The sequence below is a fragment of the Bradyrhizobium sp. 62 genome (assembly GCF_023073035.1).
Classification (GTDB): Bacteria; Pseudomonadota; Alphaproteobacteria; order Rhizobiales; family Xanthobacteraceae; genus Bradyrhizobium.
Window position 1 is genome coordinate 17,686 of sequence record NZ_JADPIT010000031.1, and the last position, 56,022, is coordinate 73,707.

53 protein-coding genes (1 of these 53 only partly in view) are annotated in these 56,022 nt (G+C 65.0%); 28 read left to right on the forward strand and 25 right to left on the reverse strand.

All coding sequences use genetic code 11. The annotated features are described in order from the left end of the window. Positions 1-7: 7 nt before the first annotated feature. The 4 genes from IVB47_RS28105 to IVB47_RS28120 form a co-directional block, all read right to left on the reverse strand. Positions 8-199 carry a hypothetical protein gene (locus IVB47_RS28105; RefSeq protein ID WP_007607173.1) on the reverse strand — a complete coding sequence of 64 codons (192 nt, stop codon included), beginning with the start codon at positions 197-199 and terminating at the stop codon, positions 8-10. A gap of 118 nt (positions 200-317) precedes the next feature. After that, complete coding sequence (locus tag IVB47_RS28110) at positions 318-1,226, reverse strand: S49 family peptidase (protein ID WP_247357001.1); 909 nt, start codon at positions 1,224-1,226, stop codon at positions 318-320. Between the two features lie 211 nt (positions 1,227-1,437). After that, positions 1,438-2,205 (reverse strand): methyltransferase, encoded by a 768-nt coding sequence (locus IVB47_RS28115; RefSeq protein WP_247466157.1) that lies wholly within the window; start codon positions 2,203-2,205, stop codon positions 1,438-1,440. Then, entirely contained in the window at positions 2,198-2,425 is a 228-nt protein-coding gene (locus IVB47_RS28120) for a DUF2007 domain-containing protein (protein ID WP_007594964.1), read from the reverse strand. The genes IVB47_RS28115 and IVB47_RS28120 overlap by 8 nt, the downstream gene beginning before the upstream one ends. A gap of 132 nt (positions 2,426-2,557) precedes the next feature. On the opposite strand from IVB47_RS28120, the gene IVB47_RS28125 reads away from it, so the two are divergent. The 5 genes from IVB47_RS28125 to IVB47_RS28145 all read left to right on the forward strand — a co-directional run bounded on the left by IVB47_RS28125 (position 2,558) and on the right by IVB47_RS28145 (position 7,313). Next, positions 2,558-3,565 (forward strand): polyprenyl synthetase family protein, encoded by a 1,008-nt coding sequence (locus IVB47_RS28125; protein ID WP_007594965.1) that lies wholly within the window; start codon positions 2,558-2,560, stop codon positions 3,563-3,565. 413 nt (positions 3,566-3,978) lie between these two features. Next, on the forward strand, positions 3,979-4,494 hold the full coding sequence (locus tag IVB47_RS28130; RefSeq protein ID WP_247466160.1) for a helix-turn-helix domain-containing protein: 516 nt from the start codon (positions 3,979-3,981) through the stop codon (positions 4,492-4,494). Position 4,495: 1 nt separating this feature from the next. Further along, on the forward strand, positions 4,496-5,752 hold the full coding sequence (gene fabF / locus IVB47_RS28135; RefSeq protein WP_247438876.1) for a beta-ketoacyl-ACP synthase II: 1,257 nt from the start codon (positions 4,496-4,498) through the stop codon (positions 5,750-5,752). 60 nt (positions 5,753-5,812) lie between these two features. Then, a complete protein-coding gene (locus IVB47_RS28140) occupies positions 5,813-6,445 on the forward strand; it encodes a LysE family translocator (RefSeq protein WP_247466163.1) in 633 nt (210 codons plus the stop codon). Between the two features lie 7 nt (positions 6,446-6,452). After that, positions 6,453-7,313: an alpha/beta hydrolase gene (locus IVB47_RS28145; RefSeq protein ID WP_247291430.1), complete on the forward strand. Its 861-nt coding sequence runs from the start codon at positions 6,453-6,455 to the stop codon at positions 7,311-7,313. Here the strand turns inward: IVB47_RS28145 and IVB47_RS28150 are convergent. The 3 genes from IVB47_RS28150 to IVB47_RS28160 all read right to left on the reverse strand — a co-directional run bounded on the left by IVB47_RS28150 (position 7,310) and on the right by IVB47_RS28160 (position 12,022). Beyond that, positions 7,310-8,194, reverse strand: coding sequence for a 4-(cytidine 5'-diphospho)-2-C-methyl-D-erythritol kinase (locus tag IVB47_RS28150; protein WP_247399848.1), 885 nt, complete (start codon positions 8,192-8,194; stop codon positions 7,310-7,312). The two genes, IVB47_RS28145 and IVB47_RS28150, sit on opposite strands and share 4 nt — an antisense overlap. A 28-nt stretch (positions 8,195-8,222) precedes the next feature. Further along, positions 8,223-10,025: a tetratricopeptide repeat protein gene (locus IVB47_RS28155; protein ID WP_027568607.1), complete on the reverse strand. Its 1,803-nt coding sequence runs from the start codon at positions 10,023-10,025 to the stop codon at positions 8,223-8,225. A gap of 335 nt (positions 10,026-10,360) precedes the next feature. Continuing rightward, complete coding sequence (locus tag IVB47_RS28160; protein WP_247357009.1) at positions 10,361-12,022, reverse strand: electron transfer flavoprotein-ubiquinone oxidoreductase; 1,662 nt, start codon at positions 12,020-12,022, stop codon at positions 10,361-10,363. Positions 12,023-12,157: 135 nt separating this feature from the next. Here IVB47_RS28160 and IVB47_RS28165 point away from each other — a divergent pair, with 135 nt between their 5' ends. After that, a complete protein-coding gene (locus IVB47_RS28165; protein ID WP_247466166.1) occupies positions 12,158-12,967 on the forward strand; it encodes a uracil-DNA glycosylase in 810 nt (269 codons plus the stop codon). A 160-nt stretch (positions 12,968-13,127) separates the two neighbouring features. On the opposite strand, the gene IVB47_RS28170 is transcribed toward IVB47_RS28165, so the two are convergent. The 4 genes from IVB47_RS28170 to IVB47_RS28185 all read right to left on the reverse strand — a co-directional run bounded on the left by IVB47_RS28170 (position 13,128) and on the right by IVB47_RS28185 (position 17,313). Next, entirely contained in the window at positions 13,128-14,636 is a 1,509-nt protein-coding gene (locus tag IVB47_RS28170) for a glycosyltransferase family 39 protein (RefSeq protein ID WP_247466169.1), read from the reverse strand. 98 nt (positions 14,637-14,734) lie between these two features. Continuing rightward, positions 14,735-15,592, reverse strand: a complete 858-nt coding sequence (locus IVB47_RS28175; protein ID WP_247466172.1) for a ribonuclease HII — start codon at positions 15,590-15,592, stop codon at positions 14,735-14,737. 77 nt (positions 15,593-15,669) lie between these two features. After that, positions 15,670-16,125, reverse strand: a complete 456-nt coding sequence (locus IVB47_RS28180) for a VOC family protein (RefSeq protein WP_247466175.1) — start codon at positions 16,123-16,125, stop codon at positions 15,670-15,672. 24 nt (positions 16,126-16,149) lie between these two features. Then, a complete protein-coding gene (locus IVB47_RS28185) occupies positions 16,150-17,313 on the reverse strand; it encodes a PA0069 family radical SAM protein (protein ID WP_247291206.1) in 1,164 nt (387 codons plus the stop codon). A 211-nt stretch (positions 17,314-17,524) separates the two neighbouring features. Between IVB47_RS28185 and IVB47_RS28190 the strand changes: the two genes are divergently transcribed. The 4 genes from IVB47_RS28190 (at position 17,525) to IVB47_RS28205 (ending at position 23,037) form a co-directional block, all read left to right on the forward strand. Beyond that, a complete protein-coding gene (locus IVB47_RS28190) occupies positions 17,525-19,939 on the forward strand; it encodes a phosphoketolase family protein (RefSeq protein WP_247466178.1) in 2,415 nt (804 codons plus the stop codon). An 8-nt stretch (positions 19,940-19,947) separates the two neighbouring features. Beyond that, the gene (locus tag IVB47_RS28195; protein WP_247466181.1) at positions 19,948-21,132 is read left to right on the forward strand and encodes an acetate/propionate family kinase; all 1,185 of its coding nucleotides are present in this window, start codon (positions 19,948-19,950) and stop codon (positions 21,130-21,132) included. A 340-nt stretch (positions 21,133-21,472) separates the two neighbouring features. After that, positions 21,473-22,048: a glycosyl transferase gene (locus tag IVB47_RS28200; protein ID WP_247466183.1), complete on the forward strand. Its 576-nt coding sequence runs from the start codon at positions 21,473-21,475 to the stop codon at positions 22,046-22,048. Between the two features lie 62 nt (positions 22,049-22,110). Further along, the gene (locus tag IVB47_RS28205; protein ID WP_247466186.1) at positions 22,111-23,037 is read left to right on the forward strand and encodes a helix-turn-helix domain-containing GNAT family N-acetyltransferase; all 927 of its coding nucleotides are present in this window, start codon (positions 22,111-22,113) and stop codon (positions 23,035-23,037) included. A gap of 181 nt (positions 23,038-23,218) precedes the next feature. Here the strand turns inward: IVB47_RS28205 and moaB are convergent, their stop codons facing one another. Further along, the gene (gene moaB / locus IVB47_RS28210; protein ID WP_247466189.1) at positions 23,219-23,782 is read right to left on the reverse strand and encodes a molybdenum cofactor biosynthesis protein B; all 564 of its coding nucleotides are present in this window, start codon (positions 23,780-23,782) and stop codon (positions 23,219-23,221) included. Between the two features lie 136 nt (positions 23,783-23,918). Beyond that, positions 23,919-24,851: a neutral zinc metallopeptidase gene (locus IVB47_RS28215; protein ID WP_027568595.1), complete on the reverse strand. Its 933-nt coding sequence runs from the start codon at positions 24,849-24,851 to the stop codon at positions 23,919-23,921. A gap of 409 nt (positions 24,852-25,260) precedes the next feature. Here IVB47_RS28215 and IVB47_RS28220 point away from each other — a divergent pair, with 409 nt between their 5' ends. The 3 genes from IVB47_RS28220 to IVB47_RS28230 all read left to right on the forward strand — a co-directional run bounded on the left by IVB47_RS28220 (position 25,261) and on the right by IVB47_RS28230 (position 27,658). Next, on the forward strand, positions 25,261-26,391 hold the full coding sequence (locus tag IVB47_RS28220) for a site-specific DNA-methyltransferase (RefSeq protein WP_275992023.1): 1,131 nt from the start codon (positions 25,261-25,263) through the stop codon (positions 26,389-26,391). Between the two features lie 121 nt (positions 26,392-26,512). Then, positions 26,513-26,839, forward strand: a complete 327-nt coding sequence (locus IVB47_RS28225; RefSeq protein WP_027568594.1) for a hypothetical protein — start codon at positions 26,513-26,515, stop codon at positions 26,837-26,839. Positions 26,840-26,971: 132 nt separating this feature from the next. After that, on the forward strand, positions 26,972-27,658 hold the full coding sequence (locus tag IVB47_RS28230; RefSeq protein ID WP_247291226.1) for a glutathione S-transferase family protein: 687 nt from the start codon (positions 26,972-26,974) through the stop codon (positions 27,656-27,658). Between the two features lie 59 nt (positions 27,659-27,717). Here IVB47_RS28230 and IVB47_RS28235 read toward each other — a convergent pair whose 3' ends face one another. Together IVB47_RS28235 and IVB47_RS28240 are read right to left on the reverse strand one after the other, a co-directional pair. Further along, positions 27,718-29,727, reverse strand: a complete 2,010-nt coding sequence (locus tag IVB47_RS28235) for a methyl-accepting chemotaxis protein (RefSeq protein ID WP_247291228.1) — start codon at positions 29,725-29,727, stop codon at positions 27,718-27,720. Between the two features lie 338 nt (positions 29,728-30,065). Beyond that, positions 30,066-30,509, reverse strand: a complete 444-nt coding sequence (locus IVB47_RS28240) for a nuclear transport factor 2 family protein (protein ID WP_247466192.1) — start codon at positions 30,507-30,509, stop codon at positions 30,066-30,068. 90 nt (positions 30,510-30,599) lie between these two features. Here IVB47_RS28240 and IVB47_RS28245 point away from each other — a divergent pair, with 90 nt between their 5' ends. After that, positions 30,600-31,520: a LysR family transcriptional regulator gene (locus IVB47_RS28245; RefSeq protein WP_247466195.1), complete on the forward strand. Its 921-nt coding sequence runs from the start codon at positions 30,600-30,602 to the stop codon at positions 31,518-31,520. 83 nt (positions 31,521-31,603) lie between these two features. On the opposite strand, the gene IVB47_RS28250 is transcribed toward IVB47_RS28245, so the two are convergent. Beyond that, complete coding sequence (locus IVB47_RS28250) at positions 31,604-32,224, reverse strand: glutathione S-transferase family protein (protein WP_027568589.1); 621 nt, start codon at positions 32,222-32,224, stop codon at positions 31,604-31,606. 128 nt (positions 32,225-32,352) lie between these two features. Here IVB47_RS28250 and IVB47_RS28255 point away from each other — a divergent pair, with 128 nt between their 5' ends. Continuing rightward, positions 32,353-33,630, forward strand: a complete 1,278-nt coding sequence (locus tag IVB47_RS28255; RefSeq protein ID WP_247466198.1) for a flavin-dependent oxidoreductase — start codon at positions 32,353-32,355, stop codon at positions 33,628-33,630. A gap of 214 nt (positions 33,631-33,844) precedes the next feature. Here the strand turns inward: IVB47_RS28255 and IVB47_RS28260 are convergent, their stop codons facing one another. Together IVB47_RS28260 and mutY are read right to left on the reverse strand one after the other, a co-directional pair. After that, entirely contained in the window at positions 33,845-34,264 is a 420-nt protein-coding gene (locus IVB47_RS28260; protein ID WP_027568587.1) for a PaaI family thioesterase, read from the reverse strand. A gap of 68 nt (positions 34,265-34,332) precedes the next feature. Continuing rightward, positions 34,333-35,433 carry an A/G-specific adenine glycosylase gene (gene mutY, locus IVB47_RS28265; protein ID WP_247466201.1) on the reverse strand — a complete coding sequence of 367 codons (1,101 nt, stop codon included), beginning with the start codon at positions 35,431-35,433 and terminating at the stop codon, positions 34,333-34,335. A gap of 122 nt (positions 35,434-35,555) precedes the next feature. On the opposite strand from mutY, the gene IVB47_RS28270 reads away from it, so the two are divergent. From IVB47_RS28270 to IVB47_RS28310, 9 genes are all read left to right on the forward strand, one after another. Further along, positions 35,556-36,050: a DciA family protein gene (locus IVB47_RS28270; protein ID WP_247466204.1), complete on the forward strand. Its 495-nt coding sequence runs from the start codon at positions 35,556-35,558 to the stop codon at positions 36,048-36,050. Positions 36,051-36,177: 127 nt separating this feature from the next. Further along, positions 36,178-36,852 (forward strand): DsbA family protein, encoded by a 675-nt coding sequence (locus IVB47_RS28275; RefSeq protein WP_018454930.1) that lies wholly within the window; start codon positions 36,178-36,180, stop codon positions 36,850-36,852. A gap of 217 nt (positions 36,853-37,069) precedes the next feature. Then, the gene (gene smc, locus IVB47_RS28280; RefSeq protein ID WP_247466207.1) at positions 37,070-40,534 is read left to right on the forward strand and encodes a chromosome segregation protein SMC; all 3,465 of its coding nucleotides are present in this window, start codon (positions 37,070-37,072) and stop codon (positions 40,532-40,534) included. Positions 40,535-40,591: 57 nt separating this feature from the next. Next, entirely contained in the window at positions 40,592-41,569 is a 978-nt protein-coding gene (locus IVB47_RS28285) for a small ribosomal subunit Rsm22 family protein (RefSeq protein WP_247466210.1), read from the forward strand. 138 nt (positions 41,570-41,707) lie between these two features. Continuing rightward, positions 41,708-42,268 carry a LemA family protein gene (locus IVB47_RS28290; protein ID WP_247466213.1) on the forward strand — a complete coding sequence of 187 codons (561 nt, stop codon included), beginning with the start codon at positions 41,708-41,710 and terminating at the stop codon, positions 42,266-42,268. Positions 42,269-42,300: 32 nt separating this feature from the next. Beyond that, positions 42,301-43,542 (forward strand): M48 family metallopeptidase, encoded by a 1,242-nt coding sequence (locus IVB47_RS28295; protein ID WP_247466217.1) that lies wholly within the window; start codon positions 42,301-42,303, stop codon positions 43,540-43,542. Between the two features lie 204 nt (positions 43,543-43,746). Then, positions 43,747-44,502 carry a hypothetical protein gene (locus tag IVB47_RS28300; protein ID WP_027516412.1) on the forward strand — a complete coding sequence of 252 codons (756 nt, stop codon included), beginning with the start codon at positions 43,747-43,749 and terminating at the stop codon, positions 44,500-44,502. A 60-nt stretch (positions 44,503-44,562) separates the two neighbouring features. After that, the gene (locus IVB47_RS28305) at positions 44,563-45,231 is read left to right on the forward strand and encodes a hypothetical protein (RefSeq protein WP_247466220.1); all 669 of its coding nucleotides are present in this window, start codon (positions 44,563-44,565) and stop codon (positions 45,229-45,231) included. Positions 45,232-45,318: 87 nt separating this feature from the next. Further along, positions 45,319-45,651 carry a GIY-YIG nuclease family protein gene (locus IVB47_RS28310; protein ID WP_247466223.1) on the forward strand — a complete coding sequence of 111 codons (333 nt, stop codon included), beginning with the start codon at positions 45,319-45,321 and terminating at the stop codon, positions 45,649-45,651. A gap of 25 nt (positions 45,652-45,676) precedes the next feature. Here IVB47_RS28310 and IVB47_RS28315 read toward each other — a convergent pair whose 3' ends face one another. From IVB47_RS28315 to petA, 7 genes are all read right to left on the reverse strand, one after another. After that, positions 45,677-46,216, reverse strand: a complete 540-nt coding sequence (locus IVB47_RS28315) for an adenine phosphoribosyltransferase (protein WP_007595035.1) — start codon at positions 46,214-46,216, stop codon at positions 45,677-45,679. 8 nt (positions 46,217-46,224) lie between these two features. Then, entirely contained in the window at positions 46,225-48,390 is a 2,166-nt protein-coding gene (locus IVB47_RS28320; protein ID WP_247466228.1) for an anthranilate synthase component I, read from the reverse strand. 250 nt (positions 48,391-48,640) lie between these two features. Then, positions 48,641-49,186 carry a hypothetical protein gene (locus IVB47_RS28325; protein WP_247466231.1) on the reverse strand — a complete coding sequence of 182 codons (546 nt, stop codon included), beginning with the start codon at positions 49,184-49,186 and terminating at the stop codon, positions 48,641-48,643. A gap of 55 nt (positions 49,187-49,241) precedes the next feature. Further along, the gene (locus tag IVB47_RS28330; protein ID WP_247466234.1) at positions 49,242-49,697 is read right to left on the reverse strand and encodes a DUF4375 domain-containing protein; all 456 of its coding nucleotides are present in this window, start codon (positions 49,695-49,697) and stop codon (positions 49,242-49,244) included. Between the two features lie 211 nt (positions 49,698-49,908). Continuing rightward, complete coding sequence (locus tag IVB47_RS28335; RefSeq protein WP_027568578.1) at positions 49,909-50,583, reverse strand: dienelactone hydrolase family protein; 675 nt, start codon at positions 50,581-50,583, stop codon at positions 49,909-49,911. A gap of 145 nt (positions 50,584-50,728) precedes the next feature. Next, the gene (gene fbcH, locus IVB47_RS28340; protein ID WP_027568577.1) at positions 50,729-52,801 is read right to left on the reverse strand and encodes a cytochrome b/c1; all 2,073 of its coding nucleotides are present in this window, start codon (positions 52,799-52,801) and stop codon (positions 50,729-50,731) included. Between the two features lie 62 nt (positions 52,802-52,863). Continuing rightward, the gene (gene petA, locus IVB47_RS28345; RefSeq protein ID WP_026232845.1) at positions 52,864-53,394 is read right to left on the reverse strand and encodes a ubiquinol-cytochrome c reductase iron-sulfur subunit; all 531 of its coding nucleotides are present in this window, start codon (positions 53,392-53,394) and stop codon (positions 52,864-52,866) included. A 278-nt stretch (positions 53,395-53,672) separates the two neighbouring features. Here petA and IVB47_RS28350 point away from each other — a divergent pair, with 278 nt between their 5' ends. The 4 genes in view from IVB47_RS28350 to hemF are tightly spaced (at most 19 nt apart) and all read left to right on the forward strand, a layout consistent with a single transcriptional unit that may run on beyond the window. Beyond that, the gene (locus IVB47_RS28350) at positions 53,673-54,131 is read left to right on the forward strand and encodes a tRNA (cytidine(34)-2'-O)-methyltransferase (protein ID WP_007595044.1); all 459 of its coding nucleotides are present in this window, start codon (positions 53,673-53,675) and stop codon (positions 54,129-54,131) included. Between the two features lie 19 nt (positions 54,132-54,150). Further along, positions 54,151-54,783, forward strand: a complete 633-nt coding sequence (gene queE / locus IVB47_RS28355) for a 7-carboxy-7-deazaguanine synthase (RefSeq protein ID WP_247357029.1) — start codon at positions 54,151-54,153, stop codon at positions 54,781-54,783. Between the two features lie 17 nt (positions 54,784-54,800). Then, complete coding sequence (locus IVB47_RS28360; protein WP_247357255.1) at positions 54,801-55,166, forward strand: 6-carboxytetrahydropterin synthase; 366 nt, start codon at positions 54,801-54,803, stop codon at positions 55,164-55,166. 4 nt (positions 55,167-55,170) lie between these two features. Further along, on the forward strand, positions 55,171-56,022 hold the 5' portion of the coding sequence (hemF, locus tag IVB47_RS28365) for an oxygen-dependent coproporphyrinogen oxidase (RefSeq protein ID WP_247357030.1). It continues 48 nt past the right edge of the window; 852 of the gene's 900 nt are visible here — the first part of the coding sequence; the start codon lies at positions 55,171-55,173; its stop codon lies off the right edge, out of view.

Genomic DNA, 56,022 nt, shown 5'->3' on the forward strand with positions numbered 1-56,022 from the left:
GCAGCAGCTAACCCGGCCGATAGGCTCCGGTCACGGGATCCTGTTTCAGCGTCTGGACGGCCCCCCTATGGGCGGCCTCGGCGACGCGCGAGAGGCGCATCTCCTCCAGCTCCTGGTTGATCCTGACAGCGGTCTTGTAGGCCCAGCGGACCACGGCAAGCCCGCCCAGGACGCCCGCGAATGCGACGAACGGCGGCATCGGTCGTTCCTTGTTCACAATGCTCAGCCCCCACGCGCATTCTTGCGCAGACCGGGCCGCGCCGCAATTGGCACGGCTTCAAGTCTCCTTGGGGCCAAATGGCGCGGCAGGGCTCCGTCTAGAATCCGAATTTCGCCCAAATCGCCCGCGTCTCGACCGCGGAGATCAGCTCGTCCGGCAGGCTGGCCATTGATTCCATGGCCGAAAGCTGCCCCGCGCCGGGCGATTTCCGACCCAAAAGGCCGGAGAGCAGACCGGTCGGCTGGGCAATCACGGGGGTGAGAACCTTCTCGCCAAAGCGGGCACGAAGAGTTGAGCGGAGATCGCCGATGCTGTCGGCGAGCCCCAGCGCGATCGAACTCTCTCCGGCCCAGTATTCGCCCGTGAACAGGGTGTCGTCGGAGCCCTTCAACCGCGCGCCGCGGCTTTCCTTCACCAGCGCGATGAAGATCTGGTGGATCTCGCGCTGGAGCGCCTTCAGCTTGGCGACGTCGTCGGGGTTTTCAGGGAGAAACGGGTCGAGCATCGCCTTGTGCGCGCCGGCGGTGTAGAGGCGCCGCTCGATGCCGAGCCGCTTGATCGCCTCCTGGAAACCAAAGCTGCCGCCGACCACGCCGATCGAACCGAGGATCGAGGACGGATCGCAGATGATCTCGTCGCCGGCGCAGGCGATCATGTAGCCGCCGGAGGCCGCGACGTCCTCGACGAACACCAGCACCGGCAGCTTCTTCTCCGCCGCGAGCTGCTTGATGCGCAGGTAGATCTGGCGCGACTGCACCGGCGAACCGCCGGGCGAATTGATCACCAGCGCCACCGCCTTGGCGTTACGCGTCGAAAACGCCCGCTCCAGCACTCGCGAAACGGTCGCGAGCGTCATGCCCGGGCGCAGCGGCGTCACCGCGCCGATTACTCCGGACAGCCGCACCACCGGTACCACGGCTGTGCCGGGACGGAAGCGCGCCGGCAGATATTGCATGAGCTTGTCGGCCAGGCCGGAATTCTCACGATCGTTCAATTGTTCGGCCATGCCGTTACCTCTGATTAACTATTTCTTATCACGCGACTGTCATTGGAAGGGCCCGGAACGTGTTTTGCAGAAACCCCGTTGAGAGGCTGCAATGGGCCAGCGGAGAACACCATGAAAATCTATCTGCTGATGCTGCTGATCGGTGCGCTGTTCATGGCGATCCGCCTGACGACTCCGCAAGAGCAGCAGTCGGAATCGCTTCCGCAATAGCTCAGCACGGTTCCACCAGGGGTAGAACCGTCCTTCCCTCCAGAATATCCATCACCTCTTTAGGCACGCGTGATTCCTCGTTGAGCACGAGGCCCGGCAACAATCGTGCCGGGGCCCTCCCGCCCTTGACCGCGCGCACCAGCACGCGGATCGCGGGCCGCCCGGCTTCACCGTGAACCGGCAGAATCGCGAGACTGCCGAAGCCGCGAGACAGTGCCGCCAAAACCTCCGCGATCCCATCTGCGCGCCAAATCAATGTCAGCGCGCCATTCGAGCGGAGGATGCGCCGCGCCGCGTGCACCCAGGCATTCAGCGTCTCATCCGTCGCCACATGCGCGATCTGGCGCGCCTGATCGGACGAGCCGCGATGGCGAGCGGGATCGTTGAAGGGCGGGTTCATCAGCACCACGTCGACGCTGTCCGGCGCGAGCCCGCTGGCCGCGAAGGCCTGCGCGTCCGCGGTGACGTCGAGCACGATCGTCTCGGCGGCAATCGCATTCGCTGCCGCATTGGCGCGCGCAAGCTCCGCCAGCTCGGAATCGATCTCGACCAGGCCGAGCTTGATCCCGGCAACGCGCCGCGCCAACGCAAGCCCGGCCGTGCCAATGCCGGCGCCGAGATCGACGACGCGGTCGCCCGCCCTCGCCTCCGTCGCCGCCGCGAGCAGAATGGCGTCGTGCCCCGCGCGATGGCCGGACCGCTTCTGCTTCAGCCGCAATTGCCCGCCGAGAAAGGCGTCCTCGGTGAGGTCTGCCAGTGCTTCACTCATCGCCGCGCAGTTCGTGGCTGAGGCCGGCCTCGGTCAGAAGCTGCCGGGCTTCGAGGGCGTCGTCCTCATGGACCAGGATCCGCCGCGGCAAAATGCCAAGCGAGCCCTCGATGATGCTCATGTTCTGGTCCAGCACCAGATGATGGATGTTGGCGCCGTCGAGCAGCGCGCCAATCGCCGACACCAGCACCATATCGTTGGTCCGAACCAGTTCTCGCAAAACACAGGCCTCCTGCCTGACGGGGGTTAAGCGCCAAATGTCAATGGTTCCACGGCCCTTGCCGCATCCCCGTCCAGTTTCTATTGTCTTTCCATCAGAATAGCCCTTCCGGGGCAAATATTGGAGACCGGCGTGGCCGTCATCGTACCTTTCGAAACTCCCGGCGCGTCGATCGAAGAGCTGGTTGCCCTTGTCGCCGGTGACATGGAGCGCGTCAACGCCACGATCCTGTCGCGGACCGGTTCGGACGTGACCATGATCCCGGAGGTCGCCAACCATTTGATCTCCTCCGGGGGCAAGCGCCTGCGGCCGATGCTGACGCTGGCCATGGCCAACCTCGCCGGCTACACCGGCGACGGCCATATCAAGCTCGCCGCCAGCGTCGAGTTCATGCATACCGCCACCCTGCTCCATGACGACGTCGTCGACGAAAGCGAGATGCGCCGCGGCAAGCTGTCGGCACGGATGCTCTGGGGTAATGAGGCGAGCGTGCTGGTCGGCGACTTCCTACTCGGCCAGGCCTTCCGCATGATGGTCGAGGTCGGCTCGCTCCGCGCGCTCGACATTCTCTCCGCGGCCGCCGCCACCATCGCCGAGGGCGAGGTGATGCAGCTTGCCGCCGCCAAGAACACCGCGACCACCGAGGACGAATATCTCGCCGTGATCCGCGGCAAGACCGCCGAGCTGTTCGCGGCTGCCTGCGAGGTGGGACCGGTGATCGCCAACCGCCCCAAGGCGGAGCAGACCGCCTGCCGCTCGGTCGGTATGAATCTCGGCATCGCCTTCCAGCTCGTTGACGACGTGCTCGACTATGGCGGCAAGAGCGCCAAGCTCGGCAAGAACACCGGCGACGATTTCCGCGAGGGCAAGATCACGCTGCCCGTCGTGCTCGCTTTCCGCCGCGGCAACGACACCGAGCGCGCCTTCTGGATCCGCGCGCTCGAGCGCGGCGAGATCGGCGACACCGACCTCGACCACGCCATCGGGTTGATGAACAAGCATCGTGCGCTCGAAGACACGCGCAGCCGCGCCCAGCACTACGGCGCCATGGCGGTGGACGCGCTGGCGCTATTCCCGTCCTCGCCGATGAAGAGCGCGCTGGAGCAGGTCGTGGCGTTCTGTCTGGCACGGTCGCATTAGCTACTTGCATCCTTAGCGCTGGCTGGTAGCCACACCCTCAGTGTCGTCCCGGCGAAGGCCGGACCCATTACCCCGGTCAGCGTTGTCTTAGCGCCTGTGGCAACCATCGTGCACCACAACAACAGTCGTGGCTATGGGTCCCGGCCTTCGCCGGGACGACATCGTTGAGGTAGCGCCACCACTGCATCAACAGCGTCACTGCGAACGCAGCGAAGCAATCTAGAATCTTTTCGCAGGGGGACTCTAGATTGCTTCGCTCCGCTCGCAATGACGGAGCAAGGAGCGCAGGCGTCGCTCGCCAACTCGCATCCGGATCGCAGAGATAGTTTTGCAGTCCCGCACCTCGTCCTCCCGTGCGGGGAAGTTGCCCCTTGTCACTTGCATTTTGAAAGTTACATCCCTACTTTCGAACGATGCAGCCCAAATCCGCCTCCATCCAGGAATGTCCGGTCGGCCGCGCCGTGGAGACGGTCGGCGAATGGTGGAGCATCTTGATCCTGCGGGATGCCTTCCAGGGCGCAACGAAGTTCGACGAATTTTCGCAAAGCCTCGGGATCGCGCCGAACATCCTGTCGCGACGGTTGGCCCATCTCACCGAAAGCGGCATGTTCGTCCGCCGCCGCTACAATGAACGGCCGCCGCGCTATGAATATGTGCTGACGGACAAGGCGCGGGACTTCTTCCCCGTGGTCGCAACCCTACTCGCCTGGGGCAACAAGCATCTCGCACCGAAGGGCGAAGCGATCCTGCTCGCGAACCGGCACGATCGTCGTCCATTCAATCCGGTCGTGGTCGATGCCGCCGGCATGCAGCCGATCACGCTCACCAATGCGGTCATCATCGCCGGTCCCCGCGCCAGCCGTGTCATGCGCAAACGGCTGACCTCGCTCAAAGCCATGAACCCGGCCGTCGCGCCGGCTGGAGACTGACATGCGTCGTATCGTCGTGACGGGAATAGGCGCGGTGTCGCCGCTTGGCTGCGGTGTCGAGCTGTCCTGGCGCCGGCTCCTGGCCGGTCAAAGCGGGCTGCGCCCGCTGCCGGAATGGTCGCAGGCGCTGCCCGCACGCATTGCCGGCCTCGTGCCCGACAAGGCCGATGACGTGGACGGCGGCTTCGATCCCGCGCAGGCCGCCGCGCCGAAAGACCAGCGCAAGATGGACCGCTTCATCCTGTTCGCGCTGCTCGCCACCGCAGAGGCGGTTGCGCAGGCCGGCTGGACGCCGCAGGACGCTGCGGCTTTGGAGAGGACTGCGACGATCATCGCCTCCGGCGTCGGCGGCTTTCCGGCGATGGCGGAAGCGGTGCGCATCACCGAACAGCGCGGCCCGCGCCGGCTGTCGCCGTTCACGATCCCCTCCTTCCTCGCCAATCTCGCGGCCGGCCACGTCTCGATCAAATACGGCTACAAGGGAGCGCTGGGCACACCGGTCACGGCGTGCGCCGCCGGCGTTCAGGCGATCGGCGATGCCGCGCGCATGATCCGCGCGGGCGAGGCTGATGTGGCGATCTGCGGCGGTGCGGAAGCCTGCATCGACATCGTCAGCCTCGGCGGCTTTGCCGCGGCCCGCGCACTATCGAGCGGGTTCAATGACGCGCGCGCCTCGCGCCCGTTCGATCGCGACCGCGACGGTTTTGTCATGGGCGAAGGCGCCGGCATCCTGGTGATCGAGGAGCTGGAGCATGCATTGGCGCGCGGCGCCACGCCGATCGCGGAGATCGTCGGATACGGCACGACTGCCGACGCCTATCACATGACATCGGGTCCGCCTGACGGCGACGGCGCCCGGCGCGCCATGGAGATCGCGCTCCGGCAGGCCAAGCTTGCGCCTGCCGATTTGCAGCATCTGAACGCGCATGCAACGTCAACGCCGGCGGGCGACGAGAGCGAGCTTGGCGCGATTGCCGCGCTGTTCGGTCGTCACCGCGGCATCGCCGTGAGCGCGACCAAATCGGCCACCGGCCATCTGCTCGGCGCCGCCGGAGGGCTCGAGGCCATCTTCACCGTGCTCGCCCTGCGCGACCAGATCGCGCCGCCGACCCTCAACCTCGAGAACCCTGATCCGGGCGCGGACGGCATCGACATCGTCGCCGGTGTGGCGCGCCCGATGCCGATGCAGCACGCGATCTCGAACGGGTTCGGCTTCGGCGGAGTGAACGCCAGCGTGATCTTCCGCCGGATGGGCTGAACGACGGTCCTTGCAAACGACGGGCCTTGCAATCGCGGCAAGCATCGCTACCAAAGCAGGATGATCAACACGAATTTCTGGCTGTTCCTGGCCGCAGCTTGTCTCATCGCCGCCGTTCCCGGCCCCGGCATTTTCTACGTGGCGGCACGGACCCTGTCGGAAGGGCGCGCCAGCGGTTTTGCATCGACCGCGGGCACCGCGCTCGGCGGGCTGGTTCATGTGATCGCAGGCAGCCTCGGCATCTCTGCGATCATCCTTGCCAGCGCCGAGCTGTTTGCCGCCGTGAAATTTGTCGGCGCGCTCTATCTGGTCTGGCTCGGCATCAGGACTTTTCGCAACGCCGGCCGCGCGCTGTCATTCGACAGCGAACCCGTCGGCGACAAGCGCGCCTTTCGCGACGGCGTGCTGGTCGAGGCGCTGAACCCGAAGACCGCCGCCTTCTTCCTCGCCTTCATTCCGCAGTTCCTCGACCCGGCGGGATCGAACCCGACGCTGCGATTCATCATGCTGGGTGCGATTTCGGTGACGCTGAACACGCTCGCCGACATCGTGGTGGTGCTGATGGCCTCCGCGACACGCACGCAGTTGATCGGAAGGCCGCAGCTGATGCGGCGTCTCACCCAGGGTTCCGGCGTCTTCATCGCAGGGCTCGGGCTGTCGCTGGCGCTGGCGCGGCGGCCGGTGAATGGATAGCGCCACCATGCTCGCCCCGCAAAGCCGCATCTACGAGTCTCACGGCCTGCGGCTGCACTATGCCGACTGGGGCAACGATGGCGCGCCCGTCGCCATCCTGGTCCATGGCGGGCGCGATCACTGCCGGAGCTGGGACGTCATCGCCCGGTCGCTGCAGCCGCATTTTCACGTGCTCGCACCCGACCTGCGCGGGCACGGCGATTCCGACTGGACCAAAGGCGGCAGCTACGCGCTGACGGAGTATGTGTACGATCTCGCCCAGCTCGTCCGTGCCGTCGCGGCCCCTCAAGTCACTCTCATCGGCCATTCCATGGGCGGCATGGTCAGCCTGATCTTTACAGGGGCATTCCCCGAACAGGTCTCGAAGCTGGTCGTGCTCGACGGCGTGACGATGTTGCCGGATACACCAAAGCCGCCGGTACATGAGCGGATCGGCAAATGGGTCGGTCAGCTCGACAAGCTGCACGACCGCGCACCGCGCCGCTATTCGACCCTCGAAGACGCCGCGGCGCAGATGGTCCTTCACAACAAGCGGCTGTCCCGCGACCTCGCGCTGCATCTCGCCACCCACGGCGCGCGGCAGAACGAGGACGGCACCTATAGCTGGAAGTTCGATCCCTACCAGCGCGCCTCTGCGCCGCACCGGCTCTGGCCGGACGATCACATCGCGCTGTGGTCGCGCATCACCTGTCCGACGCTGCTCTTGAATGCCGGCGAAAGCTTTCTGGCTGGCGCGAGGGCCGCGGGCCTGGAGCGCTACTTTCCGCAGGCGCGTGTCGAGACCATCGCCGGCGCCGGACACTGGCTGCAACATGACAAGCCGCAAGAGGTGTTGGGCGAGATCCGGCGGTTTCTCGGGCTGGCCTAGCTCAGCGTCCCCGCGTGCACCCACCAACCCGAATGATCCCTGCGGATCTTCTCGGCGGCGGCATGCGCCTCGGCAAATGCGCCATAGATCGCAAAACACGTCGCACCCGAGCCGGACATGCGGGCGAGCTTGACGCCGGCGGAGCCACGCAAGGCTTCCAGCACGTCGCCGATGACAGGCTCGATGCGCATCGCGGGGGCTTCGAGATCGTTGGCGACGGTCTCGAGCGTGTCGACCCAATCGGCAATGGAGGCGCCCTCGCCCGGCCAGGCCGGACCGTCGAAGACGGACGTGGCGCCGACCAGGAGTTCGCCGTTGCGCAGGCCCAGCGCCTGAAACACATCCTTGGTCGCGACCGGCACGCGCGGATTGACCATCACGCAGGGCATGCTCGGCAACGCCAGCGGCAGCAGCTGTTCGCCGACACCGGTCATGTCACAGGCGCGCGAGAACAGACACACCGGCACGTCGGCACCGGTCGCAAGCGCAACCTTCTGGAGGCGGGCGTCGTCGAGCGACAGATCGTTGAGACGCGCCAGCAACCGCAGCGCCGCCGCGGCGTCGGCCGAGCCGCCGCCGATGCCGGCGGCGACCGGGAGCACCTTGTCGAGCGCGAAGGCGCCCAGCTTCAGGTTCGGGACGGCTTCGGCCAGGAGCTTGGCCGCCTTGAACACGAGATTGTCGGCCATATCGCCGCAGGCCGCCGCGAGCGGCCCCGTCGTGGTGAGCTTCAGCTCGCCGCCGGGCTCCAGCGTGAGCCGGTCGGCGCAGTCGGCAAAAGCGACCACGCTTTCGAGATCATGATAGCCGTCGGCACGACGGCCGACCACGCGAAGGCTCAGATTGACCTTCGCGCGCCCTTCTTCAATCAACGCCGGCATAGACGACACGCCCCCAACTTCAACTCGCTCAGCCGCCCTTGCCGTCGTCCTTCTTCTTCTCCTTCTCCGCCTGCGCAGCCGAGGAGTTCGAATTGTCGTCGGTCATTCCGTTTGCAATCTTGGCCTCGATCTTCGGAAGCTCATCCGCTTCGGGCTTGAGATCGCGGGCGTGCGCCCACTGGAACTTGGCTTCCAGCGTGCGGCCGACACGCCAATAGGCGTCGCCGAGGTGATCGTTGATGGTGGGATCCTCGGGCTTGAGGTCGATGGCGCGCTCGAGGTTCTTCACCGCGTCCTCGTAATTGCCGATGCGGTAATAGGCCCAGCCAAGGGAGTCGACGATGTAGCCGTCATCCGGGCGCTGCTCGACCGCCCGCTTGATCATCTTCATGCCTTCGTCGAGATTGATGCCCTGGTCGATCCAGGAATAGCCGAGATAGTTGAGGACGTGCGGCTGGTCGGGCTGCAGCTCGAGCGCCTTCTTCATGTCGGCTTCGGCCTTGCCCCACTGCTTGGAGCGCTCCTCGCAGATGCCACGATAATAGTACCAGACGCTGTTGGCCTTGTCGTTGCCGGCCGGCAGCACGTCGACGCCTTGCGAATAGGTCGCGCCGCATTCGCCAAACTTCTTGCGGCCGCGCTCGATGTTGCCGAGCGCCATGATGGCTTCGAGATCCTTGGAATCCTCAGTGGTGACGCCCTTGAGGATCTTGATCGCCTCGTCGGTGCGGTCGGCGGAATCCAGATCGATGGCGAGCTGAATCTGGGCGTTGCGCTTGAGCGGCGAGGACGCCGGCACGCGCTCGTAGACCTTGATCGCCATCTGCGGCCGCTTCACCGATTCATAGAGATCGGCGAGCGAGAGCAGCGCCAGGGGATGGGTGGGCTGGAGGTAGAGTGAGAGCTGGAGATAGACCAGCGCCAGATCCTCGCCGCCGCGGCGGGTCAGTGTGGCGCCGATGCCGTAGAGCGCTTCGGCGGCGCCGGCTTGCGCGCTATCGACCAGCGGCGGCATCTTCTTGCCGGCCTTGGTGTCGCGCAACCCTTCCACGATCAGCGGATGGCGGGCGAGCTTCTTGTCGAAAGCCTGGTAGACGGTGGTCGCGGCGGCCGAGTCCTTGTTACGCGACAGCCAGCGCGCATAGGCCTCGGTGACACGCAACATGGAATCGTCGAGCTTGTAGGCACGCTCGAACCGGGTGCCAGCGTCTTTCTCCTTGCCGGCGAGTTCGAGGATCATGCCGGCATGGAGATCCTTGAACAGCGGATACCATTCCGGACCGGCCAGCTTGTCGATGGTGGCGACACCGCCCTTGGCATCGCCCGCACCATAGGCGGCCCAGCCCGACAGCAGCGTGGCGACAAGATCGGTGATCGGACCGCGGATCGACTGGTTGATGTTGGTCTGCGCCGTCGCGTACTTCTTGAACTTAAGATCGTGCACCCCGACGACGAGGCGCGCAACGCGGTTGGTCTTGTCGATGGTCAGGATGCGCTCGGCGAGCTTGACGGCCTCGTCGATGTCACCGTCGGCAACCGAGGAGATGAAGGCGCGGTCGAGCAGCTCGTTGTTCTTGGGATCGGTGCGCAGGGCCGAGCGATAGAACGCGGCGGCGGAGGCCGCATCGCGCTCGACGCTGGCGTGGCGGGCGGCGAGATAGCTGCCGGAAGTGGTCAGCGCCTTCAGATCGTTTCGGGTCGGAAACTGCGCCGCCGTGTCGGACGGATGATCCGGCGTCTGCGCCAGGACCCTGCCGGGGACCGTCGCGATCGCTGTGCCCATGAGGGCGATGGCGGCAACAGTCCAGCGGTTGAAACGATTTGAAAACATCAGGGCTCGCCTTGAGTTGGTAGTGCCTGGGTCTGAAGAAGGCCGTATCGCATGCGAACGCGGCCGGTGGCATGGGGACCCGGAACCGTCGGGCGAACAATGCCGCTTTTGGCGCTTCACCGCAAGGATTCGGGCCGGACGATCCCCTCCGCACGCCCCAAATCGGCCAAGTGACCGGTCAAGAGCGCCCCAAGACGCCGCCAGTATGGCCTTATCGTGACCACGGACCGCGGCCGCGGCCGGGTTCTCACGCGAACGTGCGTCGCAGGGCCAAGGTCACGCAATATTGGTCGCCTTGGGCCTTGGTAACCTGGATTGCGGCTTGCTGACCCCGCCTACATCGCCTCGTAGTTTGGACCGCCGCCGCCCTCCGGGGGAACCCAGGTGATGTTGCCGTTGGGGTCCTTCACGTCGCAGGTTTTGCAGTGGACGCAGTTCTGGGCGTTGATCTGGAAGCGCGGACCCGAACCTTCCTCGATCCACTCATAGACGCCGGCCGGGCAATAGCGATTCGACGGACCTGCAAACACGTCATGCTCGGAGGTCTTCTGGAGGTTCATGTCCGTGACCTTGAGATGGACCGGCTGGTCCTCCTCATGATTGGTATTGGACAGGAACACCGACGAGAGCTTGTCGAAGGAAATCTTGCCGTCCGGCTTCGGGTAGGTTCTCGGCGCGTGGGTCTTGGCCGGATCGAGCGTCGCGCGATCGGGCTTCGCGTGCGACTGGGTGCCGAACAGTGAGCCGCCGAACAGCGTGTTGCACCACATGTCGAAGCCACCGAGCGCAACGCCGAGCACCGTGCCGAACTTCGACCACAACGGCTTGACGTTGCGGACCAGGAACAAATCCTTGCCGACCGAGGAGGAGCGCCAGGCGTTCTCGTAGTCGACGATCTCGTCATTGGCGCGATCGGCGGCAATGGCGGACGCAACGTGCTCGGCGGCGAGCATGCCCGTGCCCATCGCGTTGTGCACGCCCTTGATCCGGGGAACGTTGACGAAGCCGGCCGCGCAGCCGATCAGGGCGCCGCCGGGGAAGCTGAGTTTCGGGACCGACTGATAGCCGCCCTCGGTGATGGCGCGCGCGCCATAGGCGAGCCGCTTGGCACCTTCGAAGGTGGAGCGGATTGACGGATGGGTCTTGAAACGCTGGAACTCGTCGAACGGCGACAGATACGGGTCATCGTAGTTGAGATGCACGACGAAGCCGACGGCAACGAGGTTGTCGTCGTAGTGATAGAGGAACGAGCCACCGCCGGTCTTCAGATCGAGCGGCCAGCCAAACGAATGCTGGATCATGCCCTTCTGGTGCTTGGCGGGATCGATCTGCCAGACTTCCTTGAGCCCGATGCCGAATTTCGCCGGCTCGCTCTTGGTATCCAGCGCGAACTTCGCGATGAGCTGTTTGGTCAGGCTGCCGCGCGCGCCTTCCGCGAACAGCGTGTACTTGCCGAGCAATTCCATGCCACGGGTAAAGGAGTCCTTCGGCTTGCCGTCCCGGCCGATGCCCATGTCGCCGGTGGCGATGCCCTTCACCGCGCCCTGCTCGTCATAGAGCACCTCGGCCGCGGCAAAGCCCGGATAGATCTCGACGCCTAGCGCTTCCGCTTTGCGTGCCAGCCAGCGGCAGACATTGCCAAGCGAGCCGATATAGCAGTGATGATTGTCCATCAGCGGCGGCATGATGAAGTTAGGCAGCCTGATCGCGCCGCCGCCCGTCATCCAGTAGAAGCGGTCGTCCTTCACCTGGGTCTTCAGAGGACAATCGGAATCCTCGCGCCAGTCCGGCATCAGCTTGTCGAGCCCGGCCGGGTCGATCACGGCGCCGGAGAGAATATGCGCACCGACCTCGGAGCCCTTCTCCACCACGACGACGTTGAGATCGGCATTGATCTGCTTCAGCCGGATCGCCGCAGCCAGGCCCGAGGGGCCTGCGCCGACGATGACGACGTCGAATTCCATGGATTCGCGCGGGGGAAGTTCTTCGGTGCTCATCTGATCTCAGCCCTTGAGACGGTCCTTGGTCGATTGCGCCCTCTTGTTTCCGATTTTTCCGGGTAGGACAACCTCGGAAATGCGTTTCGCCGGGGTGCAAGGCGCCCCAAACTGGACTAATAGTCAGACTTTCCGATGATCCCAGAACCCGCACCCACGGTCCGAGAGCTTCTCGCCTTCTATCTGGAGGCCGGAGTCGATTGCACGCTCGCGGAGGAACCGATCGACCGCCTGGCGGAATTGGATGTTCCACCTCCGGCCCCGCGCGCGCCACCTCCGGTCGAGGCCCCACGGCCGGCCGCCGCGCCGGCAGTGTTGCGCGGCGAGGCGGCCCCCGCGCCCGACATCGCGATCGCCTCGGCGCGCGAGGCCGCACGCACCGCGCCGACCTTGGAGGCGCTGCGCGAGTTGATGCAAAGCTTTGACGGCTGCGCGCTGAAGCACACGGCGACACGGTTGGTTTTCGCCGACGGTAATCCGCAGGCGCGCATCATGTTCGTCGGCGAGGCACCGGGCCGCGACGAGGACATCGAGGGGCTGCCCTTCGTCGGGCGCAGCGGCAAGCTGCTCGATTTGATGATGGGAGCCATAGGCCTCGACCGCACCACCGCCTACATCGCCAACGTGATTCCCTGGCGCCCGCCCGGCAACCGCACGCCGACGCCGCAGGAGACGCAAATCTGCCTGCCCTTCATCCAGCGCCAGATCGAACTGGTGAATCCGGATGTGCTGGTGACGCTCGGCAATCCCTCGACGCAGACGCTGCTGTCGACCCGCGAAGGCATCATGCGCACCCGCGGCCGCTGGTTCGATTACGAGACGGGCGGGCGCACCATTCGCGCGCTGCCGACCTTCCACCCCGCCTATCTGTTGCGCTCGCCGTCGTACAAGCGGCTCGCCTGGCAGGATCTGCGCGCGATCGCGAAGGTGCTGGCGGGCGCGTGAGGAGGCGTACGACCTCTCCCCGTCATTGCGAGCGCAGCGAAGCAATCCAGCTATTTCCGCGGCACGGATTCTGGATTGCACTTGCCGCGGAGGGCGGTCTGGATTGCTTCGTCGCAAAAGCTCCTGGGCTCCTCGCAATGACGACGGAAAGAGCGAGCGACTAAGTCCCCTTCGGCCGCACGATGGCCCAGCCGATGCGCAGCAGTTGCTGGCGTCCGGTCACCAGCCATTCGAAGGCGCGCGGCACTTCCGGCACGATACCCGGAAAGCGCGCGAGAATGTCCGGCGGCGGGGTGCCCGCGGTGTCGGAGGCACGCCAGACCACGACGCCGCCGGTCTCGATGAACTTGGCCTGATTGATCCACGGCGTGCGTGAAGGCTGGGCATCGATGAACAGATGCGGCCGGCCGGAATGCAGCGTGATCAGGCTCGCAAGCTGGGTCTCGCCGGCGACCGCGCGCAGGCGATGATTGGTGCGGCGGGCAAAGCTCTCGTCGAAGAAGTCCGAAATCGCGCGCGCCGGCATCGAGGTCGCGATCTCGTTGGCACCGGTCCACGGCAGCAACAGGACGGCGAGCGCGACGCCGATTGCGGGCGCGATGACGGCGGCCGCCCAAACCATCCGCAGCATCCTCGCGCGGCGCGTCGCGATGAGATCGCCGGCCCCCACGACCACGGCGAGCCCCGACAACACCAGCACGACGCCGGCGCCGCCCACGACGGCGTCGAGGCCAAGCAGGCCCGAGATCAGCACCGCGCCAAGCGCCGGCGCCAGCGCGAAGAAATAGACGAAATTGCGCGCGAGCGGCTCGACCGGCGGGCGGTAGATAATCGGCGCCTCCTCGCTCTTGGGAACGAACAGGCCGGTGTTGAGCACGGTCAGCGCCGGGATCGCCGCCGCACCGAGCAGGAGCCCCCCGAGCAGCCAGGCCGCGTGAAGTGCGCGGGCATTGAGCTCGCTGACCGCAGGCAAGGCCGGCAGGACAAACGCCTCGGCGCGCATCAGCCAGACGGCATAGGGCAATGCCAGCACGGCGACCACCACAAGCGCAAACAGCGGGTCGAATGCGCGCAGCGTGCGGCGGCCGTCCGCGGTTGCGAGCGCGAAGACGACGATCAGCAGCAGCAGGAAGATCGCAGCCGGCGTCGTCAGCAGCAGGAGGCCCGCCTCGATCGACCAGGCAAACCAGGCGTTGCCGCGGCGCTGTCCGATGATCTGCCAGGAATGCAGCAGCAGCAGTGCCCAGAGCGGCCGCGCCAGCACCAGCGGGCCGAAGTCGAGTACGGGCGAGGAGAAGGCCAGCAGCGTCATGGTCAGCAGCACGGCCAGCACTGCCTGCTGGGCGCCGACCACCGCGCGGGACAGATGATAGAGCGCGATGAAGGTCGCGACCCCACAGAGCTCCGCCAGGACGTAGACGCCGAACACGTGGCCGCCGGCAGCGCGATAGGCGATGTCGGCGAGCCAGACCGGCAAGGGCGGGCCCAAATCAGTGCCGACCTGGTATTCGCGGCCGAAGGCCAACAGAGTCGCGAGGCTGCCGGGCGGGCTGCGATAAAACACGAGCGCCACGAACAGCCACATCGCGGCCTGGAGCAGCACGGCGATCCATACGATCAGCCGCGGCCGCGCGCGAATGAGCTCGATGACCAGGGAGGTAAACCGCATGCAACGTCCGACAGATGCAGCCAACCCGTGAAGCCGGCCCTATTCGCTCACGACTATTTTGATAGAGGGCGCGACGCGTCGTGGCAACCGAGTCTCGTCTAGAGATTTGCCGACGCGTCGATTTCCGAGCTCGTGTCCACCTGCAGCTCGATCTCGGTTACCGCAAACAGATCCTGCGCCGGCTCGACCGTCCAGGGCATGTGCTTGGCGCGTGCGGCGGCGACGGGGGCGAAGAAGCTGCGGTGGTGGACGGTGGGGCCGAGGCGGTTGAGCGCATCGAGGTGCTCGGGCACGGCGTAGCCCTTATGCTGCTCGAAACCGTACCCGGGGCAGTCCTGAGCCAGCGCGCACATCAGGCGGTCCCGCGTCACCTTGGCGACGATCGAGGCCGCTGCGATCGACAGGACAATGCCGTCACCGCCGATCACGGCCTCGCAATCGCATGCCGTGTCGAGCCGGTCGCGGCCGTCGACGAAGACGTGCCGGGGCTGCTGGGGCAACGCCACGACGGCGCGCTTCAGCGCCCACAGCGAGGCACGCAGGATGTTGTCGCGGTCGATGCGGGCGCGCGAGGCGACGGCCACCGAGACCTGGGCGGTGGCGCAGATCTTGTCAAACAGCCTTTCGCGCTCCTCGGCGGTCAGGCGCTTGGAATCGTCGATGCCGCGCGGGATGCGGTCGGGATCGAGAATCACCGCCGCCGCCACCACCGGACCGGCCAGCGGCCCGCGGCCGGCCTCATCGCAGCCCGCCACCGGCCAGACGCCGCGCTTGATCAGCGCGCGCTCGCGGCGGAAGCTTGGGGCGACGATGATGGCGCTCTTGGTGCCGGCCAGCGCCTTGGCGATTTTTTTGGGCGCAGCCTTCTCGTTCTTAGGCGCTGCCTTCTTGTTCTCAGGCGCAGCCTTCTTGGGCGCGCCTTTGGCCGGCTTCTTGGCGGATTGATCCCGAATCATGGCCGGGATCGTGCGCAAGCGGCATGACCTGCGCAACCGGGAACCTCGGACAATTCCCGTTATTCAAGTCAGCCGCCCTATTCCGCCAGATGCACCCGTCGGTCCTCGCCGACTTCGACGCCGGGCGCGGCCACGACTTCCCAGGGATGGCCGTCAGGATCGGCGAAATAGCCGGAATAACCGCCGTAGTCGGTCTCATGCGCGGCCTTCAGCAGCGCGGCGCCCTTGCTGACGGCGAAGGCCAGCACCGCGTCCACCTCCTCAGGCGCGCGGCAGTTCCATGCGAGCGTCATGCCGCGAAACGTCGATGGCCTCGGATGATCCGGCAATTTGGCGTCGACCGCGAGCTGATCCCAGGGAAATAGCGCGAGCACCGGACCGCCGGTGTCATAGAACGCCACGGCCTCGCCGGTCACCTTGAGCCGGCGCGAGAAACCAAGCGCGTCGTAAAAGGCAATACTGGCGCGGATGTCGCTCACGCCCAGCGTGATGACGGTGAGCCGCGGGATTGGAGCTGCCAGTTCCTTACTCATGCGACGCCTCTCCCACTTCGTCCCTCAGAACAGGCTGAGCTGATCGCCGTTCCGCTTCGGCTTGGCAAAATGATCCGTCGTCAGCTTGGAGCGCCTCTTGTTCAGCCCCAGCCTGTCGCAGGCGATCTCGAAGCGGCGTCCGATGGTCCAGGCCATCGGGCCGGTGCCCTTCATGCGCTCGCCCCATTTCGCGTCGTAGTCGCGGCCGCCGCGCATGTCGCGGATCAGCGTGAAGACGTGGCGATAGCGGTCCGGATAGTTCGCCATCAGCCATTCACGAAAGAGATCGCGCACCTCGAGTGGCAACCGCAGCAGCACGTAGGAGGCTTCCTTGACGCCGGCATGGGCGGCAGCATCCAGGATGCGTTCGATCTCGGAATCGTTCAGCGCGGGAATGACGGGCGCGACCATGACGGTGGTCGGAATGCCGGCCTCGGAAAGCTGCTTCAGCGCCTCCAGCCGCTTCGGCGGCGTGGACGCCCGCGGCTCCATGGTGCGCGCCAGCTTCGGATCGAGCGAGGTCACGGAGATGCCGACCTTGGCGAGGTTGCGTTTGGCCATGCGCGCGAGAATGTCGATGTCGCGGGTCACCAGCGCCGACTTGGTGACGATCCCGACGGGATGGCCGGCGCGCTCCAGCACCTCCAGAATGCCGCGCATGATTTTGCGCTCGCGCTCGATCGGCTGATAGGGATCGGTGTTGGTGCCGATCGCGATCATCCGCGGCTCGTAGCCCGGCGCCGCAAGCTCCTTCTCGAGCAGCGCCGGCGCCTCGGGCTTCACGAACAGCTTCGACTCGAAGTCGAGCCCCGGCGACAGGCCGAGATAGGCATGCGTCGGCCGCGCGAAGCAATAGACGCAGCCGTGCTCGCAGCCGCGGTAGGGATTGATCGAACGGTCGAAGCCGATGTCGGGAGATTCGTTGCGGGTGATCACCTTGCGCGAGGCGTCGATCCCGACCGTGGTCTTGAACGGAGGCAGTTCGTCAAGGCTCTGCCAGCCATCGTCGAATGCGACGCGCGCCTCGGCCTCAAAGCGGCCGCTGGCGTTGGACTGCGCGCCCCGGCCTCGCCTGCGCTGGCGGTCGATGGCGACCGCCAGCTCAGGGAAGTCAGAAGGCGCACCCGCCGGCTCGGAGGGCGCCGTGACCGGCGGGTGTTTGAGAGCATGAGAGGATGCTGGACTCATGAAGCCAAGATAGCACGTCGAAGGAACAAATCAAGAACGCAAACCAAAAACGTGAAAACAACCCCATGCACAGTAGAGTTGCCCAAACTTCGCGCGCCCGCTTTTGACCTCACGCAACAGTGGCGTCACGGCGATCTCGTTTGATGCTGCCGAAGGATCGATCTAGCCGGAACTCGGTTGATGACGATCCCGGGTGAAGTTCGGCAGGAACATGACAAATCAACAACAATTGGCCGCAGCGAGCAGCGACCTCAATCTGCTCGACCGCTATTGGCGCGCCGCGAACTATCTCTCCGTCGGGCAGATTTACCTGCTCGACAATCCGCTGCTGCGCGAGCCGTTACGGCCCGAGCACATCAAGCCGCGTTTGCTCGGCCATTGGGGCACGACGCCCGGTTTGAACTTCATTTATGCCCATCTCAACCGCGTCATCCGCGCGCTGGACCTGAGCGTGATCTATGTGTGCGGTCCCGGCCACGGCGGCCCCGGCATGGTCGCCAACACCTATCTCGAAGGCAGCTACAGCGAGATCTATCCCGATATCGCGCGCGATACCGACGGGTTGCGCAAACTGTTCAGGCAATTCTCCTTCCCCGGCGGCATCCCGAGTCACGCGGCGCCGGAGACGCCGGGCTCGATTCACGAAGGCGGTGAGCTCGGTTACGCGCTGGTGCATGCCTATGGCGCGGCATTCGACAATCCCGACCTGATCGTCGCCTGTGTCGTCGGAGACGGCGAGGCCGAGACTGGCCCGCTCGCGGCGTCCTGGCACTCCAACAAGTTCCTCAATCCTGCCCATGACGGCGCGGTGCTGCCGATCCTGCATCTCAACGGTTACAAGATTGCCAACCCAACCGTGCTCGGCCGGATGCGCGACGACGAGATCCGCGATCTCTTCCGCGGGCTCGGCCACGAGCCGCTATTCGTCGAGGGCGACGATCCGAAATTGGTGCACCAGGCCATGGCGGACGCGCTCGACGTCGCGTTCGCCAGCATCCGGTCGATCCAGCAGCACGCCCGCGACGGCCGCAAGAGCGTCGAACGCCCGCGCTGGCCGATGATCGTGCTACGCAGCCCGAAGGGCTGGACCGGCCCCAAGGAAGTCGACGGCAAGAAGGTCGAGGGTTTTTGGCGTGCACATCAGGTGCCGGTCGCGAACTGCCGCGACAACCCGGCGCATCTGAAGATTCTCGAAGACTGGATGCGCAGCTACGAGCCGGAAAAGCTATTCGACGCGAACGGCGCGCTCGTTGCCGAGCTCCAGGCGCTCGCGCCCGAAGGCAATCGCCGCATGAGCGCCAATCCGCACGCCAATGGCGGCCTTCTGAAGAAGGAGCTGAAGCTGCCGGACTTCCGCAGCTTCGCCGTCAAGGTCCCTCAGCCGGGCGGCATCGTGGCGGAGGCAACCCGCGAGCTCGGCAAATTCCTGCGCGACGTCATCCGCCTCAACGCCGAGGCCCGCAACTTCCGCATCATGGGCCCGGACGAAACCGCCTCAAACCGGCTCGATGCGGTATTCGAGGCCACCGAACGCGTCTGGATGGAGCCGACAAAACCTTACGACGTGCATCTCGCCCAGGACGGACGCGTGATGGAAGTCCTGAGCGAACATCTCTGCCAGGGCTGGTTAGAGGGCTACCTGCTCACGGGCCGGCACGGCTTCTTCTCCTGCTACGAGGCGTTCATCCACATCGTGGATTCCATGTTCAACCAGCATGCCAAATGGCTGAAAGTGACGCGGCATCTGCCGTGGCGACGCCCGATCGCCTCGCTCAACTATCTGCTGACATCGCATGTCTGGCGCCAGGACCACAACGGCTTCAGCCATCAGGACCCCGGATTCGTCGATCTCGTCGCCAACAAGAAGGCCGATATCGTCCGCATTTACTTCCCACCGGACGCCAACACGCTGCTGTGGATCGCCGATCACTGCCTGCGCACCTATGACCGCATCAACGTCATCGTGGCCGGCAAGCAGCCGGCGCCGCAATGGCTGTCGATGCAGGAGGCAGCCACGCACTGCGATGCCGGCATTGGCATCTGGAGCTGGGCCGGCACGGAAGACGCGAATGGCGAGCCCGATGTCGTGATGGCCTGCGCCGGCGACGTGCCGACACTGGAAACGCTCGCCGCCGTCGACCTGCTGCGCAAGGCGCTGCCCGAGCTGAAGATCCGCGTCGTCAACGTCGTCGACCTCATGACGCTGCAACCCAGGGAACAGCACCCGCACGGCTTGTCCGACCGCGACTTCGACGGCCTGTTCACGCGCGACAAGCCGGTGATCTTCGCCTATCACGGCTATCCCTATCTGATCCACCGGCTGACCTATAACCGGACCAACCACGCCGGCATGCACGTCCGCGGCTTTGCCGAGGAAGGCACCACGACGACGCCGTTCGACATGGTCGTGCTCAACGAGCTCGACCGCTATCACCTCGCGATCGAGGCGATCGAGCGCGTGCCGGGGCTCGCGACCAAAGCGGCGCAGGTGAAGCAGCAATTCCGCGACAAGCTGATCGAGCATTCGCGCTATGTGCGCGAATACGGCGAGGACATGCCGGAAATCCAGGAATGGGTCTGGCAGAACAGCGCCGGCGGCAACACGCCGGCGGAGGCAGGCGACTGACAGCAGCCATGTTGAACACCGTTCTCGTTCTCAACTCGGGATCGTCGAGCATCAAATTCGGCCTGTTCGAGATCTCGGCGGCCGAGCCCACCCCGCTCTGCAAGGGCCTGCTCGACGAGCACGAGACGAAGCCGCGGCTCGTCGTGAAGAGCCCCGCGGGCGAAGACCTGTTCCAGCAAGGGAGGGGATCATCGGATGCGGATAGCGATCATCTGTTCGCCGACATGCTCGGCTTCATCGAGGATCGTTTCGGCGACCATCGCTTGCGCGCCGTCGGCCATCGCGTCGTCCATGGCGGTCCGGACTATTCCGCTCCGGTCGAGCTGACAGACGATGTCACCGCAAAGCTGGAGGCGTTGACACCGCTGGCGCCGCTGCACCAGCCGCGGTGTCTGGCGCCGGTCCGCGCCATCAGCGCGATCAGGCCCGACCTGACGCAGATCGCCTGCTTCGACACCGCTTTCCACCACGGCATTGCGCCGCCCGCCAGCCGCTTCGCCATTCCGCGACGTTATGAGGAGCGCGGAGTCCGGCGCTACGGATTTCATGGCCTCTCGTTCGAATATGTCGCAGGACGGCTCGCCCGAATCGCGCCGCAGCTCGTGGCCAAGCGCACCGTGATCGCGCATCTCGGCAATGGCGCGAGCCTGTGCGGCTTGCGCGACGGCCGCAGCATCGACACCACGATGGGACTGACGCCGCTCGACGGGCTGGTGATGGGCACGCGGTGCGGCAGGATCGACCCGGGCGTGCTGCTCTATCTGCAACAGCACGAGAAGATGTCGGTCGACGATCTCCAGCACCTGCTCTACCACGAATCGGGCCTGCTCGGCGTCTCCTGCATCGCGTCGGATATGCGGACGCTGCTTGCGAGCAGCGAAGCTGCGGCACGGGAGGCGGTCGAGCTCTTCACCTTCCGCGCCGCGCAGGAGGTGGCGGCGATGGCGACGACGCTTGCGGGGCTGGACTGCCTGGTCTTCACCGGCGGCATCGGCGAGCATGCCAGGGAAATCCGCAGCGCGATCGGTGAGCGTCTCGACTGGCTCGGTGTGCGCATCGATGCGGCTGCGAATGATGCGGCGCGCGAGCTCATTAGCGGTGACGATAGCGCAGCCGATGTCTTCGTCATTCCAACGAATGAGGAACTGATGATCGCACGACATTGTGCGGCGGTGCTACGAACAGCAAGTTGACCGGCGTTCATTCGAAGCCCTCGTCAGCAGCGTGATTGCACGTTTTTCCCGCTCTCGCGCTCGTCCGCTATCGCATCTTCCTCTTGCGGGATTGCGAACGGCCGGCCCGCCGCGCAATATTGCGGCTCACCTCCGGATTAATACGGAGAGGACAGGCTGGGGCCGACACATTGGCAATATCGCGGCCCGTACAGGGCAAATTTGGATGCGACAGCTGCGGCGGTTTACCATCGTATACCGAAGCACGACCGGAAAGTTGCACTCGGCAGCGCCACATGTTTTATGACGCCCTGATAATGAGCTACGCTTCTCCCGAAGTGTGGACACTGAAGCCTCAATCATGCTGAGCGTCATCATTCCGACCGAAGGCGTCGAGCAGACGGCGGTCGCAACCCTGGCCGCGCTGGTACCCGGTGCCGCCGCAGGCATCGTCCGGGAAGTGCTCCTCGTCGATGGCACCCGCAATGGGGTCATCGAGCGCGTTGCCGACGTCGCGGGCTGCCGTTTCATCGGCTTCGAAGGATCCATGCAGGGCGCCGCGCTCGCCGCCGGCGCACTCCAGGCCCGTTCGTCCTGGCTGATGTTCCTCCCCGCCGGCGCCGTCTTGGAAACCGGCTGGATCGAGGAAACCGCCCAGTTTATCCAGTCCGTCTCGACCAGCGGCCGGGATCGTGCGGCTGTCTTCCGCTATGCCCGCTCACCCTACGCCGATGCCGGCTTCCGCGATATCCTATGGGCCCTGATGCGCAAGCTCGTCGGTCCCTTCGGCGATCAGGGACTTTTGATCGCGCGTGATCACTACGACCGCATCGGCGGCTACCCGCCCCAAGCCCGCCGCTCCGAGGCGCGGTTGCTCCGGCGGCTCGGCCGCTCGTCGCGGATCATGCTGCGCAGCCGGATCGTCATGGTCGGCTGAAGCACTTCAATACTTGCCAAAGTCAAATAATTATTTGACAATGGCAAGTATCGAGGTGAGCCATGTTATTTGACGGTACCGAGAACCACGTCGCAGCGGTTCGCGCCTTCAACCGCTTCTACACCCGCAAGCTTGGCGTGCTCGACCAGCACCTTGGCAAGAGCCCGTTCTCGCTCAGCGAGGCCCGCGTGCTCTACGAACTCGCACAACGGGACGACCTTGCCGCAAAGGAGATCGGCAACGAGCTTGGCCTCGACCCCGGCTATCTCAGCCGCATCGTGCAGAGCTTCGACGAAAAGGGGCTGATCACCCGCAGGCCCCTGCCCGCGGATCGCAGGCAATACCAGCTCAGCCTCACTGCCAAGGGGCGCCAGAGCTTTGCCAAGCTGAACCTGGGCTCGCAAAACGAGGTCGCCGCAATGCTGGCTCAGCTTTCGGCCAGCGATGCAACGCGGCTCACGCAGGCTATGGCGACCATCGAAGCTGTGCTGGAGCATCGAAGCCAGCCCGCGGCTTTCATGCTGCGCAGCCATCGCGTCGGCGACATGGGCTGGGTCATCTCCCGCCAGGCCGCCGCCTATGCGGCCGACTACAACTGGGATATCAGCTACGAGGCCCTGGTCGCCGAGATCTGCGCACAGTTCATCAAGAACTATGACGCCGCGCGCGAGCACTGCTGGATTGCGGAAGTGGATGGCGAGCCGGTCGGCTCGATCTTTCTGGTCAAGGCCACGGACGAGATTGCCAAGCTGCGCCTGTTGCAGGTGGAGAAGAAAGCGCGGGGACTCGGTGTCGGCCGCGCGCTGGTCGAGCAATGCATCCAGGGCGCACGCGAGAGGGGCTACAGCAAGATGACGCTGTGGACGCAAAGCATCCTGGTCGCCGCGCGGGGCATCTATCAAAGTGCAGGCTTCAACCTCGTGAAGACCGAGCCGCATCACAGCTTCGGGCAGGATCTGATTGGGGAAACGTGGGAGCGGGATCTCTGACGCTTCAACAGCGGGCGAGATGCGCATAATATGTGCCCTCGCCCCTTGCGGGGGAGGGCAGCGACGCTGGTAGACACACACTCACTAGGGTGAGGGGTATGTCTCCGAGCACTCCGTGCCGATAGATACCCCTCATCCGGAGCGCCACCTTCCCCCACAAGGGGGGAAGGGAAGCAAGCACTTACACCGTCGAGCCCTGCGCCTTCGTCCGGCGCAGGTGCTCGTCCAGCCGCGGCATGATCTCGACGAAATTGCAGGGACGCGTGCGGTAGTCGAGCTGGGCTTTGAGGATGCCGTCCCAGCCGTCGCGGCAGGCACCGGGCGAACCTGGGAGGCAGAAGATGTAGGTTGCGCCCGCGACGCCGGCCGTGGCGCGGCTCTGGATCGTCGACGTGCCGATCTTGGCGTAGCTCAGCATGTGGAACGCGATCGAGAAACCGTCCATGCGTTTCTCGAACAGGGGCTCGACCGCCTCCGGCGTGACGTCGCGCCCGGTGAAGCCGGTGCCGCCGGTGGTGATGACGACGTCGACGCCTGCGTCCGCAGTCCAGCGGCGGATGACGGCGCGGATCGCCTCGACGTCGTCGGTGACGATCTCGCGCGCGGCGAGATGATGGCCAGCCGCAAGGAGACGGTCGGCCAGGGTCTGGCCGGATTTATCATCCACGAGCGCGCGCGTGTCCGAGACGGTGAGCACCGCGATGTTGAGCGGGACGAACTGTTTTGTTTCGTCGATGGAGGTCATTGCAACGCACCTTCTTTCCCCGCCCACTGACGTCATCCTGAGGTACGCGCTCTGGCGCGCCTCGAAGGATGGGCCACGGGCTCGCCATCCTTCGAGGCTCGCCAATTGGCGAGCACCTCAGGATGGCGGATAACCCCTACTGTCCGCCACCAAACGTGTTGCAGGCCTGGACGGTGCCCTGCTGGTAGCCGGTCATGAACCACTGTTTGCGTTGCGCGGCCGAGCCGTGGGTGAAGGAATCGGGCACGACGCGGCCTGTGGACTGGCGCTGCAGCGTGTCGTCGCCGATCGCGCTCGCCGTGGTGAGTGCGGCGTCGATGTCGCCCGGCTCCAGGAAGTTCGGCCGCTTCTTCGCCTCGCGATTGACCCAGACACCGGACAAGCAGTCGGCCTGCAATTCGACCTTCACCTGGAGCGCATTCGACTCCGCCTTGCTGCCGGCCTGCTGCTGCAGGCGCGTCACGCGCGGAATGATGCCGAGCAGGTTCTGGATGTGATGGCCGGCCTCATGGGCGATGATGTAGGCGGTGGTGAAGTTACAGGCGGACTTGCCGGAGCACCCGCGAAAACGCGTCTCGACCTCGCGGAAGAAACCGGTGTCGAGGAAGATGGTCCTGTCGGGCGGACAATAGAATGGTCCCATCGCCGACTCCGCCCGGCCGCAGCGCCCGCCATTGGTGACGTTGCGGAACAGCACGACCTTCGGACCGGTAAAGGACTGGCCCGAGGCCTGGAATATCTCGCTCCAGCGGTCGTCGATCTCGCCGAGGATGCCGGAGATCATGCTGCCCATCTCGTCGGTCGGCGCGCCGCGCTTGGCCGAGGTGGACTGGCGATCGGTCTGGTAGGACGGCGCCTGGCCGCCGCCGGTGAGGATCTCGGCGCCGCCGATCAGGATGCGCGGATCGATGCCGAAGGCGTAGCCGACCAGGCCGAGCACGATGATGGTGCCGATGCCGAGCCCGCCGCCGCCCATGGGGAGGCCGAACCCGCCTCCTCCACCGCCGCCGCCACCATCGTCGCGACGATCCTCGATGTCGTCGCTGCGGCGGAAATCATCGTAGCGCATGGCGGCTTCCCTCGGTCCTGGCTGGCATCATTGGGCGCAAAGGCGGCAAAGCTCAACGCACCATGCAGGTAAAATTTCCATTGCGTTAATCAATATCCCGCTCGGCAATTATTGCCTAGTGCGACAGCATGGCAATGCCAGCAATTTTTTCCGGGCATCGAGCAATTTTTTCCGAGAGGAATTTCGAGTCTTTTTGCGCTCCGATCACAGCCGCAACGCGAAGAAACACGAAATACACTGCAAAACACGGCGAATGCGCGGAGCGAACCGCGTGCAAGGCGCGATGTGAGAGCTATTCACGAAAGCGGCGGGTTAAGTCGATTTTTACTTTGCCGCTTCAATGTAACGGTCAGTCGGTTGTTTGGTCCCGCGTCGCCGACAGCGTCGCCTGAGTCAGAGTTCTTGAGTCATGGTAGAGTCGCGTCGCGGGGCGTCTGCAAGGGCGCCCCGCACAAATTTTGAGTCTCCTTCGCACAGCATCGTCCTCGGCGATTGCGTCGCAGAGATGTCGAAGCTTCAGGCTGGTTCGGTCGACCTGGTGTTCGCCGATCCACCCTACAATCTCCAGCTCAAGGGCGATCTCAAGCGCCCCGACGAATCCCATGTCGATGCGGTCGACGACGACTGGGACAAGTTCGATTCGTTCTCCGCCTATGACGATTTCACTCGCGCCTGGCTGCTTGCCGCCCGCCGCGCGATGAAGCCGTCGGCGACGATCTGGGTGATCGGCTCCTATCACAACATCTTCCGCGTCGGCGCGATCATGCAGGACCTCGGCTTCTGGCTCCTGAACGACATCGTCTGGCGCAAGACCAACCCGATGCCGAATTTCCGCGGCCGTCGCTTCACCAACGCGCACGAGACCATGATCTGGGCCGCGCGCGACGAAAAGGCCAAGGGCTACACCTTCAACTACGAAGCCTTGAAAGCCGCCAACGAGGACGTGCAGGCACGGTCCGACTGGCTGATCCCGCTCTGCACCGGCGAGGAGCGCCTCAAGGGCGCCGACGGCAAGAAAGTGCACCCGACGCAGAAGCCGGAAGGCCTGCTCGCGCGCGTGCTGCTGTCGTCCTCCAAGCCCGGCGATCTCGTGATCGATCCCTTCAACGGCACTGGCACCACCGGCGCGGTCGCAAAGCGCCTCGGCCGCTCTTATATCGGCTTCGAGCGCGACAAGACTTATGCGAAAGCCGCACAAGCGCGCATCGCCGCGGTCGAGCCGCTGCCGGAGGCAAGCCTCGCCCCGTTCATGACGGCGCGCGAAGCGCCGCGGGTTGCGTTCTCCGAGCTGATCGAGCGTGGCATGATCATGCCCGGCACCAAGCTGTTCGACGCCAAGAAGAAGTTCGGCGCGCTGGTCCGCGCCGACGGGGCCATCATGTTCGGCGACAAGGTCGGCTCCATCCACCGCATGGGCGCAGTGGCGCAAGGCGCGCAAGCCTGCAACGGCTGGACCTTCTGGCACATCGAGACCAAGAAGGGTCTCAAGCTGATCGACGAACTCCGCGCCGAAATCCGCGCCGGCATGGCGGCGGGGTAGCCTTCCTTTCGTCATCCCGGAGCGCGCCTCTTGGCGCGGCCCTGGAATCACGAGACTGGTTGAACACAGCGGCCGGCGGGACTAGATTGACCGCCTGCGCCCCGTCCCGACCGGTCCTCCCATGCGACGACAGTCCGAGACATTGCTGCTGGTGCCGCTGCTGCCGATCTTTCTGCTCGGCATGTTTCCGATGTTCCTGATCGCGCTGCTGGGATTTTTCGGCCTCGCCTTGTTCGGCGTGCTCGTGGTCTGTGTCGGGCTCGCCAGCAGCAACGAGGCCCATGACAGCTTCAATCACGACGTCATCGTTCACGGCTACGCGCGCGGATCGGAGCGCAAGGCGCGAGCTTCCGACATGCATATCGCTACCCGGCTCGGGCTGCGCCTGGAGGTCGTGGGCGCGGCCATGGTCATTACGGCGGCGATCGGCCTTTGTTACGCCGGCTGATCTGCGTGGCGCGCAGATACCGCCCGGCAAACTCGCCGGTTGCCCTCCCCGATAAGGTTCAGGCAAGACAAGGCCGCTTGCGGACATGTTGCTGCCTCCACTCTCAGCCAACAAACACAGGGGAGATGCCCGATGCTCAAATTCTATTTCAATGGCTCGCCGAACCCGACCAAGGTCGCGCTTTATCTCGAAGAGTCGGGCCTGGCCTTTGAGCCGGTGAAGATCGACACCCGCAAGGGCGAGCAGTTCACGCCGGACTATCTGAAGATCAATCCGAACGGCAAGGTGCCGGCGATCGACGACAACGGCACCATCGTGTTCGATTCCAACGCCATCCTGCTCTACCTGGCCGAGAAGACCGGAAAATTCCTGCCGGCCGCCAATTTTCGCGGCGAGATGCTGTCATGGCTGATGTTCGTCGCCACCGGCGTCGGCCCGTATTCGGGCCAGGCCGTGCACTTCAAGCATTTCGCGCCGAAGGACCAGAACCACGACTACGCGCATAACCGCTATCAGTTCGAGACCGATCGTCACTACAAGATTCTCGACGGTCACCTCGAAGGCCGCCGCTACATGGTCGGCGACAGCTATTCGATTGTCGACATGGCGCTGTGGGGTTGGGCACGGATGTTGCCGTTCAAGCTCGGCGACGATGCCTTCGCGCGATACCCGAACGTCAAGCGGCTGGTGGACGAGGTCACGGCGCGGCCTGCGGCGACGCGCGCGATCGCTCTGAAGGACAAGTTCACCTTCAAGGCGGAGATGGACGACGAGGCCCGCAGCAACATGTTCAAGCACATGACGACGAAAGTCGCCTGATCGCGTCCGGTCACAACGCGAGGCCACGCGCATGCGCGTGGCCTTTTTGCTTTTGAGGCTCAGGCGGCGTGGACCGAGCTCAGGAAGTTGGCGACTTCCTGCTTCAGGCGGTTGCTGTCGGCCGACAGCGAGCGTGCCGCCGAGAGCACCTGCGAAGAGGCCGAGCCGGTCTCGGAAGCCCCGCGCTGCACGTCGCCGATGTTGGACGACACGAGCTGCGTGCCCTGGGCCGCCTGCTGCACGTTGCGGGAGATCTCCTGCGTCGCCGCACCCTGCTCCTCCACGGCGGCGGCAACCGTCGACGAGATCTCCGACAGTCGCTCGATGGTGCCGCTGATCTCCCTGATCGAGCCGACCGACTCCTCCGTCGCGGCCTGGATGCCCGAAACCTGCTGGGCGATCTCACCGGTGGCCCTCGCGGTCTGCTCGGCGAGCGCCTTGACCTCCGAGGCGACCACGGCAAAGCCACGGCCGGCTTCACCCGCGCGCGCCGCCTCGATGGTGGCGTTCAGCGCCAGGAGGTTGGTCTGGCCGGCGATGGTGCTGATCAGCTCGACCACGTCGCCGATGCGGGCTGCAGCCTTGGAGAGCTCGCTGACGCGCGCGTTGGTCTTGCTCACCTGACCGACGGCTTCGCCCGCAATGCGCGCCGATTCCTGCACCTGGCGCGCGATCTCCGTCACCGAGGAGGACAACTCCTCGGTCGCGGAGGCCACCGCCTGCACATTGGCCGAGGCTTCCTGGGAGGCGGATTGCACTTCGGTGGAGAGATCCTGAGCGCGCCTCGCGGTTGCGGTCAGGGTGCCGGCCGAGCCCTCGAGTTCGTGCGATGCCGAGGATACGGTATCGACGATTTCGCCCACCGCCTGCTCGAACTGGCTGGCGAGCCGGGCCATGTCGGCCTTGCGGCCTTCGGCCTGCCGGGCCTCGGTTGCGGTCTGCTCATGGCGCAGCCTTTCGGTCTCGATCATGTTGGTCTTGAAGACGTCGATCGCCTTGGCCATGTCGCCGATCTCGTCGGCCTTGCCGCGCGAAGGGATCTCGACGGCGAGATTGCCCCCGGCAAGCAGCCCCATTGCGCGCGTCATCGAGGTCAGCGGCCCCACGATGCTGCGGGCGGTCAGGAAGGCGACGATCAGTCCGAACAGGACGGCGAGGCCGCCCGCAATCGCCTGGAGCGAGGTCGTGCCGTCGATCACAGCATCGGCCGCGGTGCGCGAATCCTTGTAATCCGTCTTCAAGGCCGTTTCCGTGACCTTGAGCTTGGCGATGCTCGCGGAGATGAGCGGTGCGAGATCCTTGTGGTAGATCTCGTCGGACCGCAGCATCGCGGCGGAGGTCGTTTCGAACGCGGATTTGTAGATACCGAGGGCGGTCTTCACGGGCGTCAGAGACGAGCGAAGGTCGGCCGCCTGCGGGCTCCTTTCGACGGCTGCGAGCCGCTGCACCGCCCTGTCGACATTGGTTCTGAAGGCGGTGGGGCCGTTGGTGTCGCGCAGAGCGAGGAAGCGCCAGTTCGCGATTCGAACCAGCAGGACCCGGGATTCGAGGTCCGCGACGAGCGACACCGTGTCGTCGTCGGCGGCGGCGCGGGCCACATCGACCAGCTTGGCCATCTTCACCGTCAGCTCTTCGCCGCTCGGCAACAGCGTCGCCTTGCCGGTCCGCGCCTCGTTGACGGCGTCGCCGAGACTGTCACGCAGGCTTTTCATTTTGGCGATGTCGTCGATCAGATCGTTGTAGAGCTTCCGCCGCTCCTCCGAGAGGGTGCCCTTTGCTCCAAGCTGTAATAGCCCCGTCGCCGCGGTCTCTCGCTCGGCAGCCTCCCGCATCGCAGGCTCGTTGGCGTCGTAAATGTAGCGCAGATTGGCCCGCTGGATGGCCTGAAAATGGGTCGATATCTCCAGGACGCGCGCCGTGCTGTCCGACAATTTGGAGAGTTTTTCGACCTGATCCTGAACGGACCGCAAATTCCAGATGGCGACCACCGCCATCACAAGACCAACCGCCACCAAGGCCATGAAACCTGCGTACAGGCGTCCCCTGATCCGCAAACGAAAACTCGGCATTCCCACTGTCCACTCAGAAGCATGTCAATTCGGGCGGACGAACAACTCCGGCGATTTATCGGGCCACCCCGGCAGCCGCGGATCGCGTTGTTCGCGACCCACGCTGCACCGCGACACAATGGGGGACACTCGTTAATTGAACCTTCAAATTTTTCGCGCGCGCATGCGTCAGACGGCACAAGATCTGCTGATTTTATCGGCAGGTGAGCAAGGTTTTGGCGAGAGGCCCGCAGCGCCATGCAGGCCGCTGCAGCTGTTCGGCCTGCGCCAGACCGACACGCCCCTCGCCGACCGCGGCGGATGGCACCGGTCGACGGACGCGACGCCGCTCGATCCGCTCAGCTCGCGGCCCCCACGAGCGTTTGCGGAAACGGGCCGAGGGCCTTCTCGGTCAGCACAGAGTCGCAATATTCCCGGATCTCCTTGATCTTGCCGTCCTCGAGACGAAACACGAGGCAATAGTCGTTGTCGTAGCGCACGCCTTCGGGCGTGACGTTGTCGCCCTTGGCTTCGACGACGACGACATCGCCGTCGGCGGTGAAGCGGTGGGCGACCGTCCGCGTCCGGTCGACAAGACGGGTCCGCACATAGGCGTGCAGGTCGCTGAGGATCGCTTCTTTGCCCGAAAAGGTGCGCGACCAGGAGTACTGGCCGGTCACGATCCATTTGGCGTCGTCGGCAAGGCTTTCGGTGAACAAGGCGCGGTCGCGCGCAGCCGGATCGCGGCTGGCGGCGGCGGCAAAGATATCCTGCATCAGCTTCTTGTTGGCGCTCGCGCTCATGGCGGCATCTCCCTTTGTGAGAACATCGAGATCATCGCCGCCGCCTCTAAATTCTTCAAATCGATAGTGGATATGATATCTATTCGCCTCATGAATTTGAATTCGCTCGACCTCAATCTCCTGACCGCGCTCGACGCGCTGCTGCGCGAGGCCAACGTCAGCCGCGCCGCCTTGCGGATCGGGCTGTCGCAGCCGGCGGCCAGTCATGCGCTCCAGCGTCTGCGCGACATCTTTCGCGATCCGCTCCTGGTCCGCACAGGCGCGCGCATGGAGCTGACGCCGCGGGCGCAAGCCTTGCGCGCGCCGCTGGCGCAGGCGCTCGACCAGGTGCGCGGGCTGTTCCTATCGGACGAATTTGACGCGGCGCGCAGCGAGCGGCAATTCCGACTGATGATGCCGGATCTCGCGGTAGAGCTGTTGATGCCGCCCTTGATGGAAAAGGTGACGCAGGCCGCCCCCAATGTCCGAATCGACGTGGTGCCGTGGCGGGGACCGGCGATTTTCCACGCCGAGTTCGCCCGCACCATCGATCTCGTGATCTCGATCGGCAACGCCTTCAAGGGCTTTCACCGCCAGCTGCTCTACACCGACAGCGACGCGCTCGCGGTGCGGCGCGGCCACCTCGTCGCCGCGAAGCTGAGGCGGCGCGAGACGTTCCTGGCCGCACGCCATGTGGGCGTGATCATCCGCGGCCAGCCGGAGGACCTGATCGACACTTGGCTGCGCACCAAGGGCATCGACCGGCACATCGCTCTCGTCGTCCCAGGCTATCTCGAAGCGCTGCACGTCGCCGCCCGCACCGACCTCGTCGCCTTCGTGCCGCGCCGGCTGATCGCGGCGCTGTCCAAGCAGCTCGGCCTCGTCACGGTGACGCCGCCGCTCGACCCCGGCATCGACGAGCAGTTCATGTTCTACCCGACCCGCGCGCAGATGGATCCGGGCTCAATCTGGTTGCGGCGGCTGATGCTGGAGACGGGACGGGAATTGGAGAAGAAAGGGCGCGCTGGGTAAGACGCAACTTCAAAGCAAATGGTGTCGTCCCGGGTCTGCGCTTACGCTTGCCCGGGACGACAAGGGAATATGTTCCCGCGCTGCTACGCCTTCTGCGCGTCCATCACCTTGCGCACGGCGGGGCGGTCGGACATGCGCTTGAAATGATCGGCGATCTTCGGCGTCGCGTTGATGTCGACGCTATCGCCTTCGAGCCAGGTCGACAGGGTGTAGAGATAAGGATCGCAGATCGTGAACTGCTCGCCCATCACCCAGGGCCCCTTGTACATCTTCTGCTCGATCAGGGCGAAGCAGGCCCCCATGGTCTTCGGGATCATCGCCTTCATGTCGGCGAACGAGCTTTCTTCGCTCGCCCAGCGTGCGCCGCGCATCTTGTGGGCATGGTTGATGTGCACGGTCGAGCAGAGGTAGGAGTTGAACGACTGCACCTGCGCGAAGTCGAAGGGATCGTCGAGCGGCGCGAGCTTCGCCTTGGGGAAGGTCTGCGCGAGATAGGCCAGCATCGCCGGGGTCTCGGTCAGGACGCCGCGATCGGTCACCAGCGCGGGCACGCGGCCTTTCGGGTTGATCGCGAGATACTCCGCGCTGTTCTGCTGGTTGGTCTTGAAGCTCAGCCGCTCCGCCGCGTAGTCGGCGCCGGCTTCTTCCAGGGTGATGTAGGTGGCGAGCGCGCAGGTGCCGGTGGCGTAGTAGAGCTTGAGCATGTCGGACCTCATGGGAAAGCCGGAAGGTAACGGCTGCGGGCCCCGAGGTCCATAGCACGAACTTCTCTTCGCAGTTGCCCACCGGCGCCCGGCTGTGCCAAGACGCCCCGAGTTGGAGGGGCTTTCCCATGACCGTACTCATCGCCGGTGGCGGCATCGGCGGGTTGACGCTTGCGCTCAGCCTGCACGCAATCGGCATTCCCGTAAAAGTGTTCGAGAGCGTCGCCGAACTGCGGCCGCTCGGCGTCGGCATCAACGTGCTGCCGCATGCGGTGCGCGAGCTGATCGAGCTCGGCCTGATGGACAAGCTCGATGCCAGCGGCGTGCGCACCCGCGAGCTTGCCTATTTCTCCAAGCACGGCAAGCCGATCTGGAGCGAGCCGCGCGGGCTGGAGGCCGGCTATAAATGGCCGCAGTTTTCGATCCATCGCGGCACGCTCCAGCAATTGCTGCTCGACACCGCGATCGAGCGCCTCGGCCGCGACAACATCCTCACCAGCCATCATCTGACCGGCTGGAGCGAAACCGCCGACGGCGTGCGCGCCGATTTCATCGACAAGGCCACCGGCAAGGCCGCAGCGACTTACGACGGCACGATCCTGATCGCCGCCGACGGCATCCATTCCGCCGCGCGAGAAAAACTCTATCCCGACGAAGGCCCGCCGATCTGGAACGGCCGCATCCTCTGGCGCGGCGTCACACCTGCAAAGGCCTTCCTCAGCGGCCGCACCATGATCATGGCCGGCCACGAGATCCTGAAATTCGTCTGCTATCCGATCTCGAAGGAACCTGACGCCGCGGGCAACCATCTGATCAACTGGGTTGCCGAGCGCCACATGCCGCCGACCTATCAATGGCGGCGCGAGGACTATAACCGCACCGCGCGCCTGGAAGAGTTCTTGCCCTGGTTCGAGAGCTGGCAGTTCGACTGGCTCGACGTGCCGGGCCTGATCAAGAACTGCCCGCACGCCTATGAATATCCGCTGGTCGATCGCGATCCGGTGTCACAATGGACCTTCGGCCGCGTCACGCTGATGGGCGACGCCGCACATCCGATGTACCCGATCGGCTCCAACGGTGCCTCGCAGGCGATCCTCGATGCCCGCACCATCACCCGCGAGATCCTGGCGCACGGCCCGACGCAAGCGGCCCTGCTGGCCTATGAGGCGGAGCGGCGGCCTGCAACCACCAGTCTCGTCCTGCTCAACCGCAAGAATGGCCCGGAGCAGGTGATGCAGCTCGTCGAGGAGCGCGCGCCGGATGGCTACAAGGTCGTCACTGACGTACTGTCGCAACAGGAGCTCGAGGATGTTGCCGCCAACTACAAGCGCGTCGCCGGCTTTCAGGTGGAAGCGCTGAATGCGAAGCCGCCGATCGTGAGCGCGGGTGCGCGCGCGACGAAATGAGTATTCGCACGAAGCGAGACGCACGTTGATGCGCCCTCGCCCCTTGCGGGAGAGGGCAGTGACGCCGGTAGACGCGGACTCACTCAGGTGAGGGGTCTGTCTCCGCGAGTCTAACTCTCATTTGAACTCGCCGAGACAAACCCCTCATCCGGCGCTTCGCGCCACCTTCTCGCAAGGGGAGAAGGGAAGTGGAGTGCGCAGCGAGACCGGAAAGCTACCGCACCACCCTCGCCGCTTCGAGCAGCCGCTCGCTCGCGCTTGCCGTCGCCAGCAGCGTGCCGTCCTCCGCCATCAGCTTTGCCTCGACGAACGCAATCGTCCTGCCGAGCTGCGTCACCTTGGCTTCACCGATGATCGGTCCGGGCTTTGCGGGCGCCAGGAAATTCACGGTCATGCTGATGGTGGTGGTGTAGAGCCGGCCCTCGCTCATCACCAGCACGGCGGGGCCCATCGTGTCGTCGAGCATGGCCGAGAGCATGCCGCCCTGGATGAAGCCGGCCGGATTACAGAACTCCGGCTTGCCGTCGAAGGCGAGCTTGATCCAGCCTTCCCCGGGACGGGCATCGAGCAGGCGCCACCCCAATAGCTCGGCACAGGGCGGCCTGGGAAAGTTGTCGAGCGCGGTCTTGATCATGCGAGCCTCCGTTGCCGACCACAGCTAACGCAGGCCTGCTGCCAGCATGTTGTCAGCAGGATGGGCTGCTAGGGGTCCAATCCATGCGCAATCACCTTACGCATGACGTTGGGCAATGCTTCGTCGGCGAGCGTGGCGATGGGCACCCAGCGCATGCCTGCCGGTGCCCGCGTGCGCATTACCACCTTCGCCGTGTAGACCACCAGTTCCAGCGGGAAATGCGTGAAGACGTGGGTGACCACGCCGATCTTGCGCTGCCAGCGCGAGAGCCCCTTCAGCTCGGGTGCCTGCTGTTTTGCCTTGGCATCTTCTTGCCCGGCCAGCCAATGCGATCCCGGTACCTCGGTCATGCCGCCGAGCAGACCCTTCTCGGGACGGCTGCGGACGAGCAGCTCGTCGCCGCGCGTGACAACGAAGGCGGCGCCGCGCCGTAGCGCGCCGCTCTTCTTCGGCGCCTTGCGCGGGAACGTGTCTTGCGTTCCGAGCGCGCGCGCCGTGCAGTCCTCGTTCAGCGGGCATAACGAGCAGGCCGGCCTTTTCGGCGTGCAGATCGAGGCCCCCAGATCCATCAGCGCCTGGGCGCTATCACCGGCGCGAGAATCGGCAAGCAGCGTCGCAGCCAACTCCTGAATCAGCGGCTTGGCCTGCGGGAGCTCTTCTTCAACTGCAAAGAGCCGCGAGACCACGCGTTCGATATTGCCGTCGACGGGCATGGTGCGGCGGTCGAACGCGATCGCCGCGATCGCTGCCGCCGTATAGGGCCCGATGCCCGGCAGCGCACGCAGGCCCACTTCGGTGTCGGGAAAGGCGCCGCCGTGCTCGCGCGTCACCGCGACCGCGCAGGCATGGAGATTACGGGCGCGAGAATAATAGCCGAGCCCGGCCCACATCCGCAGCACGTCGTCTTGCGAGGCCCGTCCGAGCGCGGTGACATCAGGCCAGCGCGCGACGAATTTTTCGAAATAGGGCCCGACCGCCTTCACCGTGGTCTGCTGCAGCATGATCTCGGACAGCCAGACGCGGTAAGGGTCGGATGCCTCGCCGGGCGCAGCGCGCCAGGGCAAGCGGCGGCGGTGGCGGTCGTACCATTGGAGCAGCGCGAGCGGGCGCGACGAGGTCTCCGGCGGAACTGGTTCCGATTTCGCCTTGAGGGCGGATTTGGGGCTCATGTTCACACTGTAGCGGCAATGCACCGATCTCTCCACGTCGTGCCCACGCTTGTCGCGGGCATCCACGTTTTTCTTCGCGGCGAAGAGCCTGTGGCCGACGCGCCGGAGTGCTATAAGGTCCCATGTCCAAGCTTCGCCCCATGAAACCCGGTCCTATCAGCGCCAAGCCGTTATCGCTCCTGCTCAACGACGTCTTCGCCGAGGCCTATGCCAAGCAGGGTTTTGCCGCGCGCGAGTTGGTGACGCGGTGGGCGCAGATTGCCGGACCGGAGATCGCGGCCCATGCTGAGCCGCTCAAGATGCAGTGGCCGCGGCCGGTCGAGGGTCAGCCGCAGGAGCCGGCCACGCTGGTGCTGCGGGTCGAGGGGCCGATGGCGCTGGAGATCCAGCACTCCGCCGATGTGATCCTGCAGCGGGTCAACCGCTTCTTCGGCTGGAGCGCGGTCGGCAAGCTGGCCTTCCGCCAGGCTCCGCTGTCGCGCGCCCGCCGGCCAATCCGGCCCGGCCCGCCGGACGCCAAATCGGTGGCCGAGGTGGCCGAGGGCTTGGGCGACATCGAAGATGAACAATTGAAGTCGGCGCTGGCTCGTCTCGGGGCCGCCATCAAGCGAAATTGAGCCTTATTCTGCGGCCAAACTGGACCTGTCCTTGCCGCTCGCCATTGCCTCAAGCGACGTTTCAAGCTAGCGACAGGCCGTCTGAATGGGAATTTCGGGCGAGACCACGCCAATCCGGGAGCCGACCTTGATCATCACCCGCCGCGCCTTCACCTCGATGCTGTCGCTGACCGGGCTTGCCGCGCTCGCTGGGTTCTCGCCGCTGCGGTTCATCTCCGATGCCATGATCCCTGAAGCCATGGCGCAGGCGGCGGCCGGCGACGTCGCCAAGCCGGTGTCGCTGCCCGACATGGCGCTGGGCCCGAAGGACGCCGCCGTCACCATCACCGAATACGCCTCGATGACCTGTCCGCATTGCGCGGCCTTCAACGAGCAGGTGTTTCCCAAGATCAAGTCGGAATACATCGACACCGGCAAGGTGCGTTACGTCTTCCGCGAGTTCCCGCTCGACATCAAAGCCGCCGCTGGCTCGATGCTGTCACGCTGCATCGCCAATGGTGATGCGCCGAAATACTTTGCCGTCACCGACATGCTGTTCCGCCAGCAGAACGACTGGGTGGTGAAGAACACCACGGAGACCCTGACCCGGATCGGCAAGCAGGCCGGTCTGACCCAGCAGCAGGTCGAGGCCTGCCTGAAGGACCAGGCGCTGCTCGACAAGATCGCCGCCGACCAGAAATATGCCAGCGACGTTCTGAAGGTCGATTCGACGCCAACGTTCTTCGTCAACGGCGAGAAGATCAAGGGCGAGACCTCATTCGAGGAATTCGCCAAGAAGATCAATCCGCTGCTCAAGAGCTGATTCGCTCGTCAAGATTCTGATTCGCATCTCGATAGCCGTATCTTTCCCGGCATAAATCCCTTGGGAAAAGCGGCTTTCGCCGGTTGCCCTCGCGGCGCACCGCGGCCATTGTCCGACCGCATGAGGCGCCTCGCGCGACTCGCCCGGATAGCGACATTGCCTTCCATGGTATTGTCCCGGCAGGGGGATTCGCGCCTGCCAACAGAGATGCGTGCTTATGAAAATCACCCGCCTGCGCCTTCACGGCTTCAAGTCCTTCGTTGAGGCCACCGACTTCGTCATCGAGCCCGGCCTGACCGGCGTGGTCGGCCCTAACGGCTGCGGCAAGTCGAATCTCGTCGAGGCGCTGCGCTGGGCGATGGGCGAGACCTCCTACAAGTCGCTGCGCGCCGCCGACATGGACGCGGTGATCTTCGCCGGCTCCGGCAATCGCCCCGCGCGCAACCACGCCGAAGTGACGATGACGATCGACAATTCCGATCGCACCGCGCCGGCGGCGATGAACGACAGCCAGCTTCTGGAAATCTCCCGCCGCATCGAGCGCGAGGCCGGCTCGGTCTACCGCATCAACGGCCGTGACGTGCGCGCCCGCGACGTGCAGATTCTGTTCGCCGACGCCGCCACCGGCGCGCGCTCGCCGGCCCTCGTCCACCAGGGCAAGATCGGCGAGATCATTCAGGCCAAGCCCGAGCAGCGCCGCCGCGTGCTGGAAGACGCCGCCGGCGTCGCCGGCCTGCACGCCCGCCGCCATGAGGCCGAGCTGCGGCTCAAGGCCGCCGAAACCAACCTCACCCGCGTCGAGGACGTGATCGGCCAGCTCGCAGGGCAGATGGAAGGCCTGAAGAAGCAGGCCCGCCAGGCCGTGCGCTATCGCGAGGTCGCGGCCAAGGTCCGCAAGGCGGAAGCCACCCTGTTCCACCTGCGCCGATCCAGCGCCCATGCCGACGTCAACGAGTCCGGCCACACCCACGATCTCGCGGTCCGCGAGATGGCCGAGCGGACCCAGCACCAGGCCGAGGCCGCCCGCATCCAGGCGATTCGCGCTGCCGAAATGCCGGCGCTGCGCGATGCCGAAGCCCGCGCCGCAGCGGGGCTGCAGCGCCTCACCAACGCCCGCGAGCTGCTCGATCGCGAGGAAGAGCGCGCCAAGGAGCGCGTCACTGAGCTCGAGCGGCGCCTCGCACAGTTCGAAGGCGACATCTCGCGTGCCCAGCAGCAGACCATGGACGCCGATGTCGCGCTGCAGCGCCTCGACGCCGAAGATGCCGAGCTGAAGGAAGAGATCAAGTCGCGCGTCGAGAAGCGCTCCGGCGTCGATGAGCGTGTTGCCGAAGCCGAGGCGGTGCTGACCGAGACCGAGCAGCAGTTCGCCGAGCTCACCACCGCGCTCGCCGATCTCACAGCCAAGCGCAATCAACTCGAAGCCAACGTTCGAACCCACCGCGACAAGCTCGCCCGGCTGGACCAGGAGATTTCGAACGTCGCGGCGGAAGAGCAGAAGCTCACCGAGGCGACCGGCGGCTTCGGCGATCTCGACGAGCTGACCGCGACGGTCGAGAACGCCGAGCAGACACTGGCGGCCTCGGAAGCCGCGGCTCAAGCCAGCGAAGCCGCGCACGTCGCGGCGCGGCAGACGCTGGAATCCTCGCGCTCGCCGCTCGTCGAAGCCGACAAGCGCGTGCAACGGCTCGATACCGAGGCGCGCACGATCTCCAAGATCCTCAACGGCGAGACCAAGAATCTGTGGCCGCCGATCATCGACGGCATCACCGTCGACAAGGGATTTGAAAAGGCGATCGGCGCGGCGCTTGGCGACGATCTCGACGCGCCGGTCGATCCGTCCGCGCCGATGCGCTGGACCAATGCCGGCGTCACCGACGGCGATCCGGAACTGCCCGAAGGCGTCGTGCCGCTCGCCAGCCACGTGCAGGCCCCGGCCGAGCTGACCCGCCGCCTAGCGCAGATCGGCGTGGTGCCGCGCGAGCGCGGCGCCGAGCTGGTCTCGCAGCTCAAGACCGGCCAGCGGCTGGTGTCGCCCGAAGGTGACGTCTGGCGCTGGGACGGTTTTGTCGCAGCCGCCCACGCGCCGACCGGCGCAGCACGGCGGCTTGCCGAGCGCGCCCGCCTGATCGACATCGAGAACGAGCTGGAGCAGGCCCGCATCGACGCGCAGATCAAGCGTCAGGCGCTGGAGAACGCCGAGGCCGAGCTGCAGATGGCGGCCAGCACCGAAGGTGCGAGCCGCGAAGCCTGGCGCGCCGCGCAGCGCGAGCTCAACGTCGCGCGCGAGCGTCATGCCACTGTCGAGCGCGAAATCAGCCGCCACGCCGCGCGCAAGGCGACGCTGTCGGAAGCGCACAGCCGCCTGGCCGCCGACCGCGCCGAGGCCGAAGCCGCCTACGAATCCGCCGAAGCCGGGATCTCCGAGCTGCCGTCGAGCGAGGACACCGAAACCCGTCTCGCCGCCGTCCGCAGCGACATCGAAGGTCATCGCCGCATGGCCGCTCAGGTCCGCGCCGAGGCACAGGCGCTGGCGCGCGAAGCCGAGCTGGCCGACCGCCGCGTGCAGGCGATCCTCGCCGAACGCACCGAGTGGCAGAACCGCAAGGAGAGCGCCGCCTCCCACATCGACACTATCCAGGCGCGCATCGCCGAAGTCTCGATCGAGCGAAGCGACCTGGAGAACGCGCCGGCCGTGTTCGCAGAGAAGCGCAGCGCGCTAATCACCGAGATCGAATACGCCGAAAACGACCGCCGCATGGCTGCCGATGCGCTCGCCAGCGCGGAAACCGCGATGGCCGAGACCGATCGCGTCGCCAAGCTGACGCTGGAGGCGCTGTCGAGCTCGCGCGAGGCCACCGCCCGCGCCGAGGAGCGCATGGAAGGCGCACGGCGCCGGCTCGAGGACATCGAGCGCGAGATCCGCGACATGCTGGAAGTCGAGCCGCAGGCCGTTGCCGGCCTCGCCGAGATCGAACCCGGCGCCGAGCTGCCGCCGCTGCACGACATCGAGGAAGACCTCGAAAAAATGCGCCGCGACCGCGAGCGCCTGGGGGCGGTCAATTTGCGCGCCGAGGAAGAGCTGCGCGAGGTCGAGACCCAGCACAACGGTCTGGTCACCGAGCGCGACGACCTCGTCGAGGCCATCAAGCGGTTGCGCCAGGGCATCCAGAGCCTCAACAAGGAGGCGCGCGAGCGGCTCCTGACCTCGTTCGAGGTCGTCAACAACCACTTCAAGCGCCTGTTCGTCGAGCTGTTCGGCGGCGGCGAAGCCGCGCTGCATTTGATCGAGAGCGATGACCCTCTCGAAGCAGGTCTCGAAATCATCGCCAAGCCGCCGGGCAAGAAGCCGCAGACGCTGTCGCTGCTCTCCGGCGGTGAACAGGCGCTGACCGCGATGGCGCTGATCTTCGCGGTGTTCCTCACCAACCCCTCGCCGATCTGCGTGCTGGACGAAGTCGACGCGCCGCTCGACGACCACAACGTCGAGCGCTATTGCAACCTGTTGCACGAGATGACCGCCTCGACCGACACCCGCTTCATCATCATCACCCACAACCCGATCACGATGGCGCGGATGAACCGCCTGTTCGGCGTCACCATGGCTGAACGCGGCGTCTCGCAGCTGGTGTCGGTGAACCTGCAAGAGGCGGTGGACATTCTCGACCAGAACGTGGCGTGAGCTTCCGGTCGTTCCACACCCATTGACGTCATCATCCGCGAAAGCGGATGATCAAACATGATCTCTCCGACCCTCCCCGCCGAACTGAAAGCGGCCCTCGACGGCAAGCTGCAGGGCTTTTCCCGCACCGACGCTGCGCAGCGATCGCAGAAAATCTCGACCACTTATCGCACAGGCGGCGGCTCCGGCACGATCAAGTCGGAGGCCGATGCGCTCGCCTATGCGTTCGCGCGCATGCCGGCGACCTACGCGGCGGTGGCGGCCAGTCTGAATGCGCTGACCGAGATCGTACCGGACCTCGCTCCGGAAACACTGCTCGACGTCGGCGCAGGTCCGGGCACCGCGAGCTGGGCCGCGGCGGAGGCGTTCTCCTCGCTGCAGGATTTCACCCTGCTCGACGCCAACGCCACGCTCAGCCGTCTCGCGCTCGAACTGGCGCGCGACAGCACGCGTTTGGCGGATTGCCGCTATCTGCCGGGCGATGCTGGCGCGAACCTCGCCGAGGTCTCGCAAGCCGATCTCGTCGTCGCGAGCTATGTCATCGGCGAGCTCAGTGAAGGCGATCAACGCAAGCTCGCGGAAGCGATGTGGGCGAAGGCGCGCCACGCGCTGGTCGTGATCGAGCCCGGCACGCCCGCCGGCTACGCGCGCATCCTCGCTTTGCGCCAGCAACTGATCGCCGCGGGCGCCTACGTCGCCGCACCCTGCCCGCACGAAAAGCCGTGTCCGCTGATGGCGCCCGACTGGTGCCATTTCTCCCGGCGCTTGCCGCGCTCGCAGGCTCACCGCCAGATCAAGGGCGCCGAGGTGCCGTTCGAGGACGAGCGATTCATCTACGTGGCGCTGACCCGTACGCCGCCCGCAACCCGCGCCGCGCGCGTGCTGGCGCCGCCGGATATCGGCAAGGCAGAGATCACGGCCAAGGTCTGCACCGGGGAAGGCCTCGCGATCACGAAGGTGCCGCGCCGTGACAAGGCCGCCTATGCGAGCGCCCGGCGCTGGCGCTGGGGCGATGCCGACCTGTCCGAAAGTTAACCTCCTCCGGCTCTTTCATCTTGAACTCGGATAGCCCCTCATCCGACCAAATCCTACCTTCCCTCTGCGCCGGGCTCTCGCTCCGCGCCAATTTGGTCTACCCTAGCGCCCGCCTTCTTCCCCCTTCAGGAGTTCTCCATGTCGACCGGCTGGATCGTCCTCGGCGTTATCGTCGTCCTCGTGTTCTTTGCCTTCGCCGCCTACAACCGGCTGGTGGCGCTGGGCCAACGCGTCGGCCAGGCCTTTGCCGACGTCGACGTGCAGCTCAAGCAGCGTCACGATCTGATCCCGAACCTGGTCGAGACGGTGAAGGGCTATGCCTCGCATGAGCGCGGCACGCTCGACGACGTCATCAAGGCGCGCAATTCGGCGATGTCGGCGCAGGGACCGGCGCAGGTGTCCGCGGCCGAGACCCAGCTCTCCGGCGCGCTCGGCCGGCTGATCGCGCTGTCGGAGGCCTATCCCGACCTCAAGGCCAATGCCAATTTCCAGCAGCTCGCCAGCGAGCTGTCCGACCTCGAGAACAAGATCGCGGCCAGCCGCCGCTTCTTCAACAACGCGGTCCAGGAATACAACACCGGCATCCAGCAGATGCCCGCCGCTCTGTTCGCCGGCATGTTCGGCTTCACCAAAAAGGACTTCTTCGATCTCGGCGCCAGCCGCACCGAAATCGAGGCCACGCCGCAGGTGAAGTTCTGAGTTGAGCCGATAGGCCGGCAGGGCATCGCGTCATGGCCGCGTATGGTCTCTACACGCACATCGCCTCGAACAAGTTTCGTTCGATGCTGCTGCTCGCCGGCCTGTTCGCGCTGGTCTATGTGCTGGTCTATGCCGGCGCGCTGATCGCTGAAGTCGTCATCAACGGCGACGAGACAGTGGTCCATTATCTGAGACGCGCCTTCTATGATCTGAAAGTCGCCGCACCGGTTGCGACCGTCGTGGCAGCGGCCTGGATCGTGATCGCCTATTTCTTCCACCAGTCGATGATCGATGCGGTGACCGGAGGCCACGACGTCACCCGGCAGGAACAGCCTCGGCTCTATAATCTGCTCGAAAATCTCTGCATCTCGCGCGGCATCACGATGCCGAAGCTGAAGATCATGGAGAGCCCGGCGCTGAACGCGTTCGCGACCGGCCTCAACCCGCGGCAATATTCGGTCACCGTCACCACCGGTCTTCTCAATGCGCTTGATGACAAGGAGATCGAGGCGGTGCTGGGCCATGAGCTGACCCACATCAAGAACGGCGACGTGCAGCTCATGGTGGTCGCCGTCATCATCGCGGGTGTGGTCGGGTTCTTCGGCGAACTGTTCTTCCGCCTGTTCACGAATTTCAGCTGGGGCTCCGGCGGCTCGTGGTCGTCGGGCTCCTCCTCGTCGTCACGATCGTCCTCGTCGTCGAGCGACAGCAAGAGTTCGGGGGGCGGCGCGGTGATCGTCATCATCATCGCGGTCGTGCTGATCGTGGTGGCCTGGCTGTTGTCGCAGGTGGTGAAGCTCGCGCTGTCGCGCTCGCGGGAATATCTCGCGGACGCGGGCTCCGTCGAGCTGACGAAAAACCCGGACGCCATGATCTCGGCACTGCGCAAGATCGAGAACCGCGGCGAACTACCGGGCGCAACCTCGGCAGTGATGGAGCTCTGCGTCGACAATCCGCGCGAGGGGTTTGCCGATTTGTTCGCGACCCACCCTTCGGTGCAGTCCCGGGTCGATGCGCTGGTCAAGTTCGCCGGCGGCCATGATCCCGGCCCGCTGCCGCCTCCCGCCGACGGGACCGAGGAGCCAGACACGCAGGCCGACCGGCCGGACGCCCCACCGGCGCTGCGGCAGGGTGCCTGGAATGACGCTGACGGCGCGGCCAATCCGCCGCCGGTGCCCGCACCCAGCTCAGCCGGAACCGCCAGCAGCAACCCAAGAGGCAATCCCGTGCGCAATCCCTTGGGCAATCCCTTGGGTCCTTGGGGCCGCCATTGAGCGCGATTTGACGCCATGCGCGGCGGGTTTCGTCGCGATTGGGAAAAACCTCGGGAATTGCCGTAACTGGGGTCTGCGGAATTGAATTCTCCCTTGTTTCTGCCATGTTCGCGCCCAACAGCAGACTTGGGACATCTTTGCGACATCGATTTGGGGCCCGGCCGATTGCGACTTCGCGATCGGGGGGCGCGTTAGGGGACAGCAATGGCAAAGCCGGCAGTGGTTGTGGTGGGCGCAGACAAGGGCGGGGTTGGCAAGACCACCGTGTCGCGCACCCTGCTCGATTATTTTTCCGCCAACAACGTGCCGACGCGCGCCTTCGACACCGAGTCGCCGCGCGGAACCCTGAAGCGCTTCCACCCTGACATCACCGAGATCGTCGACATGACGACGACGTCGGACCAGATGAAGATCTTCGATACGCTCAACGCGACGAGCCCGTCGGTTACCGTGATCGACGTCCGCGCCGGCCTGCTCTCGCCGGCGCTCGCCTCCTTGCGCGACATCGGTTTCCTCGACGCCGCCAAGGCCGGCCAGATCACCTTTGCCGTGTTCCACATCCTCGGACCCTCGATCGCCTCTCTGGACGAAATCGCCGAGACCGCAGGCTTCATGGGGGGCGCGAAATATTTCCTCGTCAAGAACTTCATCAACGATACCCAGTTCTTCCAGTGGGACCAGGCGACTTACCAGTCGTATTTCAACCGCATCAAGGACGCGACCGAGCTGACCATCCCCAAGCTCAACGAAATGGCCTATGAGCAGGTCGAGGTGTCCTCCGTCCCGTTCCTGAAATTCGTCGCCAACAAGGGCATCAACGACGAGGCAGCGAACTATTCGTTCGTGCTGCGCGGCTATGTCCGGCATTGGCTTGCGAACGTCTGGAGCGAATTCGACCGGATCCGGCTGACCGATATCGTCGGCTCGACGAAATCCGGGAGCCGCAACAGCGAAAAATAGTTGCGCAAGCCGGGCGGATACGGCTGGATTGGTCGCCAAGTTCGACTGATATAGCTATCGATGCCCGCGACGCCCCTCTACATCATTTGTTCGCCCCGCCCGCAGGTCGGCAAGACCCTGCTGGCGCGGCTTTTGAGCGAATTTTTGCTGCTCAAGAACGGCAACGTCGTGGCCTTCGACGTCAACCTGAAGGAGCCGTCGCTGCTCGACTATCTGCCGAAGATCACGGAGACCGCCGACGTGATCGACACCTATGGCAAGATGCAGCTGATGGATCGCGTCATCGTCGATGACGGGCTTGCCAAGGTGATCGACCTCGGCTTCCACGCCTTTGACGAGTTCTTCAAGATGACCGAGGAGATCGGCCTGTTGAAAGAGGCGGCGCGCCGCCACGTCGCGCCGATGATCCTGTTCGTTGCGGACACCGACCGCGTCTCGGCCCGCGCCCACGAGATGCTGCGCGAACAGATCCCGCGGATCAACCTGATCACGGTGGACAACGAGCACATCGTGCGCGGCGAGCTGCCGGAAGCGATGGCCGGCGGCCGGCTGCTGCGCCTGCCAGCGCTGCCCGGCTTCCTGAAGACCTATATCGGCCGCCTGAACTTCTCCTTCACCGGCTACCTGCGCCAGGAGAAGGATGCTTCGACCGAGCTGCACCAATGGACCCGGCGCAATTATCTCGCCTTCCGCGAGCTCGAGCTCAGCCTGATCCTGCAACGGTCCTGAATATTTTACCCGGATAATATTGACGTCGAGCGGCCCTTCGGTTACTGGAGTTTACGCACCAGCGTTCCTCACCAAGGCCCTTTCACCGTGACCATAGACCGGAAAGCAGCGATCGCCGCCTACAAGGACCGGAAGACCGTTGCGGGCATCTACGTCGTCCGCTGCGCGGCCTCGGGCGAGGCTTGGGTCGGTCAGGCCCCGAACCTCGAGACCATCCAGAACCGCATCTGGTTCTCGCTGCGCCAGGGTAGCCACACCTGTCGTCGCCTCCAGGCTGCGTGGAACGCCCATGGCGAGGCGGCCCTGACGTTTGGTGAATGTGAGCGTCTGGAGGATGAGGAGACTGCCTATGTCAGGAATGCGCTGCTCAAAGAGCGCATGCTGCATTGGCTGTCGGAGCTAAAGGCCGAGCCGATCTGAACGTCACCAGCGGCGCGGTTGCCGCTCAGTGCCCCTCGAACGTCATCAGCGTGCGCACCGGCACGTCCATCGCGCGCAGCTTGGCGGCGCCGCCGAGGTCCGGCAGGTCGATGATGAAGCAGGCGGCGACCACATTGGCGCCGATCTGGCGCAGCAATTTCACCGCGCCTTCCGCGGTGCCGCCGGTGGCGATGAGGTCGTCGACCAGGATCACGCGCTCGCCGGGCTGGATGGCGTCGACATGCATCTCCATCTCGTCGATGCCGTATTCGAGAGAGTAAGCGATCCGCACGGTGGTGTGCGGCAGCTTGCCCTTTTTCCGGATCGGCACGAAGCCGGCCGAAACCTGATGCGCCACCGCGCCGCCGATGATGAAGCCGCGCGCTTCCATGCCGGCGACCTTGTCGATCTTGTTGCCGGCCCAGGGATTGACGAGTTCGTCGACCGCGCGGCGGAACGCACGCGCATCCGCGAGCAGCGTGGTGATGTCGCGGAACAAGATCCCGGGTTTCGGGTAGTCCGGGATGGTGCGGACGCTCGCCTTCAGATCGTGGTCAAAAGTCATGGTGCCTCTCAATCAGCGCGCGCATCCAAACGGAACGCGTTCTCGACAATTCGTAAGCCCACCTCGCCGCTGAGCGACATCAGCGATTCCGGATGGAATTGCACACCGGCGACCGGCAGGGTCTTGTGCTCGAGCGCCATGGCGACGCCGTCCTCGGTGCTGGCGGTGACGGATAGCACCTCCGGCATGCTGTCGCGCTCGACATAGAGCGAGTGATAGCGGCCGATCACGATCTCGTTCGGCAGATTGCGCATCAGCCGCCCGCCGCGCACCTGCACCCGCGAGGGCCGGCCGTGGGCAGGATGCGTGAGCTGCCCGAGCTCGCCGCCGAAATACTCGCCGATCGCCTGGACGCCGAGGCAGACGCCGAACACCGGCAGCTTGGTCTCCAGTGCCGCGTCGATGGTCTTCTTGATGCCGAAATCCTCAGGTCTGCCGGGCCCGGGCGACAGCACGAGCAAATCCCACCGCTTCTGCTTGAGCATGTCGAGCGCATGCACATGGCGAACTACGGTGACATCGGCGCCGACCTGGCGAAAATAATCGGCCAGCATATGCACAAAGCTGTCGTCATGGTCGATCAGCAGTACCCGCTTGCCGCTTCCGGTGGCATCGGGCGCGAAGGCCGACAGCGGCTTTGGCGGATCGCCGCGCAGCGCCTGGAACAGGGCCGCGGCCTTGACCTGGCATTCGCGGTCCTCGGCGGCGGGATCGGAGTCGAACAAACAGGTGGCGCCGACACGCACTTCCGCGAGGCCCTCCTTCATCCGGATGGTGCGGATGGTGAGGCCGGTGTTGATGCTGCCGTCGAAATTCACCGCTCCGATCGCGCCGGCATACCAGCGGCGCGGCGAGCGCTCGTGATCCTCGACGAACTGCATCGCCCAGAGTTTTGGTGCGCCGGTGACGGTGACGGCCCAGGCATGGGTGAGGAACGCATCAAGCGCATCGAACCCTGGACGCAGCATGCCTTCGACATGGTCGACGGTGTGGAAGAGTTTTGAATAGGTCTCGATCTGCCGGCGCGCCAGCACCTTGATCGTGCCGGGAACGCAGACGCGCGCCTTGTCGTTACGGTCGACGTCGGTGCACATGTTGAGCTCGAACTCGTCCTTTTCGGAGTTCAGGAGCTGGCGGATCTGCTCGGCATCACCGATCGCATCGGTACCGCGCGCGATCGTCCCCGAGATCGGGCAGGTCTCAACCCGGCGTCCGTCCGAGCGCACGAACATTTCCGGAGAAGCCGAGACGAGAAATTCGCCCTCGCCGAGATTCATCAGCGCGCCGTAGGGCGACGGATTGATGACGCAGAGCCGCTGGAACACTTCGGCCGGCGAGCGGTCGCAGGGCTCGGCGAAGAGCTGCCCCGGCACGGCCTCGAACAGATCACCACGCGCAAAGGCGGCGCGCGCGGTCTCGACCGTGGCCTGATATTCGCCGGGGGCGTGATCGGCAAAGCCCTGGCGCGGTGTCTTGAGGTAGGGGCTCTCGGCGGTCTCGTGCGGCAAGCCCGCGGTGGACTTGCCCTTCCACGCGAAATCGTAAGTGAGCACGACGCCGCGGCCGGTGGCGCGGTCATAGGCGAGCAGGCGGTCGGGGACGTAGAGCACGATGTCGCGCTGGTCGCTCTCGCGCGCGCGCTTCTGCACGAGATCCTCGATCTGGAACACGAGGTCGTAGGCGAAGGCACCGAACAGGCCGAGCACCCCGTCGTCATTGGCGGAGAACGCGGCGACGAGATCGCGCACCAGCGACATCACGCTGGCGCGCCGCGTGCGCTGGTCTTCGTCGATCGGGGCTTCGCCGCGAATGATATGACCAGCAAGGCGCGTGGGCGTCGTCTCTGAGATCACGACGCAGGGTTCGCGCAAGACGTCAGCGAGGAAGGCGATCAGCACCTCCCCGCGCGCGTTCAGTGCTTCCAGCTTGAAATTGACGCCGGTGGTCTCGAGCTTGAGCGGCGGGTCGGAGAAGCCGAGGTCAAAACTCTCGTAGCGGCCGGGCACGGTCGTGCCCGACGACAGCACCACGCCGCGGCGGCGGTCGAGCAGGCTGACGAGATCGTCGAGCCGGTTGGCGCCGCCGGAAAACTGTTCCGCCACGCGCGTGATCGCAAGCCCTGCGCGGGTCACGTAGTCGCTTCGAGCCGGAAGGGCAAAGACGGTCCTGTTCATGGGGTCCTCTTACGAAACTTGTCGAGGGAACGCCACACAGGACAAACGATCAGGCCGCCGCACTGCGTGGGCGACCTCAGACGATTTTGGGAGAATAAATCGCACCGGCCACCTCTTAGGAGGTGCGCCACCAAAGACGGGATGGGCGGACGGCGGTGCTCATAGGGCGGATACTCACCATGGCGCGGGGACGGCGTCAAGAGTGGCTGGGGTCGGCTCGACTGCAAAATGGCGCAAATCGCAACGAGGGTTATGGCCGGTCTTGCAGGCTGTTGCGCCCCACGGCCGCGTCTGCGGCATGACGCTCGATTTCGTCTCGCATGACCCTGAGCACGAGCTCGCCACCAGATCCGATGACCTGGGCGCGGTCGCCCAAGGTTTCGATCAAAACGCTGGTCTCTCCTGTGACCGCACACCAAATGGCTCGATCGTCGCTCACGCTCAAGGCCGTGATCGCCGCGGTGGGACCCAGACTTAACTTCCGCAACAGCAGGTCGATCGCTTCGGCCGCAAAGTTTTGCTCGGCAATTCTCAAGAAATTCTGGATCGTGTCAGTCCCCACAGTCGACAGCCGCGCGCCCACTATCGTAGGGGGCGTCGCAAGTTGATAAAGTCGTCCACCCGCCTCATCAAAGACGCATAGCCGCGAGCCCTTGTTGGTCCTTACGCCGAACGCCGTGCATTGCTGCCCCTCCACATCGGTGTCGAATCCTGGAAGCACCATAACCTTGAGCTCTGGGTCAGGCCTTACCGCCCCGCAGGCCGCCGCGACCGTGATCTGCAAATCGTCAGTCATCTGGAAGCTGATGTGGCGAACGCTTTGCCATATCCGGCGGTGGGACCGATGTGGGTTAAGCTGCGCAAGCCGCTCGATTTCCAGAAGAATACTGCTCCTGCGCGATGGCGCGCAATTCGGGCCAGCTTGCGATCCATCGGGCCGCGAGTGATGTCATTGGTTGCTCTCGTTCTACCGCATAGAAGCGCTTATCAAGCGCGCTGAGCGCCGCGGCGCGGTTTTCGAATCCGGTCTGCAGCGCAGCCTCGCCGGGATGTGCCTCTACCCAGGCGATCATCTCCTGCAAGATCTGGTGTTGCGAGCTCGCTCCCATCGCCTCCAATCCAGCGAGTGCATCGCCGGACGTCGTTGGGAGCATCGCGAGCCCTGTGTTGCCGATGAACTGGCTGTGACCGCCGTTGCAGACCTGAGCGAGATAGTAGTCGGCATGATAGGCCTGTATGGCCACGGCCGGGAGCTCACCTCTCGTGTAGACGCCGACGTGCTGAATTTGGCTGACATAGTCGACCACAGCGCCGGTTAGATGACCGGCCTTCTCGGGGTCCCGAGCCGCTTCCAGCGCTTTTGCGTGGCACCACAATCTTGGTCAAGCGGCCATCCACAATCATCGTGCTCTCCAGCAGTCGCATGGTGGAAACCCCTGCGACTGCACTATGATTGCGGTGATTGATTTTCAATCGTGGCGCGGCAGTAGTGCTGATCGCGGTCCGTCGGCGACCAGCCTACCCCAGATGCTTCCTAAAAAACTCCGTCGCCCTGCCCCAGGCGAGCTCGGCGGCTTCGCGGTCGTGGACGGCCTGGCGTTGCTCGTTGACGAAGGCGTGCTCGGCGTCATAGCGGAACAGCTCCAGCGACTTGCCGGCGGCCTTCATAGCGTTTTCGAAGCCGTTGACCAGTTCCGGCGTGCACCAATCGTCCTTGTTGGCGAAATGGGCCTGGAGCGGGATCTTGACGTCGGCGGGCTTGGCGGCCTGCTCCGGCGGAATGCCGTAGAACACGACGCCGGCCGCGAGCTCCGGCACATGCACCGCGCCGATGATGGTGACGGCACCGCCGAGGCAGAAGCCTGTCAGCCCGACCTTGGCGCCGTTGCGCGACAGATATTGAGTGGCGCCGCGCACCGTCTGCGTGGTGGCGTCCATGAAATCGAGCGAGTTCATTTCTTTGCCGGCGGCGTCGGTGTCGTGATACGGCACCACCTTGCCCTTGTAGAGATCGGGCGCCAGCGCATCGAAACCGGCCAGCGCGAAGCGATCGCACAGGCCCTTGATCTGGTCCGACAGCCCCCACCATTCCTGGATGACGACCACGCCCGGCGCGTTGCCGCGGGCGGCGTTAGCGAGATAGCCCGATGCGTCCTTGCCGTCCGGGCGCTTGAAGGTGATGGCGGTTCCCATGGTGTCCTCCGACGAGTTTCTGGGGAAGCGATTGCTGGTATTTTGGCGGCTGCGCGGGCGATAGGCAATCGCGCCTGACAACACACTCTCGTGCCCGACAAAAAAGCCCCCTTGCGGGGGCCTCTTCATTCTCGCCTCAGGCCGCTCAGTGCGAGTCGGCCCAGACCTTCTTCTTGGTGAAGTACATCAGGCCGGCGAAGATGATCAGGAAGATGAACACCTGGAAACCGAGGCGCTTGCGCGCTTCCATGTGCGGTTCGGCGGTCCACATCAGGAACGTGGTGACGTCCTTGGAATATTGCGCGATCGTGGTCGGCGAGCCGTCGTCGTAGGTGACCTGGCCATCGCTGAGCGGCTTCGGCATCTTGATGGCGTGGCCCGGGAAATACTTGTTGTAGTAGGACCCCTCCGGGATGGTCACGCCTTCGGGCGCCTTGTCCTCAAAGCCCTGGAGCAGCGCCGAGACGTAGTCCGGGCCCTGCTCCTGATACTGGGTGAAGAAGTCGACGATGAACATCGGGAAGCCGCGGCCGTAGGAGCGCGCCTTGGTGATCAGCGACAGATCGGGCGGCGCCGCGCCGCCGTTCGCCGCACGCGCGGCCTGCTCGTTCGGAAATGGCGAGGGGAAATAATCCGCCGGCCGGCCCGCGCGCTCGAACATGTCACCGGCGTCGTTCGGGCCGTCCTTGACCTTGTAGTCGGAGGCGAAGGCTGCTGCCTGCGCGACCGAATAGCCGGGACCGCCGGCTTCCGCGAGGTTGCGGAAGGCGACGTAGGACAGGCCGTGGCAGTTGGCGCAGACTTCCTTGTAGACCTTCAGGCCGCGCTGGAGCGCACCGCGGTCGTACTTGCCGAACGGACCGGCGAACGACCATTTGTTGCCCGGCGGTTTGTCGCTGCCTTCGGAGGCACGCGCGCTGTCGGCTGAGCCCGCAAACAACGCGCCGGCCAGCGCAAGCACGATCGCACTCGACACCATCGGCGTCGACCTGCTCCCGGTTTTGGCCAGGACGGCATCCGAGATCGAGTTCGGCACCGGCCGCGGCTTCTCGATGCGCGAGAGCAGCGGCAGCACGATCAGGAAGTAGGCGAAGTAGCAGAACGTCAGGACCCGGCCGGCGATCACGTAGATACCTTCCGGCGGCTGCGCGCCGAGATAACCGAGCAGGATGCAGACCGCGACGAAGATCCAGAAGAACTGCTTGGCCAGCGGACGGTACTTCGACGATTTGGTCTTGGCAGCATCAAGCCAGGGCAGGAAGCACAGGATGATGATCGCCGAGAACATCCCGATCACGCCCGCGAGCTTGTTCGGGATCGAACGCAGGATCGCGTAGAACGGCAGGTAATACCATTCCGGCACGATGTGCGGCGGCGTCACGCCCGGATTCGCCGGAATGTAATTGTCGGCGTCACCGAGGTAATTCGGCATGTAGAAGATGAACCAGGCGTAGAGCAGCATGAAGCAGGACACGCCAAACATGTCCTTGATGGTCGCATGCGGCGTGAACGGAACCGTGTCCTTCTCCGTCTTGGGCTCGACGCCATCAGGGTTGTTCTGGCCGGAGACATGCAGCGCCCAGACGTGGAGCACGACGACGCCCGCGATCAGGAACGGCAGCAGATAGTGCAGCGAGAAGAAGCGGTTCAGCGTCGGGTTGCCGACCGAATAGCCGCCCCACAAGAGCGTCACGATGCTCTCGCCGACATAGGGAATGGCGGAGAACAGATTGGTGATGACGGTGGCGCCCCAGAAGCTCATCTGGCCCCAGGGGAGCACGTAGCCCATGAAGCCCGTCGCCATCATCAGCAGGTAGATGATGACGCCGAGGATCCAGAGCACCTCGCGCGGCTCCTTGTAGGAGCCGTAATAGAGGCCGCGCAGCATGTGGACATAGACGGCGACGAAGAACATCGAGGCGCCGACGGCATGCATGTTGCGCAGCAGCCAGCCGTAATTGACGTCACGGACGAGCAGCTCGACCGATTTGAAGGCGAGGTCGGCATGCGGCGTGTAGTGCATCGCCAGGATCACGCCGGTTAGGATCTGGATCCCCAGCATGAACGAGAGGATGGCGCCGAAGGTCCACCAATAGTTCAGGTTGCGCGGGGTGGGATAGACCACGAAGGAGGAGTGCATGAGGCCGAGGATCGGCAGACGTCGCTCGATCCATTGCAGGGCCGGATTGCTCGGCTGGTAGTCGGATGGTCCGCTCATGATGCGATCCTGAGGAAATAGTACGACGAGACGGCGCGAAGCTTCGGACGAGGGCCCGAGGCTCAGCCGATCTGGATTTTGGTGTCGGAAACGAACTGGTACGGCGGCACCGGCAGGTTCGCGGGCGCGGGCCCCTGGCGGATGCGGCCGGACGAATCGTACTGCGAACCATGGCAGGGGCAGAAGAACCCGTCGTAATTGCCTTCATGGGCGATCGGGATGCAGCCGAGATGGGTGCAGATGCCGATCACGACCAGCCACTGCTCGTGGCCGGACTTGACCCGGGCCTCGTCGGACTGCGGATCGGGCAGGCTCGCCACGTTGACGGCGCGCGCCTCGTCGATCTGCTTCTTGGTGCGGTGGCTGATGTAGATCGGCTTGCCGCGCCAGAACACCTTGATGTCCTGCCCCTCGGCGACCGGGCTGAGATCGACCTCGATCGGCGCACCGGCGGCGATGGTCGACGCATCAGGATTCATTTGGGAAATGAAGGGCCAGAGCGCGGCTGCGCCCCCTACTGCTGCAGCTGCCCCCGTTGCAACGAATAAGAAATCACGGCGTGTCGGATGGTCCGCCGAAGACGCTGTCGTCACGATTCCAACCCTTTCTTCTTATGCAGCCGGCGGAACCGCTCCAGGAGCCCCCAAGGTCCCCAGAACAGCCTGCCGGCGCCCGCGGCCCCCCGCGGCGGCAGAACTTCACGTGCCCCCACCAAAACAAGGCGAAAACAGCAGTCCAGAATCGTTCTATTGGCACCCTTGCCGGGCGAGCGCAAGCCCGCTATCGGCGCGGGAGCGTGCAATGCACGAATTCCGCGGCCAGCGATGTTTTATTGAGACATTTCCGGCCCGCACCGAACCCGGCACAGCCCATGCAGATAGCGCTTTTCCAACCCGACATCCCCCAGAACACCGGCACGATTCTCAGGCTCTGCGCCTGTCTGGGCGTGGCCGCCCATATCATTGAACCGGCGGGCTTCCCCGTCTCCGACCGGCATTTCCGCCGGGCGGGAATGGACTACCTCGATCAGGTCAGCATCGTCAGGCACGACTCCTGGTCGAAATTCGAGCAATGGCGCGCGGCGCAGGGCGCCCGCCTGCTGCTGTTCACCACCAAGGGGGCGACCGACTACCGCGATTTCCGTTACCAGACGGCGGACATCCTGCTATTCGGGCGCGAGAGCGCCGGCGTCACCGAGGCGGTGGTCGAGGCGGCGGACGCGCGGCTGGTGATCCCGATCGCTCCGGGGCTGCGGTCGCTCAATGTCGCCATGACCGCGGCGATGGCCGCAGGCGAAGCACTGCGCCAGCTTCGGAACCCGCAAGTTTGAGATTGTCGAGGAGAGACGGTTGAGTTACGCGGTCAAGGAAATCTTCCTGACACTGCAAGGCGAAGGCGCCCACGCCGGGCGCGCGTCGGTATTTTGCCGTTTTGCCGGCTGCAATCTCTGGAGCGGGCGCGAGACGGACCGCAGCGAGGCCACCTGCAAATTCTGCGACACCGATTTCGTCGGCACCGACGGCACGCTCGGCGGGCGCTATGCTTCGGCTGCGGAACTCGCCGGCACCATCGCGGCGCAATGGACGGCCTCCACCGACAACCGTTACGTGGTGCTCACCGGCGGCGAGCCGCTGCTCCAAGTCGATACCGCGCTGGTCGAGGCGCTTCATGCCCGCGGCTTCGAGATCGGGGTCGAGACCAACGGCACGATAGCCCCGCCCGAGGGTCTCGACTGGATCTGCGTCAGCCCGAAGGGCGGCAGCGATCTTGTGATCCGGCGCGGCCACGAGCTGAAGCTGGTCTATCCGCAGCCGCTCGCCATGCCGGAGGCCTTCGCGGATCTCGCCTTCGAGCGCTTCTCGCTGCAGCCGATGGACGGGCCCGAGGTCGCCCAAAACACCGCGGGCGCCATCGACTATTGCCTCAATCATCCGCAATGGCGGCTCAGCGTGCAGACGCATAAGTCGCTTGGTATCAGATAGGATTGGTTTTCGAACAGATGTGGGAATTGACGAAATCGTTTCGCTTCGAGGCGGCGCACTCATTGTCGGGAACGACGTTCGGCGCTGATAGCGAAGAGATCCACGGCCACTCCTTTCGCGCCGAGGTGACGCTGCGCGGCACGCCCGATCCCAAAACCGGCATGGTGGTCGATCTCGGCCTGGTCCAGCGCGCCATCGAGGACGTGCGCATGACGCTTGATCACAAGTACCTCAACAAGATCGAGGCGCTGGGCACGCCTACGCTGGAAAACCTCTCGCGCTTCGTGTGGGAGCGGCTCGCCCCTATCGGCAAGCTCACCCGCGTCAGCATCCACCGCGACAGTTGCAACGAGAGCTGCACCTATTACGGTCCGCAGGGTTGAGAGAATGACATCCACATTGGACCCGAGCTTGATCGAAGACCGCAAGACCCGCGCACGCGCCTGGTTCGAAGCCCTGCGCGACGACATCTGCGCGAGCTTCGAGCGGCTGGAGGACGATGCCCCGCAAAGCCTTTATTCGGGCGAGCCGGGCCGCTTCAAACGCACGCCGTGGCAGCGTACCGATCATACCGGCGCGGCCGGCGGCGGCGGCGTGATGTCGATGATGTCAGGCCGCCTGTTCGAGAAGGTCGGCGTGCACTGCTCCACCGTGCACGGCGAATTCGCGCCCGAGTTTCGCGCGCAGATTCCCGGTGCGGCGGACGACCCGAAATTCTGGGCCTCCGGCATCTCGCTGATCGCGCATCTGCGCAATCCGCACGTGCCGGCGGTGCACATGAATACACGCTTCGTCGTCACCACGAAAGCCTGGTTCGGCGGCGGCGCCGATCTCACGCCGGTGCTCGACCGCCGGCGCACGCAGGACGATGCCGACAGCATCGCCTTCCACGCCGCAATGAAACAGGCCTGCACGCAGCCGAACGGCATCGCCGATTACGACAAGTACAAGAAGTGGTGCGACGAGTATTTCCACCTGCCGCATCGCAAAGAGGCGCGCGGCATCGGCGGCATCTTCTACGACTGGCATGACAGCGGCGACTGGGACGCCGACCTTGCCTTCACCCGGGATGTCGGCCGCGCCTTCCTGAAGATCTATCCCGACATCGTGCAGCGCAATTTCGCGACGAGCTGGACCGCGGAGGATCGCGAGGAGCAATTGATCCGGCGCGGCCGCTATGTCGAGTTCAACCTGCTCTACGACCGCGGCACCATCTTCGGTCTCAAGACCGGCGGCAAT

Excerpts from the sequence above, each read along its gene's own strand:
- fbcH (WP_027568577.1), bottom strand. The coding sequence starts at position 52,801 with ATGAGCGGACCATCCGACTACCAGCCGAGCAATCCGGCCCTGCAATGG.
- IVB47_RS28230 (WP_247291226.1), top strand. The coding sequence starts at position 26,972 with ATGCTCAAATTCTATTTCAATGGCTCGCCGAACCCGACCAAGGTCGCG.
- smc (WP_247466207.1), top strand. The coding sequence starts at position 37,070 with ATGAAAATCACCCGCCTGCGCCTTCACGGCTTCAAGTCCTTCGTTGAG.
- IVB47_RS28205 (WP_247466186.1), top strand. The coding sequence starts at position 22,111 with ATGTTATTTGACGGTACCGAGAACCACGTCGCAGCGGTTCGCGCCTTC.
- IVB47_RS28335 (WP_027568578.1), bottom strand. The coding sequence starts at position 50,583 with ATGGGAACCGCCATCACCTTCAAGCGCCCGGACGGCAAGGACGCATCG.
- IVB47_RS28300 (WP_027516412.1), top strand. The coding sequence starts at position 43,747 with ATGGCAAAGCCGGCAGTGGTTGTGGTGGGCGCAGACAAGGGCGGGGTT.
- IVB47_RS28155 (WP_027568607.1), bottom strand. The coding sequence starts at position 10,025 with ATGTTTTCAAATCGTTTCAACCGCTGGACTGTTGCCGCCATCGCCCTC.
- IVB47_RS28130 (WP_247466160.1), top strand. The coding sequence starts at position 3,979 with ATGCAGCCCAAATCCGCCTCCATCCAGGAATGTCCGGTCGGCCGCGCC.
- fabF (WP_247438876.1), top strand. The coding sequence starts at position 4,496 with ATGCGTCGTATCGTCGTGACGGGAATAGGCGCGGTGTCGCCGCTTGGC.
- IVB47_RS28360 (WP_247357255.1), top strand. The coding sequence starts at position 54,801 with ATGTGGGAATTGACGAAATCGTTTCGCTTCGAGGCGGCGCACTCATTG.
- IVB47_RS28145 (WP_247291430.1), top strand. The coding sequence starts at position 6,453 with ATGCTCGCCCCGCAAAGCCGCATCTACGAGTCTCACGGCCTGCGGCTG.
- IVB47_RS28175 (WP_247466172.1), bottom strand. The coding sequence starts at position 15,592 with ATGATTCGGGATCAATCCGCCAAGAAGCCGGCCAAAGGCGCGCCCAAG.
- IVB47_RS28250 (WP_027568589.1), bottom strand. The coding sequence starts at position 32,224 with ATGCTCAAGCTCTACTACGCCACCGGCACCTGCGCGCTCGCCACCTAC.
- IVB47_RS28295 (WP_247466217.1), top strand. The coding sequence starts at position 42,301 with ATGGCCGCGTATGGTCTCTACACGCACATCGCCTCGAACAAGTTTCGT.
- IVB47_RS28305 (WP_247466220.1), top strand. The coding sequence starts at position 44,563 with ATGCCCGCGACGCCCCTCTACATCATTTGTTCGCCCCGCCCGCAGGTC.
- IVB47_RS28215 (WP_027568595.1), bottom strand. The coding sequence starts at position 24,851 with ATGCGCTACGATGATTTCCGCCGCAGCGACGACATCGAGGATCGTCGC.
- IVB47_RS28165 (WP_247466166.1), top strand. The coding sequence starts at position 12,158 with ATGATCCCAGAACCCGCACCCACGGTCCGAGAGCTTCTCGCCTTCTAT.
- IVB47_RS28225 (WP_027568594.1), top strand. The coding sequence starts at position 26,513 with ATGCGACGACAGTCCGAGACATTGCTGCTGGTGCCGCTGCTGCCGATC.
- moaB (WP_247466189.1), bottom strand. The coding sequence starts at position 23,782 with ATGACCTCCATCGACGAAACAAAACAGTTCGTCCCGCTCAACATCGCG.
- IVB47_RS28350 (WP_007595044.1), top strand. The coding sequence starts at position 53,673 with ATGCAGATAGCGCTTTTCCAACCCGACATCCCCCAGAACACCGGCACG.
- IVB47_RS28180 (WP_247466175.1), bottom strand. The coding sequence starts at position 16,125 with ATGAGTAAGGAACTGGCAGCTCCAATCCCGCGGCTCACCGTCATCACG.
- IVB47_RS28320 (WP_247466228.1), bottom strand. The coding sequence starts at position 48,390 with ATGAACAGGACCGTCTTTGCCCTTCCGGCTCGAAGCGACTACGTGACC.
- IVB47_RS28190 (WP_247466178.1), top strand. The coding sequence starts at position 17,525 with ATGACAAATCAACAACAATTGGCCGCAGCGAGCAGCGACCTCAATCTG.
- IVB47_RS28185 (WP_247291206.1), bottom strand. The coding sequence starts at position 17,313 with ATGAGTCCAGCATCCTCTCATGCTCTCAAACACCCGCCGGTCACGGCG.
- mutY (WP_247466201.1), bottom strand. The coding sequence starts at position 35,433 with ATGAGCCCCAAATCCGCCCTCAAGGCGAAATCGGAACCAGTTCCGCCG.
- IVB47_RS28150 (WP_247399848.1), bottom strand. The coding sequence starts at position 8,194 with ATGCCGGCGTTGATTGAAGAAGGGCGCGCGAAGGTCAATCTGAGCCTT.
- IVB47_RS28290 (WP_247466213.1), top strand. The coding sequence starts at position 41,708 with ATGTCGACCGGCTGGATCGTCCTCGGCGTTATCGTCGTCCTCGTGTTC.
- IVB47_RS28220 (WP_275992023.1), top strand. The coding sequence starts at position 25,261 with ATGGTAGAGTCGCGTCGCGGGGCGTCTGCAAGGGCGCCCCGCACAAAT.
- IVB47_RS28240 (WP_247466192.1), bottom strand. The coding sequence starts at position 30,509 with ATGAGCGCGAGCGCCAACAAGAAGCTGATGCAGGATATCTTTGCCGCC.
- IVB47_RS28260 (WP_027568587.1), bottom strand. The coding sequence starts at position 34,264 with ATGATCAAGACCGCGCTCGACAACTTTCCCAGGCCGCCCTGTGCCGAG.
- IVB47_RS28160 (WP_247357009.1), bottom strand. The coding sequence starts at position 12,022 with ATGAGCACCGAAGAACTTCCCCCGCGCGAATCCATGGAATTCGACGTC.
- IVB47_RS28110 (WP_247357001.1), bottom strand. The coding sequence starts at position 1,226 with ATGGCCGAACAATTGAACGATCGTGAGAATTCCGGCCTGGCCGACAAG.
- IVB47_RS28315 (WP_007595035.1), bottom strand. The coding sequence starts at position 46,216 with ATGACTTTTGACCACGATCTGAAGGCGAGCGTCCGCACCATCCCGGAC.
- IVB47_RS28200 (WP_247466183.1), top strand. The coding sequence starts at position 21,473 with ATGCTGAGCGTCATCATTCCGACCGAAGGCGTCGAGCAGACGGCGGTC.
- IVB47_RS28170 (WP_247466169.1), bottom strand. The coding sequence starts at position 14,636 with ATGCGGTTTACCTCCCTGGTCATCGAGCTCATTCGCGCGCGGCCGCGG.
- IVB47_RS28285 (WP_247466210.1), top strand. The coding sequence starts at position 40,592 with ATGATCTCTCCGACCCTCCCCGCCGAACTGAAAGCGGCCCTCGACGGC.
- IVB47_RS28255 (WP_247466198.1), top strand. The coding sequence starts at position 32,353 with ATGACCGTACTCATCGCCGGTGGCGGCATCGGCGGGTTGACGCTTGCG.
- IVB47_RS28115 (WP_247466157.1), bottom strand. The coding sequence starts at position 2,205 with ATGAGTGAAGCACTGGCAGACCTCACCGAGGACGCCTTTCTCGGCGGG.
- IVB47_RS28270 (WP_247466204.1), top strand. The coding sequence starts at position 35,556 with ATGTCCAAGCTTCGCCCCATGAAACCCGGTCCTATCAGCGCCAAGCCG.
- IVB47_RS28325 (WP_247466231.1), bottom strand. The coding sequence starts at position 49,186 with ATGACTGACGATTTGCAGATCACGGTCGCGGCGGCCTGCGGGGCGGTA.
- IVB47_RS28105 (WP_007607173.1), bottom strand. The coding sequence starts at position 199 with ATGCCGCCGTTCGTCGCATTCGCGGGCGTCCTGGGCGGGCTTGCCGTG.
- IVB47_RS28140 (WP_247466163.1), top strand. The coding sequence starts at position 5,813 with ATGATCAACACGAATTTCTGGCTGTTCCTGGCCGCAGCTTGTCTCATC.
- IVB47_RS28245 (WP_247466195.1), top strand. The coding sequence starts at position 30,600 with ATGAATTTGAATTCGCTCGACCTCAATCTCCTGACCGCGCTCGACGCG.
- IVB47_RS28235 (WP_247291228.1), bottom strand. The coding sequence starts at position 29,727 with ATGCCGAGTTTTCGTTTGCGGATCAGGGGACGCCTGTACGCAGGTTTC.
- IVB47_RS28195 (WP_247466181.1), top strand. The coding sequence starts at position 19,948 with ATGTTGAACACCGTTCTCGTTCTCAACTCGGGATCGTCGAGCATCAAA.